Origin of the sequence: Sulfitobacter sp., assembly GCF_036960155.1 — a bacterium.
Lineage (GTDB): Bacteria > Pseudomonadota > Alphaproteobacteria > Rhodobacterales > Rhodobacteraceae > Sulfitobacter.
Genome location: NZ_JBALWB010000011.1, coordinates 57,672 through 115,342, shown reverse-complemented (window position 1 = coordinate 115,342; position 57,671 = coordinate 57,672). Strand labels below are relative to the sequence as shown.

Annotated in this window: 46 protein-coding genes and 6 pseudogenes (2 of these 52 cut by a window edge); 24 read left to right on the top strand and 28 right to left on the bottom strand. The window is 51.7% G+C overall.

Going from position 1 to position 57,671, the window contains the following annotated elements:
* A pseudogene (locus tag V7775_RS24875) lies at nt 1–56 on the top strand (IS30 family transposase); it begins 1,167 nt to the left of the window's first position.
* Between the two features lie 74 nt (nt 57–130).
* Here the strand turns inward: V7775_RS24875 and V7775_RS19385 are convergent.
* The 6 genes from V7775_RS19385 to V7775_RS19360 form a co-directional block, all read right to left on the bottom strand.
* Nucleotides 131–598 (bottom strand): universal stress protein, encoded by a 468-nt coding sequence (locus V7775_RS19385; RefSeq protein ID WP_335753572.1) that lies wholly within the window; start codon nt 596–598, stop codon nt 131–133.
* A gap of 166 nt (nt 599–764) precedes the next feature.
* Entirely contained in the window at nt 765–1,382 is a 618-nt protein-coding gene (locus tag V7775_RS19380) for a glutathione S-transferase family protein (RefSeq protein ID WP_335753571.1), read from the bottom strand.
* Nucleotides 1,383–1,386: 4 nt separating this feature from the next.
* Nucleotides 1,387–3,069, bottom strand: coding sequence for an ABC transporter ATP-binding protein (locus V7775_RS19375; RefSeq protein ID WP_335753570.1), 1,683 nt, complete (start codon nt 3,067–3,069; stop codon nt 1,387–1,389).
* On the bottom strand, nt 3,070–3,975 hold the full coding sequence (locus V7775_RS19370) for an ABC transporter permease (RefSeq protein ID WP_335753569.1): 906 nt from the start codon (nt 3,973–3,975) through the stop codon (nt 3,070–3,072).
* Nucleotides 3,972–4,946, bottom strand: a complete 975-nt coding sequence (locus V7775_RS19365; RefSeq protein WP_335753568.1) for an ABC transporter permease — start codon at nt 4,944–4,946, stop codon at nt 3,972–3,974. Before V7775_RS19365 ends, V7775_RS19370 begins: the two co-directional genes overlap by 4 nt.
* A 23-nt stretch (nt 4,947–4,969) precedes the next feature.
* Entirely contained in the window at nt 4,970–6,541 is a 1,572-nt protein-coding gene (locus tag V7775_RS19360) for an ABC transporter substrate-binding protein (RefSeq protein ID WP_335753567.1), read from the bottom strand.
* 997 nt (nt 6,542–7,538) lie between these two features.
* On the opposite strand from V7775_RS19360, the gene hisD reads away from it, so the two are divergent.
* Together hisD and rpsU are read left to right on the top strand one after the other, a co-directional pair.
* Nucleotides 7,539–8,423: a histidinol dehydrogenase gene (gene hisD / locus V7775_RS19355; RefSeq protein WP_335753579.1), complete on the top strand. Its 885-nt coding sequence runs from the start codon at nt 7,539–7,541 to the stop codon at nt 8,421–8,423.
* A 399-nt stretch (nt 8,424–8,822) separates the two neighbouring features.
* Nucleotides 8,823–9,023, top strand: coding sequence for a 30S ribosomal protein S21 (gene rpsU, locus V7775_RS19350; RefSeq protein ID WP_083101223.1), 201 nt, complete (start codon nt 8,823–8,825; stop codon nt 9,021–9,023).
* A 233-nt stretch (nt 9,024–9,256) separates the two neighbouring features.
* Here the strand turns inward: rpsU and V7775_RS19345 are convergent, their stop codons facing one another.
* From V7775_RS19345 to V7775_RS19335, 3 genes and pseudogenes are all read right to left on the bottom strand, one after another.
* Nucleotides 9,257–9,859, bottom strand: coding sequence for a class I SAM-dependent methyltransferase (locus V7775_RS19345; protein ID WP_335753566.1), 603 nt, complete (start codon nt 9,857–9,859; stop codon nt 9,257–9,259).
* Nucleotides 9,860–10,081: 222 nt separating this feature from the next.
* Nucleotides 10,082–10,258, bottom strand: a pseudogene (locus tag V7775_RS19340) (integrase); the annotation flags it as partial.
* 1,522 nt (nt 10,259–11,780) lie between these two features.
* Nucleotides 11,781–12,314 (bottom strand): M10 family metallopeptidase C-terminal domain-containing protein, encoded by a 534-nt coding sequence (locus V7775_RS19335; protein ID WP_335753578.1) that lies wholly within the window; start codon nt 12,312–12,314, stop codon nt 11,781–11,783.
* 80 nt (nt 12,315–12,394) lie between these two features.
* On the opposite strand from V7775_RS19335, the pseudogene V7775_RS19330 reads away from it, so the two are divergent.
* Nucleotides 12,395–13,272: pseudogene (locus tag V7775_RS19330) on the top strand (IS30 family transposase).
* A gap of 219 nt (nt 13,273–13,491) precedes the next feature.
* On the opposite strand, the gene V7775_RS24870 reads toward V7775_RS19330, so the two are convergent.
* Nucleotides 13,492–13,947, bottom strand: a complete 456-nt coding sequence (locus V7775_RS24870) for a TrmH family RNA methyltransferase (RefSeq protein WP_443070147.1) — start codon at nt 13,945–13,947, stop codon at nt 13,492–13,494.
* 74 nt (nt 13,948–14,021) lie between these two features.
* Here V7775_RS24870 and V7775_RS19325 point away from each other — a divergent pair, with 74 nt between their 5' ends.
* Complete coding sequence (locus tag V7775_RS19325) at nt 14,022–14,765, top strand: IS6 family transposase (protein WP_335753565.1); 744 nt, start codon at nt 14,022–14,024, stop codon at nt 14,763–14,765.
* Here V7775_RS19325 and V7775_RS19320 read toward each other — a convergent pair.
* From V7775_RS19320 to V7775_RS19310, 3 genes are all read right to left on the bottom strand, one after another.
* Nucleotides 14,731–16,467, bottom strand: coding sequence for an adenylate/guanylate cyclase domain-containing protein (locus V7775_RS19320; RefSeq protein ID WP_335753564.1), 1,737 nt, complete (start codon nt 16,465–16,467; stop codon nt 14,731–14,733). The two genes, V7775_RS19325 and V7775_RS19320, sit on opposite strands and share 35 nt — an antisense overlap.
* Before the next feature lie 83 nt (nt 16,468–16,550).
* The gene (locus tag V7775_RS19315; protein WP_335753563.1) at nt 16,551–21,398 is read right to left on the bottom strand and encodes a PKD domain-containing protein; all 4,848 of its coding nucleotides are present in this window, start codon (nt 21,396–21,398) and stop codon (nt 16,551–16,553) included.
* A 52-nt stretch (nt 21,399–21,450) separates the two neighbouring features.
* Nucleotides 21,451–23,796 carry a FecR domain-containing protein gene (locus V7775_RS19310; RefSeq protein ID WP_335753562.1) on the bottom strand — a complete coding sequence of 782 codons (2,346 nt, stop codon included), beginning with the start codon at nt 23,794–23,796 and terminating at the stop codon, nt 21,451–21,453.
* Between the two features lie 209 nt (nt 23,797–24,005).
* Here V7775_RS19310 and V7775_RS19305 point away from each other — a divergent pair.
* Nucleotides 24,006–24,098, top strand: a pseudogene (locus tag V7775_RS19305) (IS6 family transposase); the annotation flags it as partial.
* 122 nt (nt 24,099–24,220) lie between these two features.
* Here the strand turns inward: V7775_RS19305 and V7775_RS19300 are convergent.
* From V7775_RS19300 to V7775_RS19285, 4 genes are all read right to left on the bottom strand, one after another.
* Nucleotides 24,221–25,675, bottom strand: coding sequence for an adenylate/guanylate cyclase domain-containing protein (locus V7775_RS19300; protein WP_335753561.1), 1,455 nt, complete (start codon nt 25,673–25,675; stop codon nt 24,221–24,223).
* Nucleotides 25,676–25,776: 101 nt separating this feature from the next.
* The gene (locus tag V7775_RS19295; protein WP_335753560.1) at nt 25,777–26,142 is read right to left on the bottom strand and encodes a response regulator; all 366 of its coding nucleotides are present in this window, start codon (nt 26,140–26,142) and stop codon (nt 25,777–25,779) included.
* A complete protein-coding gene (locus V7775_RS19290) occupies nt 26,139–28,838 on the bottom strand; it encodes a response regulator (RefSeq protein WP_335753559.1) in 2,700 nt (899 codons plus the stop codon). The genes V7775_RS19295 and V7775_RS19290 overlap by 4 nt, the downstream gene beginning before the upstream one ends.
* Nucleotides 28,835–29,590, bottom strand: coding sequence for a c-type heme family protein (locus V7775_RS19285; protein ID WP_335753558.1), 756 nt, complete (start codon nt 29,588–29,590; stop codon nt 28,835–28,837). Before V7775_RS19285 ends, V7775_RS19290 begins: the two co-directional genes overlap by 4 nt.
* A gap of 248 nt (nt 29,591–29,838) precedes the next feature.
* Here V7775_RS19285 and V7775_RS19280 point away from each other — a divergent pair, with 248 nt between their 5' ends.
* Entirely contained in the window at nt 29,839–32,844 is a 3,006-nt protein-coding gene (locus V7775_RS19280) for an ABC transporter transmembrane domain-containing protein (RefSeq protein ID WP_335753557.1), read from the top strand.
* A 14-nt stretch (nt 32,845–32,858) separates the two neighbouring features.
* A pseudogene (locus tag V7775_RS19275) lies at nt 32,859–33,628 on the top strand (Tn3 family transposase); the annotation flags it as partial.
* A 174-nt stretch (nt 33,629–33,802) separates the two neighbouring features.
* Here V7775_RS19275 and V7775_RS19270 read toward each other — a convergent pair.
* From V7775_RS19270 to V7775_RS19260, 3 genes and pseudogenes are all read right to left on the bottom strand, one after another.
* Nucleotides 33,803–34,168, bottom strand: a complete 366-nt coding sequence (locus V7775_RS19270) for an AMP-binding enzyme (protein WP_335753556.1) — start codon at nt 34,166–34,168, stop codon at nt 33,803–33,805.
* A gap of 165 nt (nt 34,169–34,333) precedes the next feature.
* A pseudogene (locus V7775_RS19265) lies at nt 34,334–35,343 on the bottom strand (AMP-binding protein).
* A gap of 83 nt (nt 35,344–35,426) precedes the next feature.
* Nucleotides 35,427–35,630 carry a hypothetical protein gene (locus V7775_RS19260; RefSeq protein WP_335753555.1) on the bottom strand — a complete coding sequence of 68 codons (204 nt, stop codon included), beginning with the start codon at nt 35,628–35,630 and terminating at the stop codon, nt 35,427–35,429.
* A 77-nt stretch (nt 35,631–35,707) separates the two neighbouring features.
* On the opposite strand from V7775_RS19260, the gene V7775_RS19255 reads away from it, so the two are divergent.
* Both V7775_RS19255 and V7775_RS19250 read left to right on the top strand, forming a co-directional pair.
* A complete protein-coding gene (locus tag V7775_RS19255) occupies nt 35,708–36,013 on the top strand; it encodes a hypothetical protein (protein WP_335753554.1) in 306 nt (101 codons plus the stop codon).
* 589 nt (nt 36,014–36,602) lie between these two features.
* Nucleotides 36,603–37,985: a DUF3179 domain-containing (seleno)protein gene (locus V7775_RS19250; protein WP_335753553.1), complete on the top strand. Its 1,383-nt coding sequence runs from the start codon at nt 36,603–36,605 to the stop codon at nt 37,983–37,985.
* A 492-nt stretch (nt 37,986–38,477) separates the two neighbouring features.
* Here V7775_RS19250 and V7775_RS24865 read toward each other — a convergent pair whose 3' ends face one another.
* The 3 genes from V7775_RS24865 to V7775_RS19240 all read right to left on the bottom strand — a co-directional run bounded on the left by V7775_RS24865 (nt 38,478) and on the right by V7775_RS19240 (nt 40,063).
* Nucleotides 38,478–38,762: a transposase gene (locus tag V7775_RS24865; RefSeq protein WP_443070146.1), complete on the bottom strand. Its 285-nt coding sequence runs from the start codon at nt 38,760–38,762 to the stop codon at nt 38,478–38,480.
* 13 nt (nt 38,763–38,775) lie between these two features.
* Nucleotides 38,776–39,081 (bottom strand): hypothetical protein, encoded by a 306-nt coding sequence (locus V7775_RS19245; RefSeq protein WP_335753552.1) that lies wholly within the window; start codon nt 39,079–39,081, stop codon nt 38,776–38,778.
* A 436-nt stretch (nt 39,082–39,517) separates the two neighbouring features.
* A complete protein-coding gene (locus V7775_RS19240) occupies nt 39,518–40,063 on the bottom strand; it encodes a TetR family transcriptional regulator (protein WP_335753551.1) in 546 nt (181 codons plus the stop codon).
* Between the two features lie 136 nt (nt 40,064–40,199).
* Here V7775_RS19240 and V7775_RS19235 point away from each other — a divergent pair, with 136 nt between their 5' ends.
* Nucleotides 40,200–40,985, top strand: a complete 786-nt coding sequence (locus tag V7775_RS19235; RefSeq protein WP_335753550.1) for an SDR family NAD(P)-dependent oxidoreductase — start codon at nt 40,200–40,202, stop codon at nt 40,983–40,985.
* Nucleotides 40,986–41,160: 175 nt separating this feature from the next.
* Nucleotides 41,161–42,273 (top strand): MBL fold metallo-hydrolase, encoded by a 1,113-nt coding sequence (locus V7775_RS19230; RefSeq protein WP_335753549.1) that lies wholly within the window; start codon nt 41,161–41,163, stop codon nt 42,271–42,273.
* A 288-nt stretch (nt 42,274–42,561) separates the two neighbouring features.
* Here V7775_RS19230 and V7775_RS19225 read toward each other — a convergent pair whose 3' ends face one another.
* A complete protein-coding gene (locus tag V7775_RS19225; RefSeq protein ID WP_335753548.1) occupies nt 42,562–42,768 on the bottom strand; it encodes a hypothetical protein in 207 nt (68 codons plus the stop codon).
* Between the two features lie 387 nt (nt 42,769–43,155).
* Here V7775_RS19225 and V7775_RS19220 point away from each other — a divergent pair, with 387 nt between their 5' ends.
* The 8 genes from V7775_RS19220 to V7775_RS19185 are packed head-to-tail and all read left to right on the top strand — an operon-like array spanning nt 43,156 to nt 51,031.
* On the top strand, nt 43,156–44,364 hold the full coding sequence (locus V7775_RS19220; protein WP_335753547.1) for an urea ABC transporter substrate-binding protein: 1,209 nt from the start codon (nt 43,156–43,158) through the stop codon (nt 44,362–44,364).
* Between the two features lie 47 nt (nt 44,365–44,411).
* Nucleotides 44,412–45,278, top strand: coding sequence for a branched-chain amino acid ABC transporter permease (locus V7775_RS19215; protein ID WP_335753546.1), 867 nt, complete (start codon nt 44,412–44,414; stop codon nt 45,276–45,278).
* A 12-nt stretch (nt 45,279–45,290) separates the two neighbouring features.
* Nucleotides 45,291–47,102, top strand: coding sequence for an ABC transporter permease subunit (locus V7775_RS19210; RefSeq protein ID WP_335753545.1), 1,812 nt, complete (start codon nt 45,291–45,293; stop codon nt 47,100–47,102).
* On the top strand, nt 47,095–47,793 hold the full coding sequence (locus tag V7775_RS19205; protein ID WP_335753544.1) for an ABC transporter ATP-binding protein: 699 nt from the start codon (nt 47,095–47,097) through the stop codon (nt 47,791–47,793). Before V7775_RS19210 ends, V7775_RS19205 begins: the two co-directional genes overlap by 8 nt.
* 1 nt (nt 47,794) lies before the next feature.
* Complete coding sequence (locus V7775_RS19200; RefSeq protein ID WP_335753543.1) at nt 47,795–47,950, top strand: hypothetical protein; 156 nt, start codon at nt 47,795–47,797, stop codon at nt 47,948–47,950.
* The gene (locus V7775_RS19195) at nt 47,934–49,307 is read left to right on the top strand and encodes an amidase (protein ID WP_335753542.1); all 1,374 of its coding nucleotides are present in this window, start codon (nt 47,934–47,936) and stop codon (nt 49,305–49,307) included. The genes V7775_RS19200 and V7775_RS19195 overlap by 17 nt, the downstream gene beginning before the upstream one ends.
* Nucleotides 49,300–50,439 (top strand): transporter substrate-binding domain-containing protein, encoded by a 1,140-nt coding sequence (locus tag V7775_RS19190; protein WP_335753541.1) that lies wholly within the window; start codon nt 49,300–49,302, stop codon nt 50,437–50,439. The genes V7775_RS19195 and V7775_RS19190 overlap by 8 nt, the downstream gene beginning before the upstream one ends.
* Nucleotide 50,440: 1 nt before the next feature.
* A complete protein-coding gene (locus tag V7775_RS19185; protein WP_335753540.1) occupies nt 50,441–51,031 on the top strand; it encodes an ANTAR domain-containing response regulator in 591 nt (196 codons plus the stop codon).
* 24 nt (nt 51,032–51,055) lie between these two features.
* Here the strand turns inward: V7775_RS19185 and V7775_RS19180 are convergent, their stop codons facing one another.
* Nucleotides 51,056–51,481, bottom strand: a complete 426-nt coding sequence (locus V7775_RS19180) for an Lrp/AsnC family transcriptional regulator (RefSeq protein ID WP_335753539.1) — start codon at nt 51,479–51,481, stop codon at nt 51,056–51,058.
* Between the two features lie 122 nt (nt 51,482–51,603).
* On the opposite strand from V7775_RS19180, the gene V7775_RS19175 reads away from it, so the two are divergent.
* Nucleotides 51,604–52,662 carry a saccharopine dehydrogenase C-terminal domain-containing protein gene (locus V7775_RS19175; RefSeq protein WP_335753538.1) on the top strand — a complete coding sequence of 353 codons (1,059 nt, stop codon included), beginning with the start codon at nt 51,604–51,606 and terminating at the stop codon, nt 52,660–52,662.
* Between the two features lie 82 nt (nt 52,663–52,744).
* On the opposite strand, the gene V7775_RS19170 is transcribed toward V7775_RS19175, so the two are convergent.
* Genes V7775_RS19170 through V7775_RS19160 form a run of 3 tightly spaced genes read right to left on the bottom strand, consistent with a single transcriptional unit; the run spans nt 52,745 to nt 55,753 of the window.
* Nucleotides 52,745–53,752, bottom strand: coding sequence for an ABC transporter substrate-binding protein (locus tag V7775_RS19170; RefSeq protein ID WP_335753537.1), 1,008 nt, complete (start codon nt 53,750–53,752; stop codon nt 52,745–52,747).
* The gene (locus tag V7775_RS19165; protein ID WP_335753536.1) at nt 53,731–55,095 is read right to left on the bottom strand and encodes a sensor histidine kinase; all 1,365 of its coding nucleotides are present in this window, start codon (nt 55,093–55,095) and stop codon (nt 53,731–53,733) included. The genes V7775_RS19170 and V7775_RS19165 overlap by 22 nt, the downstream gene beginning before the upstream one ends.
* Nucleotides 55,085–55,753: a response regulator transcription factor gene (locus tag V7775_RS19160; protein ID WP_335753535.1), complete on the bottom strand. Its 669-nt coding sequence runs from the start codon at nt 55,751–55,753 to the stop codon at nt 55,085–55,087. The genes V7775_RS19165 and V7775_RS19160 overlap by 11 nt, the downstream gene beginning before the upstream one ends.
* A gap of 107 nt (nt 55,754–55,860) precedes the next feature.
* Between V7775_RS19160 and V7775_RS19155 the strand changes: the two genes are divergently transcribed.
* The 3 genes from V7775_RS19155 to V7775_RS19145 all read left to right on the top strand — a co-directional run.
* Nucleotides 55,861–56,847: a Bug family tripartite tricarboxylate transporter substrate binding protein gene (locus V7775_RS19155; protein ID WP_335753534.1), complete on the top strand. Its 987-nt coding sequence runs from the start codon at nt 55,861–55,863 to the stop codon at nt 56,845–56,847.
* A gap of 63 nt (nt 56,848–56,910) precedes the next feature.
* Nucleotides 56,911–57,393 carry a tripartite tricarboxylate transporter TctB family protein gene (locus V7775_RS19150; RefSeq protein WP_335753533.1) on the top strand — a complete coding sequence of 161 codons (483 nt, stop codon included), beginning with the start codon at nt 56,911–56,913 and terminating at the stop codon, nt 57,391–57,393.
* Nucleotide 57,394: 1 nt separating this feature from the next.
* Nucleotides 57,395–57,671: the beginning of a tripartite tricarboxylate transporter permease gene (locus V7775_RS19145; RefSeq protein ID WP_335753532.1), read on the top strand. 1,235 nt of this gene lie beyond the right edge of the window; the window shows 277 of its 1,512 coding nt (coding positions 1–277); the start codon lies at nt 57,395–57,397; its stop codon lies beyond the right edge, outside the window.

Genomic DNA, 57,671 nt, shown 5'->3' with positions numbered 1-57,671 from the left:
TGGGATATGAAACTCCCGCAGAGCGTTTCAATGCATGTGTCGCGTCGCTCAGTTGAGAGCGCCACGCATCGCCGACGTTCGTTCTGAACGCACTAATGACTAGTTTCTACATTACGGACCCCCAGTCTGCCTACCCAATGGAAAGAACGGCAAAGCTGCATCCATTCGCAAGCGTGTCGGACGCCGATGCACCCAGTAGACGTCCTATGATGCTGGATTGGCGTTTGCGGATTACAACAAGGTCTGCTCCCTGCGTTCGCGCAGCATCACAAACTGCCAGCACGTCATCACCGCTTCGCACCAGACGCGCGGTGCCCGAGATGCCGATCTTTACCGCTGTTGACATAGCTTGTTCGAGACAGGCGTCCACGTCGTTTTTAAGAAATGGGGGCATCGGGTCCGAAACGCCTTCAATCTGGGCATACTCTTTGAACCCATCGTCTCGACCTGTCTGAGTGCCAATTGCAACGTAACTTAACCTCGCTCCCAAACTTCGAGACAGATGGGCAGCATGTTCGGCCGCCCGGCATGCTTCGGCGGAACCATCAACCCAACACAAGATGTGCGAGAATGGCTCGCCTCCTGATATCCCGCTCATATCCCTACCCAAGCCTGAAACAGCAGTCCACTACCCGTAAGGGAGCCTGCGGAATCGACAGAAAACGAGCGTCCGCTGCAAACCAATTTTGCTCCATGACTCTGGGCAAAGCAGGCCCTTTAATCATGCGGACTCACTAGATGAACTGACCAAATATTTATCTTGTCTAGAAAATTGAACGAGGCCCAAAGAGCGCACAGGCTCTCACTGTCGCTGGCCTGTTCCTAATCCGGTCAAGCCAACACGCGAGGTGTTCAGCCTTTTCCAGTGATAAGCCAAGATGATCATGAATGTGTAACCATGGGAAAAGCGCGATATCCGCTATACTGTAGGTTTCACCGCATATGTATTGTTCGCCAATTAACTGGTCGTTCAAGTATTTGATTGTGTGATTTGCGATCAAGCGATGTCGGGCCAAAGCCTCTGGGTTGGGTGTCTTTGCAAACCGGAGCCAGTGCTCGACCTGTCCAAAATGGGGCCCTTGGGTAGATGCTTGATAAAAGAGCCACGCCATCAGTTGGTCGTGCATATTCGGATCGTCCACCGCCCCCCAACCGGCTTTCTGGGCCAAGCTGAGCAGGATCGAATTAGACTCGGTCTGATGCCGGACACCATCAAAAATCACTGGTACTTTTCCAGCGGGATTTATCGCAAGAAATTCAGGTTTGTGTTGCTCGCCTGCGCGAATATTTATTGGAATGTATTCAAATTCGACTTTCGTTTCCAGCAGGAGCATCAACACCTTAAGGGTATTGATTGTATCGTATCCGTACAGCTTGATCATAGGCTCAGGTCTGCCAAGACGTGGGCATCACCGGTGTGAGCTCCAGCAGTGATTTCGTGTAATCCGCCTTTGGTGTTGTATAGAGCGCATGTGTTTCACCCACCTCTTCAATCTTGCCATTGCGAAGAACCGCAGTCTCATCTGCCATCTGGCGCACAACAGCGAGGTTATGGCTGATAAAGAGGATCGTCAGGCCAAATTTGGTTTGCAGATCTTTCAGCAAGTTCAAGATTTCTGCCTGAATGGACACGTCCAAGGCCGAGGTCGGCTCATCACAAATCAAAAAGCGTGGGCGTGCCAACAAGGCGCGCGCAACGGCAATGCGTTGGCGCTGGCCACCCGAAAATTGGTGCGGGTATTTCGTGACCGCATCAGGCTGCATCCCAACAAGCGAGAGCATAGAGGCCGCCAGTTTTTCGCGTTCCTTGGCGCCCTTAACAAAGCCATAAAACCACAATGGTTCCATCAAAATATCTCCGATCCGGTGCCGTGAATTCAGGCTAGAATATGGATCTTGGAACACCATTTGAACCAATTGGCGTGATGGGTGATGGCGACTGCGCGATTTACCAAAGGGCAGCGCAGTATCGCCTAACTTCATTGTACCGCTGCTGGGCGTTACCAATCCAGTGATGGCCTTGGCCAGCGTCGATTTGCCGGACCCGCTTTCTCCTACCAGCCCCATAATCGATCCAGGTTTGATATTTAGCGTAACGTCATCCAGCGCAACATAGGGCGGCGGTTTGCGGAACAGTGACGTGCGTGGCCCTGCAAACCGCACGGTCAAGTTCTGCAATGACAAACCTGTTAGATCGTGTTGTTGGCCCTCTAGCAGCCAATTTTCTGCGATGTCGCCAAAGGTCTGTGCCGTGTCATCCGCGTCTGGCACGCGAAAACGGCCTATCTTGCGGTCCAGCGGGGGCACTGCATCCATGAGGGCCTGAGTATAGCGATGCGTCGGCGCGCCCAATACTTGTGCGGTGACGCCTGTTTCCATAACGCGCCCCTTGCGCATCACGCTCACACGGTCGGCCACTTGTGCAATCACACCGATGTCGTGCGTGATCAGCATAAACGCGATCTGACGTTCTTTCGCCAACCGCTGGATCAATTCAAGAACCTGCGATTGCACGGCGACATCCAGAGCCGTCGTTGGTTCATCCGCGATGATCAATTCTGGATCGGTACTGACAGCCAGCGCAATCACCACCCGTTGACGCATACCGCCAGAAAACTGATGCGGGTAGGCTTTGATCCGCTGGGCTGCGTTTTTGATCCCGATCTCTTCAAGCAGATCAACCGCGCGTTTGCGGGCAGCACTTACACTGACGTCCGAGTGGGCTTGAATCGTTTCGATAAGCTGATCTTCGATGGTCATCAACGGGTTCAGGCTGGTTTGGGGGTCCTGAAAGATCATCGAAATGCGGTCGCCGCGTACTTTATGGGCTTGGGCAGGCGTTAGGTTACGCAGGTCCGTGTCGCCCAGTGTCAGGGTCCCATTGGCCACATAGCCCGGCGATTGCAACAGGCCGATGACTGCCGCGCCGACGGTGGACTTGCCCGCACCGCTTTCCCCGACCAACCCGTGAATTTCACCGGGCTTGATCGTCATGTCTACGTCTTCGATTGCGGTAAAGTCGCCAAAGCGGGATGGGAATTTAACGGTAAGATCTTTGATCGTCAGCATCTAGCGCAACCTCGGATTAAAGACGTCACGCAGGAAATCGCCAAGGATGTTGATCGATACCACCAACACCACAAGGAACAACGTGGGGATCCACAATATCCACCATTCGCCAGACAGCAGAAATTGCATACCAATACGGATAAGCGTGCCAAGGCTGGGGCTGTCGGCCGGTAAGCCAATGCCAAGGAACGACAAGGTTGCCTCCAACAGAATGGCCGAGGCCAGATCAACAGTCATGATCACCAAAAGCGGCCCAAGGATGTTGGGCAAGATATGTACAAACATCACCCGCAACGGGTGTTGACCCATCATGATCGCGGCCTGCACGTACTCCTTGTGCATTTGCACAAAAGTGGAGGCACGGGCTGTGCGGGCAAAGTTCACCCAAAGCGACAGAGCGATAGCCAAGGTCAACACAGCGACGCGCAGGTCCTGTTGAATGGCGGCAGGCAAGATGCCCCGTGCGATGCCGTCGATCAGCAAGGCGGTCAAGATCGCGGGCAATGCAAGTTGCACATCAGCAATGCGCATAACAATGGCATCAAACCGACCGCCATAATATCCAGCTGCGAGGCCAAGTCCGACGCCAAGAACCGCAGCAATGGTCAGCGCCGACAGTCCGATGACCAGCGACAACCGCGCACCGTACAAAATTGAGGAAATCATGTCGCGACCTTGATCGTCCGTTCCCAACAGAAACTTGGGGTTAGCGCCATCCAGCCACATCGGCGGCAGCAGCCCGTCAAACAGACTAAACGACGCCAAATCATAGGGGTTCACTAGCGCGATCCACGGAGCGAAAAGAGCACCTAATAGGATCAGCGCCGCAACAATCGCCGCGACAATCGCCGCAGGGGAATGCACGAATAACCAAAGCCCTTCGTATTTCTTCAAGAGTGCGATCATGACACGTCCCTTATCCGCAGGCGTGGGTCGATGGCGACGTAAAGCAGATCAACAACAAGGTTCACCAGAACAAAAAAGAACGCGATCACCACAAGGTAAACACCCATCACTGGAATATCGACAAAGCGGATGGATTCAAGGAACAACAACCCCATGCCGGGCCATTGGAACACGCTTTCGGTGACGATGGAAAAGGCAATGACACCGCCAAATTGCAACCCGATGATGGTGATCACTGGCACCATCGTATTCGCGAGTGCATGTTTATAATGCAGGCTCCTCATAGGCACGCCGCGGGCCATGGCGAAGCGGATGTAATCGGATCGCATGACCTCCATCATTTCAGCGCGGACAAGCCGCATGGTCAGGGTCAGTTGGTAAACGCCCAATGTAATCGCTGGCAACAACAGCGCTCGCCACCCATCGATTGTGAACAGTGAACTTTCCCAGCCACCGATCTGGACCGTTCCGCCACGTCCAAAGGTAGGCAGCCAACCCAATTGCACACCAAAGATAAAGATCAACATGATCCCAATCACAAATGTCGGGATCGACACCCCCACAAGAGTGGTCATCAAAATAGTCTGGGTTAGCACGCCGCTGGGTTTCAACGCCGTATAGATCCCTGCGGGCACCCCCACGAGGAGCGATATAATCAACGCTACCACGCCCAACTCTAGGGTTGCAGGAATACGGTTGGCAATCATATCTGCCACTGGTTGGCGGGTGCGGTAAGAGAACCCGAAGTCGCCTTTTAACATGTCGCCCGTAAAGCGCGCGAACTGATAGGCGAAAGGATCATTTAGTCCCAATTCTTCACGCAACCGTTCTTGATCCTCAACCGAGGTTTCAACCCCCGTCATCTGGGTGATCGGATCTCCCACAAACCGGAATAAGGAAAAGGCCAAAAAGGCGACGGCCAGCATCACAAATACGGATTGAACCATCCGTTTCAGGATAAAATAAACCATCGCCCTTTTGCCCTATCTCTGGATCAGTTCACTGTAACCCAACGCAACATAAAGAAGTTATCCGCACGTTGTGTCAGCTCAACGTTGTCTTTGGCAGCCCAGATCAATGGCTGTGTGTACAGCGGGATGTAGGCGACCTCGTCTTGGGTGATTGCGACAACCTCATCGACCATAGTCTGACGCGCGGTTGGATCGATTTCCTGCTGAATAAGTGGCAGCAATTCATCTACACGCGCATTGGAATAGTTGCCGAAATTCCACGAGCCCAATTTGCGTTCGTCGTCTTGGCTGTGCATCAGGAAGCGGATTGGGTGTTCCATGTCAAAGGTGCCCGGTGACCAGCCCAACAGGTACATGTCGAAATCGTCTTCGCGCAGCTGTGGCCAGTAATCGCGCACAGGACCCGTGCTCAGCTCCGCTTTCAATCCGACGGCTGCAAACATCGATGCCGCCGCACGACACAGGGCTTCGTCGTTGATATAGCGGTCATTGGTGCATTTCAGACCAAATGAGAACCCATCAGGATACCCTGCCTCGGCCAACAGCGCCTTGGCGCGTGTCGGATCAAACGCAGGGCGATCATTGTTTGCTTCTGAGAAACCCGAGATGCCCTCTGGCACCAGCTGGCTTGCCGGTTCGATTTTGCCACGGAACAACACGCGGTCTATGGACGCCATGTCCAATGCATGGGCTGCCGCCAAACGCACGCGCGGGTCGGTGAATGGGTTTGTGTCAGTCACGTCTGATGAATACAGCAGCGTTTCGTGTTCATGACCAAAGCCGAACATAATCACGCGCGTTTCTTCGCCCTCCAGAACCTTAAATCCATCTCGGCCTTCGACTTGTGCGACGTCTTGCAATGGGATCGGCTGGATGAAATCAATCTCGCCAGACAAGAGAGCAGCGAGGCCCGTGGCGGAATTTCCGATCGGGGTGAACACGGCCTCGGTAATGTTGTGACCGACTTCGTCCCACCAGTTTTCATTCGGCGCGAGCGTCGTGCGCACACCTGGATCGCGGCTGGCCAAGGTGAAGGGGCCTGTGCCATTGACGTTCATAGTCGCGAAGTTTTCCGCATCTCGCGCAGGTAGCGCCGCGTCGTTGGCCTCGGCCCAGCCTTTATCAAGGATCATGAAGTTAGCGATTGAATCGGGAAACAGCGGGTTCGGCGCAGAATTGACGAAATCAATTGTGAATTCATCCACGATCCGCACATCTGTGACCGGAGCAAACCACGAGCGCACATCAGCGGCTTCATCAGAGGCTCGCTGATAAGAAAACAACACATCCTCGGACGTAAAGGCAGCCCCATCTTGGAAAACCACACCTTGGCGTAGATTAAACCGCCAGCCGTTTTCTCCCGTCAGCGGCTCCCACGATGTAGCCAGTGATGGTTCGATCGACATGTCTTGCCCACGTCGAACAAGCCCTTCGTAGACATTGTTCAAGAATGACAACACAGGTGCCGAGTTTACAGCGTGTGGATCCATCGTTTGTGGGTCGGTATTCGAAGCCCAGCGAAATGTCTCTGCAGATGCGCCCATTGCTGACATACTCAGCACGCCTCCGAGCACGGCCAATTTCAATGTTCTCATTTTTCTCTCCGTTGGTTTCAGGCAGCCCATTTGTGTTGGCAGTCAACCATGCCAGCCTAACCCGGGCAATAGGTGATGGAAGGTTGGGTCGTGCGTTTCGGCCTTTTTCAATGAGGTATTGCATTGGCGTCTGGTATCAGCCCCAACTTGCCCTTCTCATCATGGATCACAAAAAAGAGGTTTGCGCCTTTCACTTTAGCGCCAGCTTTTTCTTATCCCCTGCTTATCAGAACAAGACCGATGATCGATCTCCAACAAGGCTGAGCAATGCGCGAAGGTCCACTAAGAGAAAGCCACACTACAGCGGCACAACCATATATGAATGTCTGCTCATCGATCATAGGATGAGTTCACAGACAGACCTGAATTGATCGGCAGAAGCCGCCGGAGTTAACAGTTCGAAGCGTGGGATGAAACACAGGTACCACTTTCACACGGACAGTGAACCTTCTCCCTGACGCAGTCTTGGTGCCCATCGAAATTGTAATGGTTGTAGACTCGTTGACAGGTCGGAAGGTCGTGATCTCATCTAGAATACCATTCATTATATCTGCTAAGAGAAAAGTTGTCAGGGGCCACTTCAGACAACCAATGTATTTATTGCCAAGTGCGTTTCTATCGTGAATGCAATCGATGGATCGGATCACAGGTTGGCTTCACCTATGTCATGATTGACGCGTTTGCTGTTGCACCTGCTCGCGGTGGATTTCTCAAGCCACTAGCTCACAGGGTTGCCAATCAACATGGGAAAGATGAAGCTTTGCCAAACAAAAGCATCAAATGGACTCTTTTGCTGATTTTGGTGGCCAGTTCGCAGATGTCACAAAACCTAGTATCAGTACACATTGCCTTTATTCCGGCTCTCATTTCGCCCCCATTTGGCGTGATGGACAAACTCAAAATGGACCGTCGCGCTGCTGCCTGTGTTTTGGCTTGTATGACTAATTCCAACTACCTTTTGCGGCCAACGGGCTTTGGTGCAGTTTATCTGAAATAGATTCTGCTTGCCAAAGCAAACGAAGCGGGCGTGCCAGATCCCATCATCCTGACGCCGTCAGGCCCTGACGGAAAAATTGATCCAGCTACTCTCATTGCGGCCCGTCTTTCTGCGGCTGAGCGCGTTTACAAAGCGGGCGGTGCTTTGGCTGTGGCCGCATTCGGTACCGAAACAGTGCCAAAATGCCTCAAGATTGAAGGCCCAGGAAGCCCTTGGTTGGTGGCGGCAAAACAGCTTCTTTCGAGCAAGATCTCGTCACGGCTTCCTGCTGGTCCCAGCGACACGATCGTCTTTGCCGATCATACTCTCGACCCTCGCCTTGCGGCTCTGGATTTACTCATCGAGTCAGAACATGGCACTGACAGCTCGGCCTTTTTGGTCACGACGTCACGCGAATTGGTTGAGGGTGTCATCAAGGCATTGCCCGATTATTGGGCGAAAATGGGGGATCGTTGGGTCGAACACTCAGCCGCGGTTCTAAGTGGTGAAAACAGTGGCATTATCTTGGCAGATAATCTGCAACAGGCGTATGATTTTGTGAATGATTATGCGCCCGAACACTGCCAAGTTTTGTCTAGTGGACCGTTTGATCACTTGACCCACATTCGTAACGCCTCGGAAATCTTGCTTGGAAATTGGGCCGCAGGAACGTTGGCGAATTATGTGCTTGGGCCAAATTGCGTCTTACCGACGGGGTCGCACGCAAAGGTCCATTCAACACTTGGCGTCCATGATTTTATGAAAAGTGGCACTGTCGCGCATGTGACCCGTGCAGGTTATGATGAAGCGGCACCACTTGCCCATCGGTTTGCGAAATATGAAGAGTTTGATGGCCATGCCAATGCCGTCTCAGAATTGCGACTGCAGATCCTAAACAAGAACTGACGCTTCTCTTGGGGTGGGGTTGATGGAGGACGAACCATACGTTGAGGAAATAGATGAAAATCCTACACAATCTGATGCAGGACTAGATGCCGAAAAAGGTAATTCTGCGAAGGACATTTAGCAGTCACTTTGCCGTCCAAGTCGCATGACGTGAACCTCGTGATCGCAACGAACGGCACCTTCGATCACATGGTGACAGATTCGCCAAATTGCTCAAACCGCAAGAAACGAGCGGTCAGCCACTTTGCCCACTTAGCTTTTCTGGCAAATTTCACGCGTATACTGATAAACTACAGCACAACTTGCTACTGTTTTGCTGTACAATCTGGGATACGATTGCTATTCGGCCAATGCCTGCAATTGTTTGCAGCTACAAATCAGAAAGGTACTGTAAACCACATGCAGGTCAGTGTTCGCGACAATAATGTCGATCAGGCCCTCCGGGCTCTAAAGAAAAAGCTCCAGCGCGAAGGCGTTTTCCGTGAAATGAAACTCAAGCAACATTTCGAGAAACCGTCCGAGAAAAAAGCGCGCAACAAAGCTGAAGCCATCCGTCGTGCCCGTAAATTGGCACGCAAAAAATTGGAACGTGAAGGGTGATCTAACTCATTCTTTGATGCTAAAAACAGATCCCGCTTTGTCTAATGGCAGCGGGGGCTGCATCTACCAACCAGCCATTTTTCAAATGGACAGCTCAAGTTATCATAATATCTCTATTGCTGCGACGTCGACCAATGGCACGGTTTGGTAAGCTGAGCCGCAGAGACAGTATGTCAGGTAGGCGGCATCAATAGGCTGAACTCACAAGATTGAGTGCTAAAATGCCGAAATACTCACACGGTCATAAAGACGTCATACCGCGTTGTTTTTCCTCGGATTTGGTGCGTGCATGGCCTAATCCCTGCAATGGGATCAGCCTTAGCAGGCCATTTTAAAACCACGCGGCTACGAGCATGAATGAGTGCCAGCCTCACTAAGTCTGCGGCGTCATCGTCGGTGCCGACGATATCGCGAACTTGACGTAAATCTAGGCGCACCAACGCTGAATTTTTACGTGGCGGATGCATCGGATCAATCAAAATTGCCTCGCTTGACAGCTCAGGGATCAAGTCTTTAGCGTCTCCCTTCATGAGGGTCATGCGGCCAATAATTTCGCGCAACTGGCCGCCTTCTGTCGCAGCGCGTTTCATGCCTTCGTCTAAGAGTGAATGCATTTTGCTCGATCTTTCTATCATTATGACTTGTGCGCCAAGCGATGCTAACAGAAATGAGTCTCGGCCCAGGCCTGCAGTCGCATCGACAATCATAGGTGTTTTACCTGCACGCAACCCCATTGCTTTTGCCAGGTCTTGCCCACGCCCCCCGCCAAACCGGAGGCGGTGCGCCACAGGCCCTTTGACAAAATCGACTCGTAACTCTGTGGGAGCTCGCTTCAAAATCTATTCATTTTCGACACCAATCAAGCAGAAGTGCTCATTCTAGATTATCTGTAGCGCTTTTCTGTTCTAACTACAGGCCTTGATCCAAAATATTAGAGCACGACACTTTGAATTTAAGGGCGGCGTGCTGCGATGAGCGTAAACGACCGCTTTAACATAGCTGCAATTCGGCGCCCTTTTGGTTTTAGAGGGTTGCAAAGGTCCGTCCGTTTCGAACGGCTAAAACAGCTGGATTTCAATCGCGCCCGAAATTGCCAGCGCATCTTCAAACTCAACGCTCAGATAACGAACAGTACTGTCAATTTTCGTATATCCAATCAGCAGATGAACGGCACGCAGGCTGCCTATTTCTTTGTGAATCTGAGTGACCTTAATCCGTTGCATTGAATGGGTACCCTAGGCGGTCATTTCTAACCCAATGCGTGCCTGCCTTTCGATAACGGAGATCGTCTATGGTTTAATTGTGTCGCTTAGGGTGCATTTCGAATTGAGACTTACTGACCTGTATGCACCTGTTGGGGGGGGTAACAACCACCCCTTTGTCGGACTTGCTCCATCGGGTAGCCGCGCGCGTATCGCCGCTATGATACTAGACATAGGCTACACTGCCCGCGATTCCACCCTAAATGGTGCCAGCCATTCTATCGCCCAAAAATAGGGTACATTCATTTTGCCACGCCAACCTTGAAACGCACGATGTAGAAGAAGCACCAAACCGTGCTGAATTTCTAAAACTGTGTCCGTAGTTACTCAATCCGCAGACCTGATAGTTCGGTGGGTTCATTCCTGTAAGCTGGCCTCTGCATCGCTTCCACTTTAAGCACTTCTCTTTTTATCTTCAGAGAACTCCATTCAGGTTTTAATCTATTCAATTGTTCTAATCTTGAGAGTGCCAAACGAGAATGGCCTCTATCTATTGCGCGATTCAGAGACTTTTACGTAACCGCTTGAACACTCCGATTCCGTCTCATTTTGCACGGAAACTTTTACGCCCCAGGGATTCCTCGAATGCAATCAAAACACCCTCTGAAAGAACTCCCTACCTAAGCAAACGCCGCATCGTATCATGGCCCGTAGACAGCATTTTCATCCAATCAACCTGACATTTTGCTCTCAAATCCATAGCATTCATGTTGTCCAACAGCCCATAGGGATCGGCAAAAATCATAATTTGGCTTGCTGTTCGAGCCTCAACAACTCCATAAAGATATAAACCAAGCCAATCGCCACGTGCAAAACCTCGACAGGAACACGGCAAGAGCTGTCACGGGGATGTGGGTTGCATCGAGCGTTGCACTGTACCAGATAGTGGTTGTACTGGGCCACTGTCCGACACCGTTGACGGCAGGCAAACGTGGTCCCTGGCTTTCCCATTCAGCCGATTTGTAGATATCCTCAAGTGTTGTACCGAGACAAGGCAGAACGAGATCTTCAGGATTGAGCAACGTATTGCCAAACTCTCAATGGAACGCATAAGCGAATGTCATCGATTCAGATCAGCTCGCCGCCGCGGCCGTCAACATCGCCCCGAATTTATGAGACCGTCAGCCCAGTCCAACCCAATCAATTTATGCAAGCCTTCGACAAACTCAGTCCACTATTTTATGGGCAAACCAAACAGCACTTGGTCCCTTTGCAGGGCATCATTTTGCAATGCCTGCCATGCAGCAGTCAAACTGGCTTGTATCGGCGCAGTATACTATACGCTTGTTAGCGGTCCCGTCGCCAAACTGCGTCGCATCCCACGCACTAGCAGCGTCAAACAAACATCTCACACATGCAGGCATGTGCTCTGACCAAGGGATCGACCGCGAACCTCATCGCTTTAGGGCGCCGATGTCTTGCGCTTCATGACTGCCAGCGACAACGCTCGATTAACAACATGAATCCCATCATCAGATTCGTCCAAAAAATCAAGTTAGAGGTCAAAATCACTGGCACTCATTGACGTTACACCAAGAAGCAGGATGTTCAGATCAGTGGCGCCATTGCCGTCCACATCCCCCAGAATATAGCCATCGATGCCGTTGGTCACAAACCGTAAATCCCCTGCATTTGCAAAGGCGGATGATCCGACAAAATTGAAGATTTGGTTTCCGCTCACACCAGTATTGGCGTCAATTGCGCTCAGATCGACAACGTCAGCGCCACCGACGCCAAAGTCCTTGATCGTATCGCGCAGCGTAAATGTGCTTTCGCTTGCCAGGTTGAACACAAAGCGATCACTGCCGCCGCCCCCCGTCAGTTCATCACTGCCTTGGCCGCCCACAAGTGTGTCATTTCCCTGCATGCCGATCAGGTCATCCTGCCCGTCAAAGCCAAATATCTGGTCCGCCCCACCGCGCAGAATGTCGCCGCCGCCAATGCCGTAGATTTCGTCGTCACCGGCGCCACCATCAATGACGTTGCCAACTGCGCTGCCGACCAACAGGTCATGCCCCGTTCCGCCCAGCAGCCCTTCGATCGGTGTGCGTTACCCTGACTTGCGATTTTTGAGTGATAACAGACTGTTGGCACGCAAAATGAAATACCATGAAAAGATGCTACAAGCAGCTGAGCCTGGAAGAAAGACGCAAAACCGAGACATGGCGCGCTGCTAAAGTGAGCGTTGATGTGATCGCGGAACGTCTTGGGCGCAACAGATCGACCATTTTCCAAGAACTTCGACGCACTCATTTCAAAGATGCGGAGATGCCTAAAGTTGTCGGGTATTTTGGCGTCGTGGCTTCGATGAAAAGGCACCGGTTCGGGTATGCTAAGAGGCGATTTATCGGTTCGTTTATTCGCCCGAGGGCATGAAGGAAGACCTCTGGCGGTACCTGCCAGAGCATCGTCGCAAGCGTCGCCCGCGCAAAGGGCGAGCACCAAAGAACCCCAAAATCCATTCCGACCTACGCATCTCAAACCGCCCCGAAAACATAGGGGATCGGGTCCAGTTTGGTCATTGGGAGCCAGATTTAATGCTGTTTCGACAGAAGCTTGGCAAAGCAAACGTGACATCCTTGGTTGAACGGGTCAGCCGCTTTACAGTCTTGCTGGTGAACGCAAACAAAACAATCGCGCGTGTCATGGGAAAGCTTGCGAACGTCATGCGTACCTTGCCAATCACAGCACGCAAGTCTGTCACCTTTGATCGCGGTTGCGAGTTTATGGATTGGCCACATCTGCAAGCCGAAGTTGGTACGCAAACGTGGTTTTGTGATCCTTCCGCTCCGTGGCAAAAAGGGACCCAAGAAAACACCAACCGACAGGCCCGGCGTTGGCTCCCGCGCGATCTTGATGCCTCCAAAATCACACCCGACCATTTGGAAGTAATCTGTGCTCTCCTGAACGCTACGCCTCGCAAATGTTTAGGTTGGAAAACGCCTGCTGAGGCCTTCAAAGAAAATGTCTTGGATCAAACCGCATGAAACCCCAAACTCAACCCAGTTCAAAATTCGCAGTTCTGGTATCACTCACAAAAATTTGACCTGTTCTGAGCCCTGATTTCTGCGTCGCCAACACTGTGTTGGCCCCAATACCTAACGGGTTCCAGCCATTCGCTGCACCCTGCACCAACTCCTACACTGCGGACAAAGCCGACCTTTACAGGGGGGGGGCGCTGCTTGAGCATTTCTACCGGTTGACTGCTAAATTGATCCATCTTCGCGAAGCATTTCGGTTGGTATTGGGTCCAATCGCTTCCCTCGCCGCCTACTGCGAAGATACTCGCTCTGATACATTCGGCGCTGCTTTGTGATTTCGTATAGGACTATCCCTGAACTGGTTCCAAGATTCATACTTTCGACCATGCCGAACATCGGAATTGCAATGCACATTTCGCGACACTCAACTGCAAGATCAGTGATCCCACGGTTTTCGTTACCAAACCAAACAGCAAGCTTCGCATATTCGGTGTAGTCTGCCTCATGCAGATAGGAATTGGCCTTTCCTTTAACGTGTGGTGATGTCGCTATGGAAATATGGCCCTTTGTTTCCAGATGCTTGATGCAATCTTCTGTGCTGTCAAATCTCTTAACAAAGGTCCACTTTATAGAAGACGCCGAAGTCTTTGAAACCGGACGCGATTTCCGGTTTTGTCGCAAAGTTTGCGCGGTTGGTTGGACCGGCTCGCGAGTGGTAAGCGTTGTTTTTTGAGTTTGAAAGCGAGCGGTCAACCGTGACGATTGATTTCAAAGGGAACCATTTCCCGAGGTGCGTGATCCTTTACGCTGTGTTTTTCCATGTCCGCTACGGTGTCTCGGATAGGAATCTTGAGGAGATCATGGCCGAACGCGGCGTCGAAATCGATCATGCCACGTTGAACCGCTGGGTGGTGAAATTCTCGCCGTTGATCGCGGCAAGTGCGCCGGTCAGAAAGAAACTGACAGCCGCCTCTTGGCGGATGGACGAGACATACATCAAGGTTCGCGGCAAGTGGACCTATCTGTACCGTGCTGTAGATCGGGACGGGCAAACCCTTGATTTCATGCTGACAGAGCGTCGCGATACCGCCGCCGCACGAAGGTTCTTCAAGCGCGCCGTTGGCACCAACGGTGTCCCAGACCGAATTGCCATCGAAAAGAGCGGTGCCAATTTAACTGGTCTGCAAAATCTAAACGTCATCCTCAAATCCACGGGAACTAGTCGGATAATCAACATCGTTCAATCCAAATACCACAACAATATCGTCGAGCAGGATCATCGCTTCATCAAGCGGATTACGCGGCCATTGCTCGGCTTCAAAGCTTTTCATTCTGCGGCTGCAACGCTGGCTGAGATCGAAGCCGCACACATGATCCGCAAGGGACAGCTAGGCCAAATAGGGCTCTCACCCTTCGAGCAGTTCGCCGCCCTGCAGGATAAATGTGTCCAGCGCCTACACACATTTATGCAGTACGAGACTTTGCGACAGAACCTTTAGGACTGGCAGAGAAATTTGGCACAAGATCAGTGTATCCCTTTAGTGAGATAGCAGCGAGGGCTTCGAAATTTACGACGCTTAGCTGTTTGCTCGCATTATAGGTTGCTTGGTCCAATAGGACTTGACCGGGGTCGGCTTTCGAACACAACCGCGCGGACAGGTTTACGGTAGACCCCAGAACAGTGAAATCCATGCGGTCGCGCGCACCCATGGCACCAACGACGACCTCGCCAGACGCAATTCCAGTCCCGACATGCAGGTTGTATTCCGGGTATTTCTCTAGCAGTCCAGCCATGGCTTGACTGATCTCGACAGCACAAAGAACGGCGCGTTCTTCCATGCCATCCCCTTCAAAGACGGCAACCAACGCGTCGCCGATGAACTTGTCAACGTCACCTTTGTGCTTGTTCACGATGTTGGTTTGGACGTCGAAATATTGGTTCAATGCCTCAATCACAACCTCTGGTGCGACACGTTCCGAAAATTCGGTATACCCGCGAATATCCGTAAATATGACCGATACCCGCCGTCTTTCGCCGCCACGCGACATGCCGTCAGATGCACTTTGAATCGCGGACATTGTTCCGTGGCTGACAAACTTCATCAGCTCCATTCGTTCGCCTAAATGACTGATCATCTGGTTGATACGTTGGGACAAATCGCCAATTTCATCTTTGGATTTAACCGTGGTTACACGGGCGCCAAAATCACCAGCACCTACTTTTTCGGCCACCTGTCCGATTTCAAGGATTGGACGGGACAAACGACGGGCAAACAATAGGGCACCAGCGCTTGCAAGGCCAAAACCAATCAGACCGACGATCAGAATTTGGCGCGTGATTGCATTGACAACAGCGTAGGCTTTTACCTCGCTCAGCTCAGTCACAATAGCAAAAGGGAAATTATCAGGGAACGTATAAGCGCCCAGCATCTTTTCCCCGTCTGATCGGACATAGGACAACAAGGTATTGGCACGTGCCTCTGCCAAAATTAATGGTTGGGCACTTTGGACGATTTGACGATCTCGCAGGACCTGTTGTTGTTGCTGCAAAGCGGTGACGCCATTCTGGTCAATAACAGTGATCTCTCCACGTTTTGCAAAGGGATGGTTGTTGATCAGGTCTGAAAGCGCGTCGAGCTTGATTTTGGCGGCTAATGTTACCTCACGCCCCGCGATCTTGGTGTTTAAGGGCAATGCAATTGTAGCGATCCATGTGCCAGTCTCGGGTTGTTGGTGCACGATTGGAACGCCGAAGGCACCATTATCATGCATAAAATTGAGCACCTCCGCCGACGTGGTTAGCGTTTTGATTGGGTCCAACCCAGCGGCAGCGAGCGTGTTGGAAAACGCTTGATCCGTCGCAAGTATAGGCAGCTTTGATCCAGAGATGGCCAATTGCAATGCAACCACTTCAGGCAATTCCTGCAATCCAAGTGTCAACAAGGATACCTTCTGCGGAACGTCTAACTCATCGCTGTCAATCCCGTTGCGGATGACTTGTAACGGCGACATCCAGCGTCCCTGAAAGCGGTTGTCGAACTCGGTTCGCAGTTGCGAGGCGACTGTTGTTAGGTCTTCGTTGGCCGCGCTTTTAAGTTCGTCGCGGGTCAACGTGGTCAAGTTTTGGCCAACGATCGCCAATGGAGCCACAGCAAGCAGGGTGGCAAACAAGAAGAATTTGACGCGCAAAGGAAATCGCATGGCAGGCTGTGACCCGTTCAGATAGGAAAATCTATGGTCGGACTCTATGCACCGATGATGGTTTGGTCGATTGAAAAGCGCTGCTATGGTCGTGCCATCGCCGAAATATTTGCCTGATCTTGTCCGACACCGCATTGTAGCCCTGTTGTGTCGCGTGCTGTGGCCACAACTGTATAGGTGCCCGCTGTGGTGTATCTGTGCTGCGCGACGCTGCCTGTACCTGTAGTGCCATCACCGTAATCCCAAGTGATCTCTAATCCATGGCCATCAGCGTCACTTGCGTTTGTGCCATCAAAGTCAACGACGTCATGGGCTCCGCCAATCTTGGAGCTCAGGTCTGGCCCTGCGTCTATAACCGGAGTGTGGTTGACTAAAATTTGAGCGGTGTCAGATACAATGCCACAGCTCAACTCGCTGTTGTCGTGCACACGCAACTCGACCGTGATTGGTCCACTTTGGTCAAAGCTGCGTTCAACGCGGGGTCCAGACAAGGTTACCCCGTCGCTGAATACCCAGTCAAAAGCAGTGATCTCACCATCCAAGTCGCCAGATGCGCCTGCGTCAAAGACAGTTGTGTCACCTGGGCAGATCACTTGGTCAGGACCTGCAAACGCGTTTGGGCTTTGGTTCACGCGCACATAGCGGGACTCTTGGCGCTGGGAATTAGCAAGCCCTTTGCCATCATCCAAGGCGATTGTGATTGGGTACAACCCTGGCGTTTGGAACGTATGGGTGACAGAACTTCCTGCCTTTGCAGCCCCGTCACCAAAGTTCCAAGTGATTGCAGTGCCGTTGGGCGCAACCACTTCCCATGGCATTTCTGTCGCGGGACAGACCCATTGCGGTACTGTTAACCCAGCCACAGGGGCAGGATTGACCGTGATCAAAGAGGTCGTTGTGACGACAGAATTGCCAACGTTGGCATCGTCTTTGATGGTCAAGGCAACGGTGTACTCACCCGCTTTTTCGTAACTATGTGCAGCTTGCAGCCCATGACCCGCTGTACCATCGCCAAAGTCCCATGCAAAATCGACTATCGCGCCGTCAGTGTCGCTCGATCCATCCGCAGCAAACAAAATCGCTTGGCCTGCGGCTATGATTTGTGGGGCTTCAATCTCAGCCAATGGAGCAGCATTGACGACCACCTTGCGGTTTGTCTCGATTGTGCTGCATCCAGCGTTGCCGCCTGCCAAATCGGTCACAACAGTTACAAAATAGATTCCGGGGTTTTCAAATACATGGCTCACTTCTGAGCCCGAGGCACTGCCACCATCACTGAACGACCATATTTGATTGATTACAGATGCACCGCCCAAATCACCCAACGCGACCGCGTAATCAGCCGACATGCCAGCCGCTGCGCGATCCGATCCAACAATCTCTTGAGCAGGTGCAGCAACAACTTCGACGTTCACTGTGTCCGTGTCCAAAGGTGAACAGTTTCCAAGAGCTTCACCACTGATGGTTAAGTTGACTGCATAGTTGCCAGGTTTTTTGAAGCTATATTCCGGGTGTTCGCCGCTGGCTGTTCCGCCATCACCAAAAACCCAGCTGAAGGCATTTACCGCACCGTCAGCATCTGTTGATCCAGAGCCATCAAACCGGACCGCTTGGTTGGTACACACGGTCATATCAGCGCCTGCACTTGCGATAGGCCCTTCGCGGATCAATGCAGCGATACGTGTAATATCACTGCCCCATTCGGTTCCAGTACCGTTACGGACCTTCAATGTGACCGGATAGGCACCGGGCTGTTCATAGGTCTTGGTCGGGTTCACAAGGTCCGAGGCTTCGCCGTCGCCAAAGTCCCAACTGTACAGCAACAAGCCCCCATCAGGATCGGTGCTGTCTGAGGCGTCAAACAGGATCGCCTCGCCAGAACAGACATCACGGTTGGCTCCAGCCACGGCAATTGGCCGCGTCTTTATGGTAACCTTGGTCGTGTCGACCGCCTTTGCATTGCTAAGGCCGGTGCCGTCTTGCACGGTCAGTGTCACGGGATAGATACCCGACCGCGCGTACACATGTGTTGCTTGCGCTCCCATGACGGGTGAACTCCCGTCTCCAAAATTCCAAGAATAAATCAATTGATCGCCATCCGCATCTTGTGATGCTGTGCCATCAACACTGATTTGCAGTTCTTCGGTTTGGATATCCGCGCCGGCTTTTGCCTCAGGGGCGTGGTTGACGCGGATGGTCAAGCCGTCAGTTGCCGTGGAGTTCAAAACCCCACTGTCATCCGTTACAACCAACTGGGCGCTCCAAACACCTGCTGCGTCATAGGTTCGTTCAACGACAGCCGTTTCTTCCGGTGCCGCGCCATCACTAAACTCCCAAGAGTAGCGGGTAATTTCACCGTCTCGGTCAAAAGACAGGCCCGCATCAAGGCGCACAGGATCACCCGGTGCAACAAGAAGATCGGCGCCCGCTTCGGCGATGGGTGCACTATTTACGCGGATAAGGGCTTCATCCGTATCACGTGCTGCACCGCCCCTAAAATCATCAGAAACGGTCAAGCCAAAACGATACAACCCGGGACTGCGCAATGAAACGGCAATACGTTCTGCTGCTTTTGTCTTGCCGTCCGGCATTGTCCACAGATATTCAGAAATTGATCCATCAGGGTCGAGCGAGGCTCGGCCTGAAAGAGTGAATTCTTCGTTAGGTGCTACAATTTGAGTTGGACCTGCATCTGCAATCGGGCTGGCGTTGACGGTTATTGCAACGGTGTCTCGGTCCGTGTTCAAAGGCGCGCCACTTGCGTCGGTAACAACCAATGACACTTCATAATTTCCGGGGCGAACATAGGCATGAACCGGTTTTGGTCCAGTGCCTATGGTGCCGTCGCCAAAATCCCAAGCATATGAGGTGATATCACTTTCAGGGTCGGTTGACCCGGTGCCGTCAAACTGCACTTCGCTGGTGGTGACAAATTGTGCAGGGCCAGCAACCGCAGTTGGGGCGGCATCAATGAAAATTTCCTGTTCAAACTTTTGTGTGGCAGAAGCGGTGCCGCTGTTGTCCGTCACGGTCAAAACAACGTTATAAACACCCGGCGAGGTCCATGCATAATTCACGATCTTACCATCGCCCATCGCACCATCGCCGAACTCCCAAAGATAGCTTATAATTTCACCATCGACGTCGACCGAAGCACTGGCATTCAGCTCTGCCGCCTCTGAAACAGAGACTGGCCGCTCGGGGATTGAAAAGGCCGGCGCTGGCGGGGCGTTCACCTCAACAATCAGCTGGTCCGTGGCTGTGTCGTTGGCCACACCGCTCTCGTCGATCACGCTAAGGGTTACGGTATAGCTGCCGGGTTCGGCAAACGCGTGCGTAATATTTCGGCCTTCCAGCACAGTGCCATCGGCCATGGCCCAGCTGTATGTGCCAATTTTGCCGTCAATATCATAGCTGGCAGTCCCGTCGAAACCAAGGACTTGTCCGGTTTCGGCAGTTTGATCAGTGCCTGCTTCGGCCACGGGTGAAAAGTTGACCGTCACATCGCGGGTGGCAACGCCAAAGTAGCAGGGATGTGCACTGTCGTCTTCGACACGTAGGTTTGCGCGATAAAGGCCCGATTTCTCGTACGCCTTTTGTGTCGTCGCGCCGCTTGCAGTTGTCCCATCGCCAAAGGACCATTGGTACCTGCTGATGGGGCTGTCTGAGGGTTCAGAGCCGGTGCCGTCAAAGTCGACAGATTGACCGGGAGCGACTACGATCGCGTCACCCGGTTTAGCCTGTGGGCCAGACCGGACATGTACCGGCACTTCGACACTTGCACCACGGCCAGGGCGTGTTCCGTCTTCCAGGACGCGCAAGGTCGCAACATAGCGGCCCGGCTCAGCATAGCGATGCGCGATCACAGATTGATCAACGTTCGATCCGTCGCCAAAATCCCAAATGTAGCCAAGCGGCGCGCGGCCAGTCGAGGCATTCCCGTCAAAGGCAACAGCGCGGCAATCCGCAAGTGGCCGCGCCGCGCCCACCGCAGTTGGGCGGGCCGGATCAAGCGCGCTGACTGGAGGCATTTGCAATGCAACCGGATCGCCCGCACCATCGAACACTGAAATACTCACGTCATTGGGTGTCTCAAAACCCGACTTAAGGCTGAGTGCGAGGTTCGACCCGTCTGCCGCAATCGTATCGACGCTCCAATAATCCTGACCTGAGGCTTTAACCGGAAAATCGGCATAGTCAGTAACGATATCCAATTCGGCATTGGCACCGTCAAAATTTTGAATGGTAAAGGGACCTTGGGGTGCGCCCAACAATGCGGTTCGGGTGGCCGATGTGCCTTCGTTCCAGCGCAGAGTTGGTTGATAGGCAAACATAGACAATCCATCCGGTGCACGCGCACGGTCACGTACCATGCTGACACCAACAGAAAATCCGTTTCCGTCGTTGCCTTTGGTGCCGTCCACGTCGAGGCGGAAATATGCGCGCCCGTCAATTACCTCACCGTTGCGTGCACGCACTGCACCTAGCGTCACCCACCGTCCATTGGTGGTTTCGTCATTGTCAAAATCCCGAGAGAATAACGTGGTTCCAGGATCGGTTACCAATGTTGTCGCGGTCGCCCGGTCACGATCAGATTGCATTTTTGGACGTGTCGCACCAGTGAATGCGCCTTCGCCACCCATCACGCGAAAAGTGGTGACTGAATCGCGTGGGCCGCCATAGGTAAAATCGTCACGACCATTGATTTCAGGATCAAAAACGCGAACATAAATGCGACCAGCAGTGTTGGCAGGAACAGAAAACAGGATCTGCTCGCGGTGATCGACATCGCCTTCCCTTGACGGGGCATCCACACCGTACACCACCAAAAGTGCTCCAGTTTCAGCAGCTTGTGATTGCGCATGTGCGTTGCTCGTCAACGCAGCAAGCCCAAGGGCTGCTATTAAGCTGTGGCGTGTCATCCAGGTCATGTCGTCTCCTTCGTCTTGGTGCCAATGTTAGAAATGGGCCGGCACCAAGGGGCTATTTATAGGCCGTGTTTCCCGCGTAATCTTCAATTGCGACTTCAATGAGCCGTAAGGTCCCAGGTTCTGCGGGCAAAGTCGCCCGACAGACGCCGGATGGTGTCTCGCATAATAAAAAACCGTCGCGCTCTTGTCCGCCGACCTCAATCAAGAAGGGGGCGGATTTACGCAAACCACTGGCATCGGTTGCCTGTGCTACAATCTCGATTGTGCCGGCCTTCCCTTGTGGGCGCGTCGCGCGGGCGCTGATAATGTCAGGTGGCGTGATATCGTAAACGGTATGAAGGTTAAGCGTCGTGCGATTGCCCACGGAATCCGTGGCTTGCAAATTCATTGTGTTCACATCTTCGTTCAGGGTGATGTCCGTATTGAAACGTCCATCGATAACGTCAATCGTGGTACCGTTCAGGGTTAAGGAAAGTGCGTCATCCGCACTTCCTGCCAGCTGTAATAACGGATCGTCAGTGGCCTTAGGGGGCGGAAGATCCAAGGTTATCTGTGGAGGTATCTGATCGCGGATCGCGGTGAAGCTTTGAGTACCTTCAATGGAGCCAGTTGGTGACAGGATTTCGATGCTAAACTGTGCCTCCTGCGCAGTAACGGGCAGTCCAAACCCTATTGAACCATCAGTATTCACTTGGGTTTGCACAATGATTTCACCCGTTCCACTGCGGATAGCAACTGCGGCACCGGGTTGCGCATTTGTTTGGGCACGTACCACCAAGGCTTCACTGCGGGTGGCCAACGCATCGCCAGCACGTGGTAGGAGGTCATCGATCAAAATGGTGACACTTGTTTGGGCGCGGTAAGTGACATTTTGGTTTATGTCGCTGACATTCCCCGCAAGGTCGGTGGCTTGTATAGCAAGTAGATTGTCGCCCAACTGTAAGGTCACATTGATCATAAAACTGCCGTCACTCCCAACGGGTAAGGGCTTTCCGTTCAGCAAGACTGTCGCATCTGGTTCTGATGCGCCAAACACCTCGACTATTTCTTCTTCTGACAGAGTGCCGTCACCAGGGGACAACACAGTCAAAAAGGGCGGAGTCTTATCATTTCGGATAGTGAAGTCGCGTGTTTTGCTCCATTGCCCCGGTAGGCCCAATTGATCCAGCGCGGCCACGCGCCACTGATACCGTCCTGCAGACAATTCAGGCGTTTCAAAGTGCAATTCTTCGATGCCCCACTCGCTTACTACCATTTGGTTAAAACCTGGATCACTCGCTACTTCGAGCCAATAGCCTGCTGCGCTGTCATAGGCATCCCAGCGTAAATCGACGATGCCAGAGTAAAGGATTGCGTTTGATGCGGGGGCGTTCAATTCGGCGCTTTGAAATACCTCGGCGACTTGTGTTCCGCTATTGCTAAGAACCACACCTTCGTTTTCGCTTAAATTGATATCTGACGTGCCGCTTTGAACACGAAGGTTGGCCGCGTCGTAATTTACAAACTTAGCATTCCCACGTTCATTGCTGACCCAGAAATTAGTGGATTGGGTTGTCGTTGTAACCCCGGGGACATCAATCTCAAACGCTGACTTGTCCGAAAGCTGGTTCAGCAGTGCGTAAAAGTCGCCATTCACAAGGCTGACCTTCGTCACTTCATTGCCGGTCAACGGGTCCGAGCGCATACGCTGGATGGTCGCGTTTGAGTTGGCATTCAGCCGCAAACGCGACAGGTCACGAAAGGTGACTTGTGTTGTGCTGTTGGACAGGGTGCGCAGGCGCTCGAATTCCACCAGAATATCCTCACGAACGCGGTCAGACCAGCGGGGGGCAGAAGGTGTACGCCCTTCGACGGCTCCTTGAACGTCGGATACAATCGCCTCCGCGGCACGGTCACGCTGTGCCAACGCAATATCGAGTGCTTCTTTGGCCAAAACCGTGGCTAGATCTGACAAATCGACCACTTTGTGCCATTGGGTGATCTCGCGATATTCCAATGCAGCGTCATGGTTGGAAATCGCATCCCCGATTTCTTGAGGAGCAAACAATTGCGCCCCTTCAGAGGTGGCCGTTTGAATCGCGTCCAGAGCCTTGCGCAACGCAGCATCGGCAGCTTGTACCTGTTTCACAGGAAGATCTAGGACCAACCCTGGTGTCAAATCGGCGGGGCTTTCAATTTGGTTTAGTTCTAGCACATAGGGCCAGAGATCGGGGTCTCCCAAATGTGTCCCAACAAAATCGCGGAGGTTGTCATTGGCGGTATATTTGATGTTTTCAAATGGTGCATTTAGCCCAACTGCCCACGCAGGCTCCGCACTTAATGCAAAACCTCCAAGAGCCGCTACTAAAAGCCCTAAGCTCGCGCGAATACGCTTCGCTTGAAAAGCTAGACCAAACACTTATAAAAATCCCTCGCAACATTCCGAAGTAATATTTTAAATAAATAAAGGGTAACTTTTGGGCGAAAGTAGATTTCGATCAAGGAACTTATGCGTGAGATTCGTTTTATTAATGCTGATTGTTCAGCAGTGAGCAACAAATGGAAGTGAATGACCGAGATTGTTTCACTTGGCTGCTTACAAGAATTTTTACACTGTAGTGTCGCTATAACATAATTGAGCAGGATCACCGCTTCATAAAGAGGGTTCCCCGCCCTATGCAGGCCTTCAAATCGTCTCGTTCAGCCGCAACCCCAATCTCGCGTCACGGCAAAGTTTGCGACACAGCCGCTTGCACTTATAAGTTGGCGCATCTGGCTAAAAAGACGCGTCTTAGAGAGAAAATCCGGATCACCCTGATTGGAATACGCGGCCAGCCTGTTGTTCAATCCAGAAGAAAGGTTTCTATCCTTCCGACGCCCTTTATAAGGCTGGATTTTGGAACCGCGCTGACAGGCCGGCAAGCCAGTGCATTCATCGTTGCATGCGAAACCTGAATACGGCTTGGGTCGCCAGAACTTTCCAACCGACTGGCCAGATTTACGGTTTCGCCCCACACATCATAGACAAATCGTTTTTGTCCAATCAGTCCACCGATGACTGGTCCTGAATTCAAACCGACCCGGATCTTGAGCGGTACGCCCGAGCCAAAACCGTCTGACATTACCTTGATCATTCCACGTGCAAATTCTAACGCCCGATCAGCGTGATCGCTCTGCGGTTCTGGCACACCTGCAACTGCCATGTATGCGTCCCCCAGGGTTTTGATTTTTTCGATCCCAAACTGATCTGCCAATTTGTCAAAAGCAGAGAACAATTCATGCAAGAGACTGACTAGGGCATTCGGGTCTGTGCGTGCGACCATTGGTGTGAAATCGACGATATCTGCAAAGATGATCGTTGCATTGTCAAACCTGTCCGCAATTACCTTTTCGCCTGCCGCAAGACGCTTGATGACCATCTCTGGCAACATCGACAAAAGCAGCCCGTCAGCGCGCGCTTTCTCAAACTCAATTTGGGTGAGAAATTCGCGTTCTCGTACACGCCAGCGCACGCGCTCAAGACAGCTCTCGACCCGAGCAAAAAGAAGGATCGGATCTACTGGTTTCTGTAAGTAATCTTCTGCGCCTGCAGTTATGCATTTTACAACGGCACGGATATCTTTGAGCCCGGTCACCATAACAACCGCCATATCGCGCCAGCTTGGGGTTCCCTTCAGGCGCTCAAGAAGGTCAATTCCGTTCATGTCAGGCATCAGAATATCAACCAACGCTACTTCGAAATTGTTTGTCAGCAATAGATCGAGCGCTTCGCGGGCGGAGCTTGCCGTTGTTACGATATGCCCCCTATTTGTCAGATTGCGGCGCATCAATTCTCGGTTGGCTTCGATATCGTCGATCACCAAAACTCGGCCTGCCGTGCTGTCTGGGCCGACGGACGTGTGGGACAGCGATTGTGCGAGTGCCTCCGCGATATCGGCATCGGACTTCCCGCCTTCCAACCCCTCCAAATCTCCTCGGGAGTACTCCACCAAACCGTCAAGCTGCTCCAATACGCGTCCGCACTCGCTTACAACCATGCAAATGTCAGCTTCGATGCTTGGATCAAGCCCGCCTTCGGTTTCCTCAAGTATCAGTTCAGAATAGCCCAAGATGGCATTGATCGGCGTGCGAAGATCGTGGCGTAAGGTTGTGTCATCAAGCTGCGCAGCATTTGCATTTCCCTCGGATGACAGAAGTTTTTTGATCATTGCGTCTAGTGAGAGAGCGGCCTGCAAAACGGTTTGTGCATCATCGTAGATGACTGCTTTTCCGTCGCGTTTTAGTGCTGCAACGATCAAGGTTTGAAATCCCAGGATCGTCTCGGCAGGTTCAGCGAGCCGCTGAACTATTCTCGCTGTAAGCGCCTGTTGGCTTAATTGTTTAGCCTCGCTCACTTTCGTCAATTCGTTATCAATTTATTGATTTGATCGAGGAGCTCTGGAAGGTCGATCGGTTTGGTGTGAAATGCATCACACCCCGCATCCATAGCGTTTTTGCGGTCGGCATCCATAGCATGTGCGGTGAGTGCGATTACCGGTATTTGTGAAGTGGACGCATCACCTTTGATCGCTCGGGTCGCCTGCCAACCGTCCAAGACCGGTAAGCTCATATCCATCAAGATAAGGTCAGGCATTTCGTTGGTAGCCTGTTCTACGCCTGCCTGACCATCACGCGCCGTGACAATTTCGAAACCCTTTCGGATCAACCGCCGCGACAGCATGTCGAGGTTCATATCATTATCTTCAACAATTAAGATTTTAGTCATGACTCAAAGCCTCCTTCGTCGGCAATGTTTGTGAGGTTGCGGCGTATAGCTGCCATGAGATCTGCACGACCAGTTTGCCCTTTTATAACGATATCCCGTGCATTTGACTGCAACCAATCAATTTCCTCACGCGTGAGGTCTTTTGAGGTGGCAATGATAACCGGTAGATCTTGGAACTCGTCGCGCTGGCGCAAGCTGCGCAGAGTTTCAAAGCCATCAAGGTTTGGCATCATAAGGTCAAGCACCATGATTGTCGGAATTTTGATCTCTAATTGCGCTAAGGCACGAACACCGTCCGATGCCTCGCGCACATCCCAGCCCTCTCGCACGAGGATGCGCCGGAAAAGAGCCCTGCTAGCAGGATCATCATCTACAACTAAAGCTTCGCGATTTGACCGGCCCGCAAAGGCACTCAGCGTGTCGATCAGGTGCTGGGGGTTGATTGGTTTGGTCATGTGATCCACGGCGCCAAAGGCGAGCCCCATATCGCGATCTCCTAGTACCGTGGCCAAAATCACTGGAATTTCGCACAGCTCGGGATCAGCTTTTAACGCATTTAGAACTGACCACCCGTCCCGCCCGGGCATAATGATATCAAGTACAATAGCATCGGGGCGGTGCTTTTCGGCCAGTTCAAGGCCTGCATGCCCATCCGCGGCAGTGATCGCCGTATATCCCTCGACAGTCAGAAGTTCGGCCATTGATTGTCGAATTTTTGGATCGTCATCGATCACAAGAATGCATCCGCCCAAGCCTTGGGGCCCATGCGCTGTTGTTTCAATTCCGTCTACGCGCGTGTGCTTTGGGAAATTAAGTGTGAACGAAGACCCCTTGCCGGGCTCTGTTTCAACGTTGACCGAACCTCCGACCATCTCGGTGAATTGCTTAACAATCGCAAGGCCAAGTCCGGTCCCACCATAGTTTCGGGTAGTCGAACTGTCGGCCTGTGTGAATGGTTCAAACAGACGTTCTTTTTGCTCTTGGGTCATGCCAATCCCGTCATCCCGGATTGTGAATTTAATGGTGTCGTCGCTATCCTCCACGATCAATTCGATCTGACCGGATTTGGTGAACTTAGCAGCATTGGACAGCAGATTGAAAAGATTTTGGCGCAGCTTTGTCTTGTCAGTTTCCATTTCAATGAGGGGGGTGTCGATGCGCGTCAGCAGTGTGTTCGCGTTCTTGCTGATAATCGGTTTGATGGTGGCAGCCACATCTTCAATCAAGGGCGCAATATCAAAACGCTCGATATACACTTCCATTTTGCCCGCTTCTATCTTGGACAAATCAAGAATATCATTGATCAACGCCAAAAGGTGATGGCCGGAATTCTTGATCCTTTCAAGGTCATTTATGCTGGACGTGTCCCCGGTATCCTGACAATCATCGATCAGCATTTCGCTATATCCAATGATGGCGTTCAAGGGTGTGCGTAACTCATGGCTCATAGACGCAAGGAACCGGCTTTTTGCTTCATTTGCGGTCTCGGCGCCCTCCCGAGCGACTTCAAGTTCAGCCTGTTTTTCGATCAAATCCGAGATGTCACTATATACTGCAACCGTGCCGCCGTCCGGTGTTTTGCTTTTGGTAACGTGCAACCAAACACCGTTTATCCGCACTTCGCTGCGTCTGGTGTTTAGCTTCTTATGATTGCGCAGCCTGTCTTGCGTCCACTGGTCTGGCGTTGAATCCCCGATAATGCCGGGATCAGCCTCGGCTTGGGCTGCGAGAATGTCTTGGAACGCGGTGCCTGGTTGGAGCAACGGGGCGATGTTGGAAAACATGCTGCGATAACGTTGGTTTGTAAGTAAGAGACAATCGTTCGCATCAAAAAGCGCGAAGCCATCGGGGATGGTCTCGATTGCGGTGAGGATAGTCATCCGCTGAATTTCAGCTTCAGCCTCTAACTGCCTGCGGTACCGTTGGCTTTCTTGCAGCGCGCGCACAGTGCTTGACATGCGTCCCAGCTCGTCAGTGCCCTCTGGGGGCAATTCCACATCCTCCGCGCCGGAATTGAGCTCAGAAATTGCCCGGTTGATCCCTTTAAGGGGTGTCAAAATGGAGCGAAGTACACGCCAAGTGAGGTAAGTGCCCCCAAGCAGGATAACGGCACAAGCAATGATTGCCCGCACCATCGAACGTTGCGCAGCTTTGATTGAAGTCTGTTCGCTGTCAGCCGCCTCCATCGCAAGGTCACGCACCAACTCTTTTAGAGCGCTGTCAACGGTATCACTGCTGATACGGGCCTGCGCAGACAGCGTGTTGCCGATGACCCGCTGATCTTCTGTATACGCATCAGCCGCCTCTATTGCAGCACTGACATAGTCTTGAACACCGTGTCTGATTTGCGATGCGGCTTCGGGCGCGAACCCTTCAATTTCAGTAAGTTTACCATCAAGCTTTTCACGCGCGACTATCGCCCGACGTTCTGAAAGGGTAAGTAAGCTGACAGATAGATCCGTCCACCAATACCGCATTTCACCAAAGTTTCTATCTGCTTCGGCAGCGAGTTCAAGATTATGAAACCGTTCAGCCGACAGTGCGATCCGTTTTTGATTTTGCTGCAAGTCCCATGCCAATACGACAGTGCTGATAACAAGTGTCGATAAAAGGATCGCCGACAAGGAGCTGATTTTAAAGGTAATGCTGTTCCGCGAAATCCTTGCAAACAGGTCCCCGCGCGCGTTGTCGCTCATCTTTTAAGTGTAATGCTGATTGCGCCCGCAAGATCGCCCTCTGCACCACCTTCCTTAGGAAACCCTGTCAAATCTACTTCCCCTTTCGGACCTCCATGGCAGGAAAGACAGGAAGCGCCGTAGTACTCAGGGATAAGCATGCGAAAAATCGCCCCTTCGCCCGTGACGAGCTCCTCGTAAAATGCAGTGCCCTGTGTCCAATCGGGGCTCTCAAACTTCTCGGTTAGCACCGCTGCCTCCCATGCATCTGGTCGGGCCTTGCGATTGCGCACAAGGTGATGAGGTGCGGTGACCTTTACCTTCGCGAGCGCGCCTTGTTTCTCTACAAAACGCTCATTTACCAGCCTTGCAAAAACAGCAGGGATAAAACCTTTGAAGGCCATGCCTTTAGAATTAATCAGGGCCTGGTTTTCATCTATCACTTCCGCCATTGACGCCAACTGCGCCTCAGTAAGCAGTTGTTGCAGGGGGGTCAGGCCAGCTTCAAGCGGCATCGCACCATGAAGCTCTTGATATTTGCCCTCGACGGATTTTAGAAAAGCTGCACTATCTAGCCCTTTGTCACCGATTAGCGGATCATTGATCATATCTTGATTGTCGGAAATCACCCCGCGACCAACTCGCAAAAGTGACGCAAGGCGCTCTCCTTCATCGGCAAGGGTGCTCAGGCTGCCTTCTGCTGCCGCTCTCTGCGGCTCTAGTGCGAAAAGCACTGGTAACGAAAGGAGGAGAAGGAGCCAAAGTCGGTCCATTTGAAAATTCCTTGATTAAAAAGTTACCTAGGTCATCATGGGTGCTTTGCTAGCTTCGGTAAAGGGTAGAGTCCTTTGCCCTCGGAATTCGCTTATAACCTGTTATTTTAAAACATATATTGCACGGCAGAGAAACAATTTCCACAACCAAACCCCTTGACAGTTTGTGCTAGTCTGTTGATTTAAATGCGTGGGTCTTGCACTGTGAGAGCGCTTGATTTTGCTACATTTTTATTTGTCGGATTTATGTGTTGGAACGATCGCTCTTTGGATTCATTTGGAAGCACTCCAAATATGATCAACTAACATTGCTTGCAGTGACCCTAACGCTGTTCCCGTTGCTATATCTGACGCTAGAACTCCCCAAACGCATAATCAATGACGCCATCGGGGCCGCAACCGACACAGTAACCGTCTTTGGTGTCGATCTTTCCCAAACCACATATCTATTCGTTTTGTGTGGGGTATTTCTATTGGCTGTGCTTCTGCACGGATTGATGAAAATGCGGATCAACACAATGAAAGGCGCGCTGGCCGAGCGTCTGCTTCGGCGTTTTCGCTATACTTTGATTGCTCGCATCCTGCGCTTTCCTGCGGCCTACTTTGGCCGCACAAGCCAAGGTGAGCTTGTGTCGATGGTGACTTCAGAGGCAGAACCAATGGGAGGGTTGATGGGTGACGCCGTCGCACAACCCGTATTGCAAGCCGGACAAATGCTGACAATATTAGGATTCTTGTTTATTCAGGACGTCGCTTTTGGTCTTGCTGCCTGTGCCCTAATACCGTTTCAGGCGTGGCTTATCCCAAAGCTGCAACGGCAGGTAAATCGGTTGAACATCCGCAGGGTGGTACAAGTACGTGCTCTGGCAGCAGAAATTGGCGCGAGTGCCGAGGGAGCGATTGCCCTCCGAACACACGGTGGCTGGCGATACCGTTTGGCGATGTTCTCGGATCGATTAGGTAAGCTCTATTTTATAAGGTTCGAAGTTTTTCAGAAGAAATTCTTCATGAAATTTCTCAACAACTTCATAACTCAACTCACACCGTTCTTCTTCTATGCGGTTGGGGGGTATCTGGTCATACAAGGCGATATTACGATTGGGGCCTTGGTTGCTGCACTGGCCGCATACAAAGACCTTAGCTCTCCCTGGAAAGAACTGCTGGCCTACTACAACCAACATCAAGACATGTCGGTAAGGTGGTCCACCATAACAGAACGGTTTGCACCGCCCGGAATGATTGATGCCGCGCTCTTTGAGCAACATCCGGTCGAAACGCCCTCACTTGCCGGCGACATAGAGTTATCCGGAGTATCTGCACGTGATGAAGACGGTGAGGTTGTACTGGATGACATCACTATCACATTTCCCGCAGGCCAATGCATTGCCGTCACTGCGCAGGCCGATGAAGATCGCCGCGCCTTGTCAGCCTTGCTGACCCGTGAACTGGTGCCTTCGTCTGGCAAGATTACAATTGCCGGTTTCGATCTATTGGAATTGCATCAGGCTACGCTTGCTTCGCGCATCGGTCATGCAACGTCTCACCCTGTTCTGTTTGCAGGCAATTTCGAAGACAACATGCTGATGCCATTACGGGATAAACCTGTGAGTCCCGCTGCGCAAACCGAGATCACCCTTGAAAGCGCACGTGCCGGGAATAGCACTGAGACACTGGATTCCGATTGGCTGAACCTGAAAGCGGCGGCGGTATCAGATACCGATGAGTTGCGCGATTGGTGGCTAAAGCTGGTGAATGGCATGGGCAGCGCCGACGCTTTCTTCCACCGCGGGCTGGATCAGCGATTTGATCCAGAACAACACAGTGTGCTTGCCAAGGCATTGGTCGATGTTCGCCCTGAGGTGGTCAAAGCGATCACCAAAGCGAAACTTGACGGCGACGTCTGGACGATTGATGAGGCAACCTATAACCCCGCGTTCCCGGTTATTGACAACCTGCTTTTTGCAACGCCGCGCGAACCGATGACAGCGGATGTATTGGCAGAACACACCAAATTTCTTGACCTGCTGACGGAATTAAATCTTGAAGAAGATTTGATGCATCTGGCCGCTGACATGGTAGAAATGATACGGCAGATTTTCGGGGTGGATGGCGCGGATCACCCCTTGTTCCGCAGGCTGGGTTTACAGGCCAAATCCTATGAGACAGCGCTTACTCTCATAGACAAGAAAAACGGCCGCAAGGCTCTCACGAACCTGGAGAAGGCCCAGTTGTTGATCGTGCCGTTTTCTATCTCGGCTGAGATTATCGGGCCGTCTTTTCCAATCGAAATCACTGAAAAGGTCCTAACCATGCGCGCCACGCATGGGCCCGCGCTTAGAGAAAGCATGAAGGACATATTTACGTCTCTGTCCCCGGATCAGCCTGTCGCCGGGTTAAGCGTTCTGGAAAACGCTTTGTTTGGAAAAACGTCACAGGCTGCAGGGCGCAAGGGCGAAGAACTGAACATCGTCGTTGGGAATGTACTTCGAGAAGCTGAGTTAGACGCTCTGATCCTTGGATTGACCTTTGACATGCCGATCCGGCTAGGTGGCGGGAATTTGGCGACCCAAATCGCTGAACCTTTGGCCGTCAGTCGTGCAACCATCAAACGACCTGACATTCTTATCCTCGATTCCGTTTTCAGTAGCCATCCGTCTTCTTACAGACAGACCATGTATGAAAACATGGTCACACTACTTCCGGATACGACGATAATTTGCCTCGAAAGCTCATTTGAGGACACGAGCCAATTTGATATGCACGTTGAGATGCGACGTGGCCGTATCTTTATCGGCGCGGACACCGGTGCAGACGAGGCTGGTGGCACTATTACCGCGGATCAGGCCAAGAAGATGCGCGTCCTAGAACAAGCCGACCTGTTCAACGGGTTGGAACGCAAGCAGTTGAGGTTACTTGCGTTCGGCGCGCGGTGGCACACGGCGAAGGCGGGGGAATACCTGTTTTACAAAGACGATGATCCCTCAAGCGGTGCCTATCTTATCATTGAAGGGAAAGCGGATTTACTCCTGCCGCAATCGATAGGAGAGGATACCATTGTCACAGAAGTAGGCCCTGGTGCCTTGGTTGGTGAACTCGGATTAATCCGCAATGTACCACGAGCTTTGGACATGCGGGCTACAACGGAAATGACCAGCTTGCGGATCGGTGCCGAAGAATTCCTAGCGGTTGTCGAGCATGACGCCGCCACGGCCTATAAACTTTTACAGGTAGTTGCCGGTTACGTTGGGAAATAACCCATACAGCTTAGGCCATGAATCTCATCAATGCGAAACACCGCAACGATCCCGAGCTTAAGGCTTACACCCATGTTTCGGATCAATTTGGCCCCTTTGCAACACAGGACATCCCAGCGACAGTCAGCGAAGCGCCCTATATTCTCGAGGGTCTTTTAATGACCCGACGGGTTGAAAAATCCGGGAGCAATATGTGGATACGGGCAGCTTCACGGATCACGTTTTTGCTGTGACTTCACTTCTGGCCTATCGGTTCATCCCGCGCATTCGCGATCTGCCGTCCAAACGTCTGCATGTCTTCGATCCTGCATCTACACCGAAAGAACTGAAGGGATTGATTGGTGGCAGGATCAAAGAAAACACGATCATTGAGAACTGACTGGATATCCTAAGAAATACGGCCACAATAGTCGCAGGCATCATGCCACCCAGCCAGCTCTTGCGAAAGTCAGCGTCCTATCCCCACCAGAACGAATTGGTTGTGGCCCTTCGGGAAATAGGCCGCATCGAGTGCACGCTCTTCATCATTGACCAGTTACTTGATGCCGACATGCAGCGGCGCGCCCAGATTGGCCTGAACAAAGGCGAGGAGCATCATCCCTTGAAAAACGCTCTGCGCATTGGACGTCAGCGCGAAATCCGTGACCGAACCGCCGAGGGACAGCACTACCGGATGGCGGGTCTCAATCTGCTCGCCGCAATCATTATCTACTGGAACACTGACCAGCTTGGACGTGCCGTGGAGGCCCGAAAACGCACAGGTCTCGACAGCCCGCATGTGTGATCACGTCTGGCGGGAAACGGTGGCAGTGGTAGATGGGCGAACGGCAGGAACTGGTCATACCCTCCAATTGCATATCAACGAGACCTGTGCGCTAAGTTTACTGTGCTGACCTTTCACATAGACGCTGGCATCCATCTGATTACAAGATTTCGGACTGAATTCAGTAAGGTAGGATCATACTTGTGTGAATTTCCTTGCCTTGAACTGCTCGAGAAGAACAAATTTTCTGATCTTTCCTGAGCCGGTCAGCGGCCACTCGCACACCTCAATCCAAAGCGCTGGTGTCTTCTGTGGAGAGAGGTTCTTGCGACAATGTATGAGGAGCGCATTAGGATCCACAAAGGCTCCCTTTTTAGGCCGGATGAAACACGCGACGATCTCTCCCCATTTTGGATCTGGCACGCCTATGATCGCTGTTTCTGCAACGCTTGGATGCTCCAACATGGTCGTCTCAATTTCAGCAGGTAATAGATTTTCTCCGCCGCGAATGATCATTTCCTTGACCCGACCAGTCACACGAACATATCCGCGCGCGTCCATCGCTCCAAAATCGCCTGTGTGCAATCAACCGTCAGAATCTACCGTCGCCGCGGTGGCGTCGAGGATATTATTATATCCAAGCGAACATATCTCGCCAATTTCGTCTATGCCACACACGTTGCCCGTAGAGGGAGCCCTAATACAAACCTCAATCTGAGGCAGCGGTTAGCCAACTGTATTGCACAGATCCTCAATGCTGTCGGTGTCGCGGGTTTGGGTGAGCACCGGAGACACCTCCGTCTGGCCAAAGATCGTCTGAAAACCGCAACCAAATGTTGTGCGGACCTCGCGGACAAAATCAGGCGGCACGATAGAACTACCGGAACAAACCATTCGGATGCTGGATAGGTCGCGATTCTTGATGGCTTGTGCCTCAAGTAGGCCGATCAGCATCGTAAGCACCCCAAGCAGCAAATTCGGTTTTTCTGTTCTACAATATCCAGCATGTGAGATGGCGAGAACTGTTTAGCCACGATCATCTTACAGTCAAACTGGACTGCCCCCAAAGCGAGTATAGCGCACCCAGATGTATGGAACATGGGCATATAGTTAAGGATGATCTCACTCTGCGCGACCTTCAAGCGATCAAAGATCATACGGGCGTTATTTGTAATCCCGCAATGATGAAGTATCGCCCCTTTGGGAAAGCCTGTCGTCCCCGTTGTGTATTGAATCTGTGCGGGATCATCCGGTTTCACATCAGGGAAAGTTACGGCCTCCCCTGCCCCACGGAACAGCGCGACCTCATCATCAAGGTCGGTAACTTCTCGAAGCTCGGACATGCCGCATGCGACTTCCTTCGCCATCTTCCACATTGGGTTGCCACGATATTCTCGGGTCAAAAACAGATCGACTAAGTTGGACTGCTCGAGAACAAATTTCACCTCACGCGATTGATATGATGGATTAACAGTAACAAGCGTCAGCCCTGCAAATGCGGCGGCGTACTCAAGGATCAGCCATTCTGAAGTATTTGGAAACCAAATTGCAACGTGTTCGTTTGGCTTGAAACGGGTCAGCAATGCGCCAGCGGGGCGGGTCGCATCGTCGAGCAACTGCTGGTACGTCCAAATTCGGCCAAGGACACCGTTTTCGTCAGCGCCTTGAAGGGCTGGCGCATCTGGCGCGCGCTTGATGGCGGCGTGCAAGAGCGTTCTCAGCGCAGTCTCCCGCATCTCTGCATCGGTTGCGCAAGGAAAGTAAGCCTCCGTTAACGTCATCTCGTACATGTTATTGCTCCGAGACATTTTTTCGCGTTCTATTTTTTGATTGCAGCCCAAAACTGCTTAACCAACGGCATCGCGTAGAAGGTGCTTGCGCACCTTTCCTGCGGGCGTGCGCGGAAAATCCTGCATGAATCGGATTGATTTGGGTATTTTGTATTTGGCCAGCCGTTCGAGGTATGACCGGGTTTGGCAATCACACAGGCGCAGCCCACTTCACCCCATCTCTCATCCGGCACTCCAAGCACCGCTGCCTCAAGGATAGCCGGACATTGCGGACGGACCGTTCTTTGTAATCGCACTCCGGCGTGATCGCGTGCTGCTGGTAAACGGACCCGACCTTACCGATAGCTGGGACGATGAGGCAGAACACGCCATTTCGGACATGTCAGGGGGTTATGCTGTTTTTGAACTGTCAGGAGACGCAATTTTTGATGTTTTGAAACGCGGCGCAGACATTAGCCAAACGCGTCCCTTCCGGTCCGCATGTAGCCGATTTGGCGATTTCGATGTAGTTCTGTACCGCTTCCATGAGGAAACGCGTTTACGACTTCACGTCACTGCTTCACACCAAGAAGCAGTGCGCCGAATACTACATTCCTATTTCCGTCAATGTGAGTAAATTGAATTTCCAATTTTTTTTGAAACCCCATCTTCGTCTACGCTAATAATGGGTGCTTTAATTCTCAGTCAGTGACCATTGCATCGCATTCAAAAACAATAAACTTGACGCAAACACAAAAATTCTCAGATGCCCTAAACCCAGCTTTTTTTGCTTGAGTGGCCTGTACTTTTCGTGACCTGACTCATGAACGCATTACAGGCATTGAATTAGTTGCATCCTTCGCTTTGCAGACATTGGTGCGGTCCGCAGCAAATGTCCGCATTTTGCCCAAGGTACGCTTCACATCCAATGCAGCATTTGAAAAGCGGTCATTGACCTCGCTGGCGGCAAGGTCGGGTTTGTCCGCAGAGCAGACACTCGCCTTCCTATTTGGCGTTGATCTCGTGTGTAATCGTGGCGAAAGTCGGCAATGAGTCCTCTTAACCATTTTTCTGCAATGCAGCGAGTGGCCGATGTCACGAGAGGTTGTTTATTATCAATGATCACCGAACGCTGATGAAATCGTGATTCGCTGTACGGTAGGATCACGCGCTATGGCTGATGTGGCGCTGCAATCCTTCTAATTTGAGAAACCGAAAGACACATCATGACAACGGCATCTAGTACTTACCTCCGACTTGTCTCAGCCACTGTCATAGTTGCGATGTCACTTCTCTGGAGCACGACGCTACGGGCGCAAACGAACGCTTTACCGAGCTATGTGATTGAACAGTTTGGCACGCCTCCAGCCATTCCAGATGTGCCATTGTCCGCCGCCTTGCGAGCATCAATGCAGACGGCCTTTGTCGTAAGTATATCGGATGGGTCGTGGGGCAGTGATCAGACGATTGCGCTGACCGAGATTGCCGCATCCGGAGATCCGCGCCTTGTCTGGCTGATCAGTGATCTGCTGCGTTTTGTTCCTGGTCGTGCCGTGAACGCAGACCTGTCAAATGCGGCGTCTGTATTGTTGGGCAAAGACTTCAGCGCCCGCAATAATTGGGGTAATATCACTGATCACTTGATCGCATGGGACATCCCTGCACCGCCAGATTATTTGCAGTTTAAACGCGCTATTTTTGTCAGTGTTTTTGATGGATGGGACAGGCTTTTTGTAGAAGGTGATGTCGATTGGCGGCTGGTGTCTTGGGGCGGTGTCCTAATCGATGATCGTGCATTTGATACAACTGACGAGCCCTGCAACTGCATTCCAGCAGCCGACAACCCGAGGGTGACAAATGCTCAGGATGCCACGTGGCTCGACGATGATGACACTGTGTTTGGTATTGAGGTGAATGGAGAGTTCCGCGCCTACCCACGACAAATCATGGAAGTCCGTGAAATGGTGAACGATACGCTTGGCGGTCGTGATCTTGGCATTCCTTATTGTACCTTGTGTGGTGCTGCGCAGGCGTATTTCACAGACCAGATGCCCATTGGTGTAGACCGCCCTATTTTGCGCACATCAGGGCTTTTGAGCCGATCAAACAAGGTGATGTATGACCTGAATACCTATTCAGTGTTTGATACCTTCCTAGGAAATGCGGTGACGGGGCAATTGGCCGACAGGAACTTAAAACTTGAACAAGCGAGCGTAATAACGACTGATTGGGGAACGTGGAAAACCGCGCATCCAGAAACGACAGTACTGCGTGAAGAGCTCGCACTGGGACGCGATCCTGATTTTCGCAATGGTAGGGATGCCAATGGCCCAATTTTTCCTGTTGGTAACGTCGATCCACGATTGCCTGTTCACGAAGACATCATTGGTGTGATCACTGGATCCGGTCAGCCCGTCGCGTTTCAGCGAAGTGCAGCATTGGTTGCATTGCGAAACGGCTCGGCGATCTCTGTCGCTAACATACGGCTTGAACTTGATGCAGGTGGTATAAAAGCGGTGGACGAAGACGGGGAAGATGTCGGCAGCCATCAAGCGTTCTGGTTCGCTTGGTCCCAATTTCATCCCCAAACGACTCTCTGGCCCGAGTAGATAGAACGAAAGCTCATTAAAAATGCTGCATTGCTGTATCGGTGACATCCCCAGAGGTCCCCCATATGCTAGAAGCAGACTTTGCAAACAACGCATTGAACGGCGGCTTTATCCTGTGTTGATAGCTCCTGCTTAGCAAGACACTTCTGATGTGATTTATGTTTGTCAGAAGCGGTCTTATGTCCAGCCTGTTTGAGCGGATCACTTGACCGCTGGCCCTCTCTCAGAGATGCAAGCATCGCCGGCCGGGCAGTGGATTTTTTCCACAAACCAAGTCCCATTCTGCATATCCAGCAACATGTGTTCAGGACAAAGTACCGTGTATCTTGGTTCTAGGGTCGACAATTTTTCCATCACTTCATTGGTCTTGATACCTCTGTATTTCGTTTTAAATCATACAATCATAACCTTGTATGGTTCGTTGCGGGTTAGAACAGCCCAGACGATACAAGCGGTGTTATTCGCCATCGCAACAGCGGCCACCTTGCCGGGTTACTGGTGATTTGGCCCATTCGGGACATCCTGCCGAGAACTAGTAATCTTCGAATGTATCTGTCCCCATCCACTGCCTGGCAGGGCATTGCATAGCAATGTCCCGAGAGGGTTCGATATTCGCCCTAGCCGCTCTTTCCCACCGCTAGAACGGTTCAGTGGCGTCAGTTCAAGCCAGACCGCAAAGTCACGACCGCTGCCAAATTGCTGACCTGTGCCAACAGTGGCCACGATGGCAGATGCCGTAATTGGCCCAGTACCCGCAGCCCGTTTGAAGTAACGCAACCCGCTTCTCCCGTCAGGTCACCTGCGTCATCCTAAGACTGTAACTTGAAATCTTCGCATGCAGAAATAGAAGCTGCTCGCAGAGTTCTGCAATCACACCTGTCACGTTATCTGGCAGATCCAGATCATCACCATCAAACATACGCTTTGCGAACTTTGTGGCGCGACCGACACCTTGCGGGAACACGATCCCGAACTCTGCCAGCTGCGCCCGTAGCATATTGACGGTTTGCGTTCGCTGTCGAACGACAAGATCTCTGGTCCGGTGCACCGACAGGATTGCTTGTTGATCTAGTGTCTTAATCTCAACGAAACGCATCGTTGGCCGTGTCACAGCCTTACAAATGGCCTCTGCATCAGATGCGTCCTAACGCTGGACAGATCGATAACACCATCAATAACCCTTAGAACGTGATCGGCGGGAACATGGTCTCATCATCGCGATCCATCTCCAATATCAATACAGATATTGAATCAGCCGTTAGGACCTAGATCAACAAAAGTTTTTCAACAGAATAGGCAGTGAGCGTCCGGTGAATGCGGCCGGACGTCGGATCGACGCTGCGAAACGGCAAAGGTCTGCTTGGAGCCCATATGTATGTACTGGCTGCTGTTCGCAAGTATCGCTCACACCGCGGACAAAGCTACCAGAAGTAACCTACATCTGAAGGACCGCTTTGGAGGACATAACCGTTGACCTAACACAGCAAATTGAAGGTTACTCCGACGAAACTTCGGCAAGCATAAGAAGCAAACTAGAAGTCAGGCGAAGCTATCGCTGTCGTAAGCATATGTCGCAATTGCGCCCGGTACTCGTCGCTGCCCAATTCTGCAATTCCGTCCAAATGCAGGATTTTTTGGCCGACACTGAAACCCATCATCGCAGCAAAGAACAACGCAGCCTGCGACTTGCTGCCAATGATTTTCTCCAAGCCACTCTGCCAGTATTCATACTGAATTCTGGCCACAATTGTTCCAACGTCACTATCGTTGGCATTGAGCAGGATCATTGAGATCGGTGAGGCTTCGGTTCCTTCTTTTGGCGCATTTGAGAACAATTCTACAAAGACGTCGACAAGACTATCTGCTGTCGGAAAATCATCTGGATTAATTTTCTTGAGTGTATCAAGCGTCGCCTCGAACAACCCTAACTTTGATCCGAAATACCGCGCTATCAATGCAACGTCCACGCCAGCCGCTTTTGCGACCTCACGCACAGATACGTTTGAATAGCCTTTGGACCAAAATAACCTGCGCGCATGTGTTTGCAGAAGGTCTCGTGTGTCTTGTCCCTTTTTCATGTTCCCAATTTAGGTTTGCAGGCTTTCCTTGTCAACAAGTGTTGACAAGAGGTTGTGTCGGTCTCTATGACAATAAGTCAACAGTTATTGACATCAGTTGTTGACGTGCAGCACGCACTCCGAAAGGGAATATCACATGACAAACACAGCTCTCATCACTGGCGCTTCATCTGGAATTGGCGTCGAATTCGCAAGATATCACGCGTCTAAAGGTGGAGACCTCATTATCACCGCAAGACGCGAAGCCAAATTACAAAAACTCAAGTCAGAGCTCGAAACCAAACATGGCGTCACTGTCCATGTTATTGCATTGGACCTTGGGGCGAGCGGCGGGGCAGAGGCGCTTTACAAAGCGGTGCAGGAAACAGGTAAAACCATCAAGGTTCTTATCAACAACGCTGGATTTGGTGGACATGGCGTTCATATTGAACGCGAGTTGAACCAAGAACATGCAATGATCGATCTCAACATTAAGGCCGTTGTGTCGCTGACGCATATGATCGGCAACGACATGGTCAAATCCGGTGGGGGCAAGATGCTGCACGTCAGCTCAACCGCTGGGTTCATGCCGGGGCCCATGCAGGCAGTCTATTTCGCATCCAAGGCTTTCGTGACTTCGTTTTCTCAGGCGATCGACCAAGAATTGCGCGGTCGAGGCGTAACTTCTACTGCGCTTTGCCCGGGCGGTGTTTCAACAGAATTCCTGGAAGCGGCTAACCTTGAAAGCACAAGGATGGGCAAAGGCAAAGCGAGTTTTGCTACTGCAGAATCCTGCGCAAAACATGGCTACGATGCAATGATGAAGGGGACACTGATCACCGTGAACCAAAAATCAATGTCCTTTATGGTCAACTGGCTTATTCCATTACTACCGCGTCGCCGCGCGTTGAAAATGGTAGCGGATATGCAATCAGAAGGGTGATGCAGTACATACTGCACATTCTAGGGGCCATTTATCCATGGTTCCATCCGCCTGTTGGCGTCAAAAAAAAGGCACTATGTGGGGCTGTCGCGTTTCGGGGTAGAAGTCGCGGATACGGTGGTTTCAGAGGGGTGAGAAGCAACCCCGCACACTCAATTTGAATAGGATCCAGAATTTGTTCAAGAAAACTCTGCTGGGGATCATCGCTCTTGTCGCTATCCTTGTCGTTGCTGGTGTTGGCGTTGGCTGGTGGTTTTCCAGTCCAGCATCGGACGCGGAACATGCCCGCATGGAAGCGTCGCCACATTTTCATGATGGTGCCTTTGCCAATCCCGAGCGCCAGTCATCCTGGGAATTCGGCTTGCAACAGATCGCCGGCCTGTTTGCGGACAATGTGGCACAGGTCACGCCACCGGGAACCATTCCGGTCGTTAGACCCGATCCGGCCTTTCTCGATGCCAAACCAAAACCGGGCCTGCGCGCCATGTGGTTCGGCCATTCCTCAGTTCTGATCGAGATCGATGGCCTGCGGGTGATGGTCGATCCGGTCCTGTCGCAAAGGATTTCACCATTTTCGGGCGTAGGGCCATCGCGGTTCCATCCCTCCCCCATACCGCTTTCCGCGATGAGGGGCATCGATGCGGTGCTGATTTCGCACAACCATTACGACCACATGGACGAGGCAACGATCCGCCATCTGGCGCGGCAGGGCACAAGGATTTTTGTGCCCCTCGGCATGGCACCTCTTTTGGCAAAATGGGGCATTCCCGCAGATCAGGGCCAATCATTCGCCTGGTGGGAAAAGATTTCTATCGGTGACGTAGAACTGACCGCTACCCCGGCACGCCACTATTCCAGCCGCGGTACGTTTGACTACAAGAAAACCTTCTGGCTTTCATGGTCCGTTGTTGGGCCTGAACATCGCGTCTTCTATTCCGGTGACACAGGTTATTCAAAGAGCTTTGCTGAAATAGGCAAGCGACTCGGACCGTTCGACCTCGGCATCATCAAGGTCGGCGCCTATGGTCCCGGCCAGGCTTGGCTGGACGTTCACATGCACCCGGAAGACGCGATGACAACCGCGAAAGACATCGGAGCCGAACTCGTTTTGCCGGTCCACTGGGCCACGTTCAACCTCGCCGAGCACGCCTGGGACGAGCCGATCGAGCGGACGTTGGTTTCAGCACAGAAGAAGGGTGTGAGGATTACCACGCCGAGACCGGGGGATTGGATTGGGGAGGACGGGCTGGTACCCGTGGCAAACTGGTGGCGGGATTTGGCGAAGTAGTTGGATTGGGGCATCTAATAGACCGAGGTTTCCCTGATAGCGGCGCTTCCGATCACAACTTTGGCTTAAGCGCTTCCTTTCTCCAAGGCTTCTGAAGCTTGGCGCGGTCTCGGTATACGCACGCCTTGAGCATAAACTTGAACGCTTGTTGTAAAATGGTCTAAATTGGTAACAAAGCTTGAAAGCGGACAATGGCTGCATTGCAAGAATTTTACCGAATGCGCTCGAAGTTGACATTCGCTGCACCTGGATCCTGATCCGCACATAAAAATAGCCGCCGAGGTCTGCTCAGCAGATGGGATGGATGGCTCCTGCGCCCATCGACGTCGTAATGCGCCATAGCTCTTGATCTGTGAAATAATTGCGTTTGATCTCGCGATAGACAGTCGCACGATGATGATTGGTCTGACCCACAATCTCAAACACTTTGACCTTTCGATGCAAAAGATCTTCAATAGTACGTCGTTCGGCTAGATTTAACTCGGCGCGGTTCATAAACTGTTCTCCAGACTTTCCAGTAGGATAGAGGAAAAGTCGCGTCCCAGTTTAGAATGTACCCGATAACACCGGAATTGCGCATAATCTTGATTATGCAAAATTTTGAACTTGAAGAACCGTTACTCCGAGGCAAGCATGCAACCCAATTATAATTGGGTGTATTAATTCTGGAGTAATTTTTGGCCTCCTAAAACAGCAAAAAACCGTATGCTAGATCACCCGTTGACAGCTGCCCATAGTTCAAACTACCTTAAAAAGGTGCAACGACGCACCTGAAATCATCAAGCATCGCAGCTGAGCAATTGTTCTGTTGTGGTTCTGCGATTCCTTTTTCATCACATTTCGGTTGCTCAGTCTGCCTCTCTCAACAGGGGAACTACTGAAATGAAAAACTATCTTAGCATCAGTGCTATCGCGCTTACGGCGGCCCTTGCGGCTAACGCTGCATTTGCCGACATCAAGGTCGGCTCGATCTTCGATCTAACCGGCGGCCTGAACATCTATGGCATTCAACAAGGCAACGCTTTGGATCTTGCCGTGGCAAGCATCAACGCCAACGGTGGGGTCCTCGGTGAGCAGATCGAAGTCGTAAGCTACGATTCACAATCAAAACTCAGCAAATACACACAGTTCGCGAACACTTCAGTTTTGCGTGATGGTATCTCAGCAATGTTCGCTGGCCTGACCAGTTCTTCACGTGAGGCGATCCGCCCCGTGTTCCGCGAAGCGAATATCCCATACTTCTACCCATCCCTCTATGAAGGTGGTGCGTGTGATCGACAGACTTTTGTAACTGGGTCTTCAGCCTCTCAGCAGCTTGAACCGTTGATCAAATGGGCTGTCCAAGAATACGGCCCCAACATCTATATCATGGCACCTGACTATAACTTCGGCACGATCTCTGCACACTGGGTACATGAATATGCCAAGCAAAACGGTGGTGCCGTTGTTGGTGAAGACTTCCTCGCGTTGTCTGTCACGGACTACGCGCCAACCATCCAAAAGATTCAGCAATCCAAACCTGACTTCGTTGTAGCCCTTCCTGTTGGTGCAAACCAAACTGGCTTTTTGGAGCAATTTGCAGCCGCGGGCCTAAAAGAGAATATTGGCATCGTGTCGTCCAACTATGGATCTGGCAACCAGCAGGTTGTTGTGTCTCCTGCGGCAGGTGAAGGTTTGATTGCAAGTGCGGGGTATTTCCAACATGTGGACAACCCAACAAACGTAGCATTCGTTGCTGAATGGGTTGCAGCTTACGGCGATGACACACCGATTGTGTCCGTGGCTGTAGATACTTGGAATGCAGTTCATGCATGGGCAGCGGCGGCTGAATCGGCTGGTTCCGCAGAACCTGATGCGGTTATTGCCGCGCTCGAAGGTGGCATATCGTTTGAAGCACCAAACGGCACCGTCACAATGGAACCCAGCTCTCACCACCTACGTCAGAACATCTACATCGTGCGCGGCAATGCGGATCATGCTTTCGATACTGTTCAAGTCATCGAGGCCGCCGCTCCTAGCTATGAAAACCAAGTCTGTGATTTGGTAAGCAACCCTGATGTGGCCAAGCACTTCACACCGGAATCAAATTAATAACTTAGGGCGCGTCGTTTGGGCGCGCCCGCCTGACGGAGGTTCCTATGGAATTCGACTTTCTGGCGACAGTTCTCCTGTCGTCACTCTCCAGTGCATCCATCTTACTGATCGCGACCATCGGCCTTGCTGTGGTGTACGGTCTGATGGGAGTTATCAATCTCGCACATGGTGAGTTTCTCATGGTCGGCGCTTACTCCGCGTTGACGGCTACCCAAATTGGCCTCCCCTACCCTTTGGCAATACCTGTCGCGGTTCTTATGACAATGATCATTGGCGCGATTGTCGAAGTGCTCATCATCCGGCGACTATATGGCCGCATATTTGACACGATGCTTGCGACTTGGGGTCTCGGAATGATCTTCAATCAAGGCGCGGTCCTTTTGTTTGGAACGGTGACACCTGGCATCGGTATGCCCCAGTGGAATATCCAAATTGGTGATTATAGCCTCGCTGTTTATCCACTTTTGATGATCGTCATTGCGGCCCTCATGGTCATCTTCGTTTACATTCTGATGATCAAGACTGTCTATGGAATGAAAGCACGAGCATCCATTCAATCGCCACAAATGGCACAGGCCATAGGTATTGAATCAACACGTGTGAACACCCTCACTTTTGCTGTTGGCTGTGGTCTTGCTGGGTTTGCTGGCGCGATCTTGCTCCCCATCATTCCGGCGACCCCGTCCATGGGCATGTTCTTTGCCGTCAAAGGGTTCCTGACCGTTGTTGTTGCAGGTCCAGTAACCCTGACTGGTAGCGCCCTTGCCGCGCTCGGTCTTGGCGGTGGTGCCTCACTGACAGCCAGTTTCATGACATCCGTTATCGGCGATGTCTTCTTCTTTCTCATTACCGCATTGCTGCTTTGGCTTTATCCCATGGGGATTTCGGCCAAATGGCGCCGCAAGTTGTAGGACGTTTACGCAATGTCAGAAAAACTCTTCAAATCGGCTGGGTTTGTATTCCCAGCCATCGCAACCCTCATTGCTCTAGCAATTTCTGGATTACTGAATCCCTATCTCGCATTCGTAGCAACGTCGTGGATCATCTTTGGCATTCTTGGCCTCAGCCTTGATATCGTGTGGGGACGTGGCGGATTTCTAAGCCTAGCACAAACCGCATTCTATGGTCTTGGTGGATACTTCGGCAGTGTGATCGCCATCAATTTGACCCCAACATTCGGGAATACGTTGATCTTGGCGCTGCCAGCAGGAGCGCTGTTTGGAGCTCTTGTAGCAGCAGCTCTTGGATACATCATCTTTTATGCACGCATGGGCGCGTTACAGAGCACGATCCTGTCTTACACATTCACATTGCTCCTTTGGTCGGTCACTCAGACGTTCCGCCTTAATGCAGGTGATGCGGTCATTGGTGGCGATAACGGGCTGTCAAACATACCCGGCATCGTTATCGGTTTTGGGAGTGAGGCCTCAAAGCTAAAACCGAATGGCGCCTTTATCGTGGTCGTGATTATAGCCGCGGCTCTTTATTTCCTAACTCGACACTTGATGAACAGTACCTTTGGGCGGATCGTTGATTGTGTTCGCATTGATCCCGAGAAAACAGAGCTTTTGGGATACGACGTTCGCAAAATACAGGTGATGAACTTCACATATGCGGGTGCAGTTGCAGGTGTTGCGGGTTCCCTCTTTGCCCTTTGGGCCAACTACCTAAATCCTTCGATTTTCTCAGTTCAAGAAGCGCTGCTCATTCCAATCTATGTTCTCGTTGGTGGTCTAGGCACGTTGTCCGGCCCGTTCTTGGGTGCGCTACTCATAGGCGGCTTATCATTTTGGCTCGGTGGAGGATCGGCTGGTGGTCAAACGACATTGATCCTTGGTGCTGTTCTTATCCTTTTGGTTCTATTTCTTCAAAATGGAGTTTTAGGGGCCCTAAGCAGCCTTTGGAGCAGGTTCCTACCCGATCCAAATGACGCTGCACGCAGCGCAGGTGCCGTGAAAATTGATGAAGCGGTCCTTGATCAAATCCTCGAGGACGCGGCCAAAGAAGCTGGTCCGGCAAAAAACCTTGGAACAGATGAGGCCTTCAAGAAATTTGGCGGTGTGATCCCGGTGAACAAAGTGACGCAAAGCTTTATTCCCGGAAAACCATACTCCTTGATCGGTCCAAACGGCGCTGGTAAAAGCTCGTATCTCAAGACTTGCGTAGGCTTGTACCAACCCGAGGGCGGGGCCGTTTTACTTGGCGATGAAGACATCACACGGGCGCATATCTTCCAACGCGTGCGCAAAGGCATGGGTGTCAAAAACCAAAAGCCACAAGTGTTCGGTGATCTAACCGTCAGCGACAATCTCTGGGTCGCGGCCTATTCGCGAACCAAAAACACCGAGAAGGCCGTTGACGTAAGCCGCAAAATTCTCGGTATGCTGGGTATGGACGCACAATCCGAAGTCCAAGCTTCAGCCCTGTCTCATGGACAGCAACAGTGGTTGGATATTGGTATGGTCCTCTGCCTCGCTCCGCGTGTCGTCTTATTAGATGAACCAGCAGCGGGCATGACCATCGAAGAAACGCGCGAACTTTCGTCGCTGGTTCGAACCCTTGCCCGTCACACCACTGTCGTCGTCGTTGAACATGACATGGAATTCGTTCGCACCTTGGAAGGACATGTGACCGTCCTTCACCAAGGCAAGGTATTTGCAGAAGGAGACATCGAAACGCTGCGTGCTGATGACCGTGTCTTGGATATCTATTTGGGGAGACGCGCGCATGTTTAAGATCGAAAACGCTACTGGCGGGTACGGCAAAACAACGATCATTCGTAATGTCTCGATTGAGGTAAAAGAAGGCGAGATTGTCGCCCTCTTGGGCCGCAACGGCGTCGGCAAATCAACACTGATGCGCTATGCGACAAACTTGATCCCGCCAATGTCTGGATCAGTTGAAATCGATGGAAAGGCAGCACCAAACTCACCCGCAAAGCAGGCAAGAATGGGTCTTGGGTATGTGCCACAAGGTCGTTTTGTGTTCCCTCGAATGACGGTGACGGAAAACATCGCGGTGGCCGCTGCGTCCAATGGTCATGATCCCAAGAAAGCCGTTGCAGAGGCACTCGAAGACTTCCCGCTTTTGCAGCCAAAAGCCGGTGATCTTGCGGGTGGTCTATCAGGCGGTCAGCAACAGGTTCTGGCTCTTGCCCGGGCACTTGCCATTGTTCCCAAAATACTGCTGCTGGATGAGCCGACCGAAGGTGTGCAGCCGTCGATCATTGATGAAATGGCGGGAATTCTAAAGCGTATCAACAAAGACAGAGGCATTGCCATCCTTGTCGCAGAACAGAACTTAGACTTCTGCCTTTCCGTCAGCCAACGGGCTTATGTCATGGAGAAAGGAGCAATCAGAATGGAAACAGATCGCGATAGCCTCCTCGCTGACAAAGCCCTGCAACAAGAATTGTTGGGGGTTTGATATGGCAGACGTTCAAAACCTAACTGACGACCAGAAAACACGGATCGCAGCAACACTTGCGCGCATTCGCGCCGGTTTAAACGCATCCGCAGGGTCACAATTTGAAGAACCTGCACACATTTACGTTCCGGAGGCACATCATGCTCAAGACAAATGATACAGGTTTGGAACCCATTGTTGCTCTGGCTGAGGGGAAACAGACGGCCGTCTCCCTAGCTCAACAGGCTTTGAAATGCGCTGAAGAGAATGCAATCCTCAATGCGTTTGCAGCGATAGATCCAGAGAATGTTCTGTCTCAAGCCAGAGCATCTGATGAACGTAGACAAGCTGGAAATCCACTGAGCGTGATTGACGGGATACCCATAGCAGTCAAAGATAATTACCTGACCGTCGACTATCCTACTACAGCCTGTTCTAACGCTTCTCCTCTTGAACCAAGCGGTTTTGATGCAACCGTTGTTGCGCGCCTTCGCGCCGCGGGTGCGGTTGTTTTTGGTAAAACCAACATGCATGAGTGGGCATTTGGAGCGACTAATACGACATCCAACATTGGTAAAACCAATAATCCGCATAACACGGATCACATCACGGGCGGCAGCAGCGGCGGATCAGCTGCTGCGGTTGCGGCAGGCGTCGTTTCCATCGCTTTGGGTAGCGATACAGGGGGGTCTATTCGTATTCCTGCGGGTGCTTGTGGTGTCTACGGGTTCAAACCCAGCTATGGCCGTGCATCGCGTTTTGGTGTGCTACCCCTCAGTTGGTCGCTCGACGCCCCCGGGCCAATCGCCTCTAGCTTGATCGAAATTGAGGCCGTCCTTTCGATTATTTTGGGTCATGATCCTGCAGACGCATCCACACATGGGTCGACGAAGTATAGAACGGAGCAAGCACCAATCACACCAAAGATAGTCAATCTTGTTGGGCCGGGTTTTGAACGTGCCGAGGATGTTAATGACGCACTGACAGCGGCATTGGCACTGCTGTCTATAGAAACGGCGGATCAATCATTGGCTGGCATAAAAAGCTACTTTTCTGCATGGGAGGCCATTCTTCATTCTGAAGCGTCTTCATACCATTCTCAACTTCTCGAAGAGAACCCCGTGGGGTTTTCTTCAATTACACGTGCGCACCTCGAGGCGGGTAAAAAGATCACTGCAGTCGAGATGTTGCAGGCCCAAAAATTGCGGTCACGTCTCATGGGTGCGCTGATGAACGATCTAGGAGATTGGGACGTTTTGTGTCTACCTACCCTTCCTGTTACCGCGCCAAAGCATGACGACGAATGGCAAGAATTTGGGGGCCAACGGGTTACCACTCAAGACAGCATGACATGGTTTTGCTGGATCGGAAACTTGGCAGGACTTCCCAGCATGACGATCCCGATTGGCACGGGGACATCTGGCCTTCCTGTTGGTATGATGTTGATGGGCCGCCCCGGTGAAGATGAGAAATTGTTAGCGATTGGTCAGAAAATCGACAAGGAACTTAAGCTAGGCGCAAAAACGAATGAGTAGCGAGAAAATCAAAATCGGGGTTTTGTTTTCCCAATCAGGACCAATGGCAGTGACTGAGAATGCGCATTTTCAGGGCACGTTGCTGGCCATCGAGATGATCAATAATAACGGCGGGATTGACGGGAAACTGATAGACTCAATCATCAAAAATCCACAAGGCGACGACCAGCGGTATGCTGAGATGGCAACAGAATTACTGCTCAAGGACCGCGTGAATTTCATTTTTGGCTGTTGCCTCTCTTCAAGCCGAAAGGCGGTCTTGCCTGTTATCGAGAGATATAACGGAGTTCTATTTTATCCATCCGTTTACGAAGGTTTCGAATACTCCCCCAATGTCATTTACGGCGGAGCCACACCCAACCAGCTCGTCATTCCGCTTTTGGAACATGTTTACGCAAACCAAGGTCAAAAAATTTGCCTATTAGGCTCTGACACTCTCTACGCGAGAGAGGTCAATCGGATTGTTAAAGAGTTCGTATCAGAAAGCGATGGAGAGCTGGTCAGCGAAACATACTTGCCCTTCGATACACCCGTCGCCGATATGAAGGCAGAACTGCGCAAAGTGTTCGCAGCAAATCCAGACGTCGTGATTTCAACTGTTGTGGGACAAGACAGCGTTACGCTTTATGAGGCACATTCAGAGCTCACTGGAAGTTCAAGAGGTGTTCCAATTGCGTCGCTCACGACAATGGAATCGGAGCTGGCTCAACTCTCGGCAGACGCAAAAGAAGGCCACATCGCCGTCGCTGCATATTTTGGATCGATGAATACGCCGCAAAACAGCATATTCAGAAAGCAATTTACGGATCGGTTTGGGGACGACTGTAGTCCAAGTGTCTATGCCGAAGTTGCATATTCACTTGTACATTTCTTTGCCGAAGCCGTTCGCCTAAGTGGCGTCGCGGATACCGACAGCGTCCTATCGGCCCTTTCCGGAGCCGTGTTCAAGGCTCCAGGTGGAGACCTTTCCATTGATCTTGATACCAACCATTTCACCCTCCGGCCATGTGTCGCAGAATCTACCAAGAGCGGAACATATGACATAGTTTGGCGTAGCAAGACTGCGGTCAGGCCTGATCCCTATCTGATATCCTACAACCGTTCCGTTCGCCGGCCAGAGACGAAGCATTAGAATGGAACAGACAAGAGACTACAAACTCCTGAAACGTCTACGGCAGACACGGGTTCTGGTTATTCATCCTGATGACCAAGACCGCCAAACCCTCATTGCCCACCTAAAGCGTATTGGCTGTCAGACTTCAACAATCTGGCCAGTTCCTACGTCTTTGCCAGATGAGGTTGATGTCGTCTTTTTCTTGTTGAACCGCCTTGATGAAGCCAAGTCGCTTGCTTGGATGGCGACCAACGAAGCAATAACGCGTATCGCGATCATTGCTTATGAAACCCCTGAGATTTTGGCCGAATTAGAACGCCTGCATGTGCATGGCGTATTATCAAAACCGATCCGTGTGTTTGGAGTGCTCTCAGCATTGACGACAGCAATCGGTGTAGCACGCCACGAAGGACGCCTAAAACAACGGATCAAGTCATTGGATGATACCCTAAAAGCGCGGCGACAGATCGAAAAGGCCGTGAAGATCCTATCAAGCTCGAAGAGTATTTCAGAGGAAGACGCATACAAGCGACTACGAGACAGATCGATGTCATCAAAGACATCCATCTCTGACTTGGCCGACGCAATCATCGCATCCGACGATATCTAGTCTCTAACATGGGGCTCTATGGCTCTAGCGGGCGCGGATTGTCGTCAACCTGATGTGGCTTTGCGTTTCCGCGACTTCGGGCAAGGCACGAATACGGTCTAGCACCTTGTCTAAATCAGAAAGCGACGAGGCCCGCACCTCGGCGACCAGGTCAAAACTGCCGCTGAGGGTATGGATATCGAGGATGGCAGTAATCCGGCGCAAGGAAGCTATCGTGACCTTCCCGTCATCCGCTTTTAGCCGAATAAGCGTAAAGGCACTGACCTGTGCATCCCCCTCACCCGCCGACAATTCCACAGTAAAGCGGTTGATGATTTTCTGATGTTGCAGGCGATCAATTCGGTTCTGCACCGTACCGCGCGACACGCCTAGTTTTTTCGCCAAAGCAGTTGCAGGCGTGCGGGCATCCTTTGTTAGAAGGTGTAGCAGTTGGTTATCCAGATCATCCATAGCACCACCGTTTATCAACGACTGACATAATGTCAAAACTTTAGCAGTATGGCATGCAGTTTCACATTCTGTCTGACACAGTCACGCGGTCTAATTCGTGCATCACATGAAAAGGTCTAAGAATGAAAAAAATCGCGGTATTGGGTTTGGGTAAGGTAGGCGCGTTAGCAGCCGAGCTGTTGCATGGTTCTGGCTTTGACGTGACGGGCATTGATGTAGCTGAACGTAACGACCTGCCCTTTCCGGTACAGACGCTGGACCTGACGCACACAAGCGGGGTTGAAGCGTTGTTCGCCCAGCAAGATGCCGTTTTGTCATGCCTGCCATTCAACTTGAATATTCCGTTGGCAGAAATTGCCCACCGCACAGGCATCCACTATTTTGACCTCACCGAAGACGTTCCGACCACAAACCGCGTGATCGAATTGAGCAAGACGTCCAAAGGCCTGATGGCACCGCAATGTGGGCTTGCGCCCGGCTTTATCGGGATTGTCGGCGCGTCCTTGATTGCCCAGCTCGATGATTGCCGTTCATGCAAAATGCGCGTTGGCGCGCTGCCACAGAACCCAACTGGATTGATGGGATACTCGTTCAATTGGTCGCCTGAAGGCGTTGTAAACGAATATCTGAACGACTGCGAAGTGCTGGAAAACGGCCAACGCAAGATGGTATCGCCAATGGAATGGATGGAAGACATCTATATTGATGGCATGAAACTAGAGGCCTTCACCACCTCCGGCGGCCTTGGGACCATGTGCGAAACCTATCAGGGCAAGGTTGCAAATATCGACTACAAAACAATGCGATATCCGGGGCACGCAAATTTGATGAATTTCTTTTTCCACGAACTTTTGATGCGTGATCGTCGTAAAGAAGCTGGTGAAATTTTGATCAATGCAAAGCCGCCTGTTCAAGATGATATCGTCTATGTCCATGCTGCTGCCGAAGGTACAATTGACGGGAAATTGCAACGCCGTGAATTTGTGCGTGGCTACCGCCCTGTTGAGGTTGCAGGAAAACAGCGCACAGCAATCTCATGGACAACGGCCGGATCTGTTGTCGCCATTATTGAGATGGTGCGCGACGGCTCACTTCAATCAACTGGTTTTTTGAAACAAGAAGAAATCAGTTTAGACGCATTCCTTGAGACACCGACAGGGGGCCTATACGCCGCAAGCTAGTAGTGCAAAATGCCCGCCCCGAGCAATTGGCGTGGGGTCCAACGTTTCAGTTGTGGGGGCCCTTTGGGGATCACATTCGACGTTACTCTTGAATGACTGAATCTTCCCACTCTGCAATAAACTTACGGCGTTTCAGTGCATCAAGAAATGTCATCAACGCAGGCTCCAATGCAATTGTTGCGCGGTCTACATCATTCAGTTTCGAATTCAGGGGTGGCAACGGCAAGACATCTGCGTCCGAGCCTGACTGTAGAGTAATCAAGTGCCGGATGAATGCTGATGCTGGCACAGGATGTGGTGCGTCGATTGAAACCATCGCGGTCCTCATCATTGTAGTTGGGAAATCCGATGGGAGGATGATCTCAATCCTATCTTCCATCTCAATGCGCGCGGTCGCGTAGCTGCCCAAAACATTATATGCGACCGCAAGAGTGCCATTCGCCAAATCGTCGATCATGTCCCCAGAACAGCAATACAAGCGCATGTCCAATGCGCCCATGACCTCCATCAAACGCCAATACGTTTCCGAAGCACGCGCGTCTTGCGTCGCAAATAAATACCCCAACCCAGACAACCGAACATCATAGGTGCCAACACGGCCACGAAAAACCTCTGGTCGCGCTCGTAACGCTTCGATGAGGTCTTGGCGGTTTTGCGGGATCGGGTGACCCGCAAACGCGGTGCGATTAATCACAATGGCCGCAGGTTCGGATGTGAACGCAAACAGGCTTTGTCGCCACTGGGCCCAAGGTGGATGGAATAGGTCAGGTATTGGACGAGCCAATCCGTCGTTCACGGTTTTTAACTGCAGGTCCATTGCACTGGAAATAACCAAATCGAAACCCGCCGGGTTTTCTCGAAAAATCTCATTAACATCTGCGGTGCCGATCACCAGATACTCGACTCCTACGTTAGGGTATCGCGATATGAACTTCTCAATCACGGGTGCAAACAATGATGTGTCGGTGCTGGAGATAATCCGAAGGTTTTGCCCCGAACTCTGATAGTTAAAAAGGTGCCTGTTTTCCCAATTCTGCGCAAACAGTGCGGTTGGCATTATCCACAGAACTAAAGCAATAATAATGCGCATGCGCCGCCTCCCGGTTGGTTTGACAAGTGTAGATCGCCGCCATGCGCTTTGGCCACGTCGAGTGCGATAGTGAGGCCAAGACCTGAGCCGATTGTTCCCTCTGAGTTTGTCCCGCGTTTAAACCGTGCCGCAAGCGTGTTGACCTCTTCTGTGGGAAACCCTTTTCCGCTGTCACAAATACTGATTTTTACATTTGGGTTGGCCGACACAACGACATCAATTGTGCCATCACTGGGCGTATATTTCATCGCATTATCTATCAAATTACGAACCGCGTTCTGTATCAAAACCGGATCACCCGAATAGGAAACCTGCACATCGCATTTATGGCGCAGCGCAAGGTCCTTCATTTCTGCAATTGGCGTCATGCGCGCCACAAGTTCGTCGACCAATGCACCCAAATCAAATTCTTGCCGCTCTAGGTGGTCCGCCCGAAACGTAATCATTGCATGATCCAAAAGCTGGCCCGCAGCGCGAGAGCTTTCATCGATGGCGCGGATCATAGATCGCACCGCTTGCCTGTTTTCTTCTTTATCCACACGTTGCAGCGTCGCCTCAGCGTAGGATCGCACAGTGGCCAGCGGCGTGCGCACACGGTGCGCAGCTTCAGCGATAAAATCCTCTGACTGGTTCAACGAATGATCCAACCGCCCCATCAATGAATTCAATGACGTAACTAACGGCACCATCTCGGATGGGATTGGTTTTTCAAACGGGCTTAGATCTTGAGGGCCGCGTCTGGTGACCGAAAGTGTCAAGCGCTTCAATTGCCCGATGGTCGTGGATGTCGCCCAAAATGACATGATAGCGGTGAGCGCAAAAAAGCCCGCGCCAAACATAAATGCAGTGCGCGAAATTTGGTCACGCGTACCAGAAAGCACGCCTTGGGTTTGGGCCAATGAAACCCGAATTGTGATGCGTTTTTTGTTGCCTATCAGTGTGCGGCTTGCTGTGACCAATCGAACCACTTCGCCTTGATGCTGTATAGTTTCAAAGACAGCTTCGCGGCCAGATACCGATGCCAGCGGCAATTCAGGGTAGCCAGATAGAAACATGTCATCTTGATAAATGGCGTAAAAAATACGGTCGTCAGTGACGGTGCTCAACATTGAAAAAGACGTATAGGGGATGTCGATTTCAACGGTGCCACTTCTGATCGATGCCGCGTCCAAAATCGATGTGACAGACGCCACCAAAATTCGGTCCTGTCCCTGCTGCGCCATTTGGGTTGCGTAATTACGGATCGTAAAAAATAGCAACAACGCCAGAATGGCTGCTCCACCGATCAGTATCAAAACCAATCGATTTCTCAGCGATCCTGAGGTTTGCAAGCTACGCGTCATTATCAAGCCGATACCCAAGACCGCGCAATGTGGTGATCTTTAACTCTGAGGGTTCAAGATGCTTTCGCAGGCGCCCTATATACACCTCAATCGCATTTTCAGAGACATCATCGTCGTATGAAAACAACCGATCTGACAGTTTTTGTTTTGAAAAGATTTGCCCTTGGGCGTTGATCAACAGCTCCAGCAGGCGCAGCTCGCGGTTGCGTAAAACCACCGACTGGCCCCTCACTGCCATCTGGCCCGCAACCGGATCAAAAACGATCCCGCCTGTTTTGATTACAGTCTGGGATTTACCCGCCTTCCTGCGCAAAACAGCGCGGCATCGCGCCTCAAGCTCCGCATGGTCAAACGGTTTTGTGACGTAGTCATCTGCGCCCAAGTCAAGCGATCCAATTCGATCCGACACCTGGCTTCGTGCCGTCAAAATGATGACAGGCGTATCCAAATCACTGGCCCGATGTGCCTTCAAAAAGGTACGTCCATCACCATCGGGCAGCATAATATCCAAGAGGATTAGATCGTATTCACCAGTTTCCACAAACGCGGTGGCGTCCGCTAAATTTGATGCATGTTCAATGACATGCCCGTCCAAACGCATACGAGACGATATGGCATTTGCAAGCTCTTGGTGATCTTCAACAAGGAGAAACTTCATGGTCTTTGATTGCCAATTATGAATGGTGTCAGGTCGGTGTCAGGTTTTCATGTTTTAGTCGCCCTAACTGAGCCGCACTGCGGACAGTTGTCAAATGGGAGGATAATATGACGACTTTTAAGATGGGCCGCAGGTCCCTGATCGCGGCGGCTTTTGCCGCATTAAGTTTTGGCTCGACCGCACAGGCGGACGGCCATCAGGTTCTGGATAGCATCCACTTTCTGATCCCCGGCGGCGCTGGCGGCGGATGGGACGGCACAGCGCGTGGCACTGGTGAAGCGCTCACAAATTCTGGTCTCGTAGGCACCGCGTCATATGAAAATATGTCAGGCGGTGGCGGCGGCAAGGCCATCGGTTTCTTGATCGAAAACGCCGACAGCAACCACGGCACTTTGATGGTCAATTCCACGCCCATCGTGATCCGTTCGCTAACAGGTGTTTTCCCGCAAAGCTTTCGTGACCTGACACTGGTTGCAGGCACAATCGGCGACTACGCTGCAATTGTTGTCGGCAAAGACAGCTCCGTTAGCACCATGGCTGATTTGTTGACCGCTTATGATGCTGACCCATCGGGCACGGCAATTGGCGGCGGTTCTGTTCCCGGCGGCATGGACCATCTGGTTGCGGCAATGGCGATGGAAGCGGCAGGCAAAGATGCCTTAGGCGTTAAATACATTCCCTATGACGCAGGCGGCAAAGCCATGGCAGCCCTGCTGTCAGGTGAAATTGCAGCACTGTCCACAGGCCTGTCAGAAGCGATTGATTTGGCCGATGCGGGCGAAGTGAAAATCATTGCCATCACAGCGGACGAACGTGTGCCCGCAGCGGCCGATGTTATGACCATGAAAGAACAAGGCATCGACATGAGCTTTGTGAATTGGCGCGGCTTCTTTGGCGCACCGGGTTTACCTGCGGACGAACTCGCGATGTACCAAGATGCGATTGCCAAAATGTACGACACTCCTGAATGGGAAGAAGTGCGGCAGCGCAATGGTTGGGTCAATATCCACAACTCTGGTGACGACTTCAAAGCGTTCCTTGAGAACCAAGAAAAAGTCATCGGCGACCTGATGAAAAAACTAGGCTTCCTGTAAACAGGAACCACAATGGCAGGGCGGTTCGCCGCTCTGCCACTTATATTTCGGGAGGAAAAGAGCATGGCGTTAGATCGTTGGATTGCACTTATATTATTGGGCATATGTCTGGTTTATGGCTACACGGCATGGTTCACGATGGACGCGGGTCTCGCTCCATTCATGCAACGTAACCCGATCTGGCCAAGCACATTTCCTAAGGTTCTATCCCTCCTTGGTATCGCCGCGTGCCTCATCATTCTGTCAGGTGTTGAAAAATCTGAGCCAAAAGAGGCCGAGATCGATTACCGCCGCCTGCACGAATACAAACTGGGTCAGGCGCTTATGCTGCTGGGCCTGATGGTTGCCTATGCGCTGTGCCTGCGACCCGTCGGTTTCCTTTTCTCCACCACTGCTTTTCTGTTTCTCGGCGCCTTCATCTTGGGCGAACGCAAGTGGCTGCTGATGATATCAGTTGCCCTCATTGCGACGATGATCGTTTGGTATCTGGTGCAACAGGTTTTGGGCATCTACATGCGCCCACTGCCCGGCATGTTGGGAGGTTGATATGCTAGAAGGACTTCTTATCGGCCTGCAAACGGCCATGTCATTTCAGAACCTCGCAATGGTCATTGCAGGGTGTTTGATCGGAACATTTATCGGCATGTTGCCGGGCCTTGGCCCAATGTCGATTATTGCAATTATGATCCCAATCGCCATTTCAATGGGCGATCCTTCGGCCGCTTTGATCCTGCTTGCTGGTGTCTACTACGGGGCGATATTTGGGGGCTCTACCTCCTCAATCCTCCTCAACGCCCCCGGCGTTGCAGGAACAGTTGCATCCA

Bases quoted from the DNA above. Each gene is read 5' to 3' on its own strand.
- V7775_RS19370 (WP_335753569.1), bottom strand. From the start codon at position 3,975: ATGATCGCACTCTTGAAGAAATACGAAGGGCTTTGGTTATTCGTGCAT.
- V7775_RS19380 (WP_335753571.1), bottom strand. From the start codon at position 1,382: ATGATCAAGCTGTACGGATACGATACAATCAATACCCTTAAGGTGTTG.
- V7775_RS19215 (WP_335753546.1), top strand. From the start codon at position 44,412: ATGGAATTCGACTTTCTGGCGACAGTTCTCCTGTCGTCACTCTCCAGT.
- V7775_RS19375 (WP_335753570.1), bottom strand. From the start codon at position 3,069: ATGCTGACGATCAAAGATCTTACCGTTAAATTCCCATCCCGCTTTGGC.
- V7775_RS19320 (WP_335753564.1), bottom strand. From the start codon at position 16,467: ATGCGATTTCCTTTGCGCGTCAAATTCTTCTTGTTTGCCACCCTGCTT.
- V7775_RS19315 (WP_335753563.1), bottom strand. From the start codon at position 21,398: ATGACCTGGATGACACGCCACAGCTTAATAGCAGCCCTTGGGCTTGCT.
- V7775_RS19290 (WP_335753559.1), bottom strand. From the start codon at position 28,838: ATGAGCGACAACGCGCGCGGGGACCTGTTTGCAAGGATTTCGCGGAAC.
- V7775_RS19385 (WP_335753572.1), bottom strand. From the start codon at position 598: ATGAGCGGGATATCAGGAGGCGAGCCATTCTCGCACATCTTGTGTTGG.
- V7775_RS19220 (WP_335753547.1), top strand. From the start codon at position 43,156: ATGAAAAACTATCTTAGCATCAGTGCTATCGCGCTTACGGCGGCCCTT.
- V7775_RS19245 (WP_335753552.1), bottom strand. From the start codon at position 39,081: ATGCGTTTCGTTGAGATTAAGACACTAGATCAACAAGCAATCCTGTCG.
- V7775_RS19285 (WP_335753558.1), bottom strand. From the start codon at position 29,590: ATGGACCGACTTTGGCTCCTTCTCCTCCTTTCGTTACCAGTGCTTTTC.
- V7775_RS19165 (WP_335753536.1), bottom strand. From the start codon at position 55,095: ATGACGCGTAGCTTGCAAACCTCAGGATCGCTGAGAAATCGATTGGTT.
- V7775_RS19205 (WP_335753544.1), top strand. From the start codon at position 47,095: ATGTTTAAGATCGAAAACGCTACTGGCGGGTACGGCAAAACAACGATC.
- V7775_RS19270 (WP_335753556.1), bottom strand. From the start codon at position 34,168: ATGGACGCGCGCGGATATGTTCGTGTGACTGGTCGGGTCAAGGAAATG.
- V7775_RS19195 (WP_335753542.1), top strand. From the start codon at position 47,934: ATGCTCAAGACAAATGATACAGGTTTGGAACCCATTGTTGCTCTGGCT.
- V7775_RS19210 (WP_335753545.1), top strand. From the start codon at position 45,291: ATGTCAGAAAAACTCTTCAAATCGGCTGGGTTTGTATTCCCAGCCATC.
- V7775_RS19365 (WP_335753568.1), bottom strand. From the start codon at position 4,946: ATGGTTTATTTTATCCTGAAACGGATGGTTCAATCCGTATTTGTGATG.
- V7775_RS19190 (WP_335753541.1), top strand. From the start codon at position 49,300: ATGAGTAGCGAGAAAATCAAAATCGGGGTTTTGTTTTCCCAATCAGGA.
- V7775_RS19240 (WP_335753551.1), bottom strand. From the start codon at position 40,063: ATGAAAAAGGGACAAGACACACGAGACCTTCTGCAAACACATGCGCGC.
- rpsU (WP_083101223.1), top strand. From the start codon at position 8,823: ATGCAGGTCAGTGTTCGCGACAATAATGTCGATCAGGCCCTCCGGGCT.
- V7775_RS19180 (WP_335753539.1), bottom strand. From the start codon at position 51,481: ATGGATGATCTGGATAACCAACTGCTACACCTTCTAACAAAGGATGCC.
- V7775_RS19160 (WP_335753535.1), bottom strand. From the start codon at position 55,753: ATGAAGTTTCTCCTTGTTGAAGATCACCAAGAGCTTGCAAATGCCATA.
- V7775_RS19250 (WP_335753553.1), top strand. From the start codon at position 36,603: ATGACAACGGCATCTAGTACTTACCTCCGACTTGTCTCAGCCACTGTC.
- V7775_RS19185 (WP_335753540.1), top strand. From the start codon at position 50,441: ATGGAACAGACAAGAGACTACAAACTCCTGAAACGTCTACGGCAGACA.
- V7775_RS19360 (WP_335753567.1), bottom strand. From the start codon at position 6,541: ATGAGAACATTGAAATTGGCCGTGCTCGGAGGCGTGCTGAGTATGTCA.
- V7775_RS19235 (WP_335753550.1), top strand. From the start codon at position 40,200: ATGACAAACACAGCTCTCATCACTGGCGCTTCATCTGGAATTGGCGTC.
- V7775_RS19170 (WP_335753537.1), bottom strand. From the start codon at position 53,752: ATGCGCATTATTATTGCTTTAGTTCTGTGGATAATGCCAACCGCACTG.
- V7775_RS19175 (WP_335753538.1), top strand. From the start codon at position 51,604: ATGAAAAAAATCGCGGTATTGGGTTTGGGTAAGGTAGGCGCGTTAGCA.
- V7775_RS19200 (WP_335753543.1), top strand. From the start codon at position 47,795: ATGGCAGACGTTCAAAACCTAACTGACGACCAGAAAACACGGATCGCA.
- V7775_RS19155 (WP_335753534.1), top strand. From the start codon at position 55,861: ATGACGACTTTTAAGATGGGCCGCAGGTCCCTGATCGCGGCGGCTTTT.
- V7775_RS19295 (WP_335753560.1), bottom strand. From the start codon at position 26,142: ATGACTAAAATCTTAATTGTTGAAGATAATGATATGAACCTCGACATG.
- V7775_RS19225 (WP_335753548.1), bottom strand. From the start codon at position 42,768: ATGAACCGCGCCGAGTTAAATCTAGCCGAACGACGTACTATTGAAGAT.
- V7775_RS19150 (WP_335753533.1), top strand. From the start codon at position 56,911: ATGGCGTTAGATCGTTGGATTGCACTTATATTATTGGGCATATGTCTG.